The sequence below is a fragment of the Filifactor villosus genome, from assembly GCF_042652965.1.
Classification (GTDB): Bacteria; Bacillota; Clostridia; order Peptostreptococcales; family Filifactoraceae; genus Filifactor; species Filifactor villosus.
This window is the reverse complement of sequence record NZ_JBHSHL010000033.1, coordinates 57672-115342: the sequence shown is the minus strand read 5'-3', so window position 1 is coordinate 115342 and position 57671 is coordinate 57672. Positions and strand designations below refer to the sequence as shown.

Genomic DNA, 57671 nt, shown 5'->3' with positions numbered 1-57671 from the left:
ACGATCTGTGAACAATAGAAGATAGAACAATTTTTCGTAGTCAAAAAATAGATATATCCATACTTCTCTTGGAGAATAGTATTAAACACAGACCTGACGCGAAAGGCAAACACCCAAAGTGTTTGCCTTTGTCTTGTTCGAAGCTCGAATTATACTACTATTCCCTGTATACGGCAACACCGCACAAAGGCGGATTTCTGTTTTTCTCAGAACCTGATAAAACTCAAACTCCTCTCAAATCAAAGTTTTTAAAGACTCCGTCATTTGTATAATGTTGATTTTTTGAATTATGCGGTATCGCCATTGTATGGATTTTTTCCTAACTTTCGACTTATGCACAATTTCCCTCTTCTTATCGAAATAAAAGAGATCCAAGACTAACGTTAATTGCGTTTTTGATCAACAAGAGGTCCGACCTTTTTTGAAAAGTCCAAGAAGGCTTGGCGAATCTCTCCCTTTGACAAGCTGAAATCAGGCACGGGGGCTTCCGTGGAATTTTCATCGGATTTTTCTCTGTGTAAGGCCTCTTCCAACTCCTTTAATGCAGAATGGATCTGCCTGATATCTTCAAGAAACCTCTCCTTATCCTTCGGTGCCGAGGACTCCGAAGCGATATAATACTTCAACTCGCCCAACTCCGAGGATGGCTCACTGATATCGAGCAAGGACTCCCCGTGTTTTATAGAAGTGATCGCAGTCTCTATGTCATGATCGAGCATAATGTCATATTGAAACTCATCCCTCTCAAGCTCAAACTCCACTGCGCTCACTGCAACGGTAAGGTTGCTCACCCCGGAACAAAGGCCGTACAAGGCACTCTTCTTAAGCTCGTAGGTATCTCGGATGTACAGAACATTAAAAAACAAGGATATCACGAGTATTACAGCAAAGAATAACGAACGTTTCTTCATATCCAATCCACTCCTTCCCAACTACAATATGTCTATGGTTGATGCTCCTTACATTATTACCTGTTGCATTACCTAGTTATCTGTATGAGTATGTTTGAACACGGGACTCGGGTATGATACTATTTTTCAATAGAAGTATGGACATATCTGTTTTTCGATGACGAAAAACTATGCTGTCTTCTAGGGGACACAGATTGTTTATATCCCCTATTCAAAAGAATAGTAGTATTAATTCGGTTTTAGTATTAGATTCGGTAAGGGGTTGCCCATCTGTTTATACGATCCCTATTGATATATCGTCTCAAGGCGAAAATCGTATTCATAGCATTATGTTGATCAATTCCTGTTAAAATTGTTTCCAATGTTCTTCTATTAAACCCCCTGTATCAGCTCCGAGAAATGAAGATCCCTCACTCTCTCTTATATTAATTGGGTTATACTGTTACAGTATGACAATAAAACCAAAGAACAGATACAGCCTCCTACGCTATTGCCGTTTTTAAGACTTATGTTGTATAAAACTTTTATCAGAGAATCCTATACGAAGTAGTCGAAATTTTGAATGATGGAAATATGAAAAAAATGAAACTACACTATCTCATCCCTTGCCGAAAGACAGGCATGATGAGTCTATGCAAGAGCGTCGGATAAGAATGTTGATATAAAGAATTTATCTTTCAATACAATTATCTCACAAGCCTTCTTTTGTGTCAATAAAAAGAGCGAAGAAACTTCGGTCTTTTACCAAAGTCCTTCGCCTTTTTATTATATACTACAAAAAAATCCGCTAGAAGAACAGGTGTGCCATCACCACGACTACCGGAAGGGTAATCAACGTTCTTTCAATAAACAGGATAAACAAGTCTACAATGTTTACCGGAAGGTTGGAGCCCAAAATAACCGCTCCGGTCTCCGACATATAGATCAACTGTGTTACAGAAACCGCCGCAACGATGAACTGTGTCATGGGGTTTGCAATTTCTGCTGCAAGAATGGACGGCACGACCATATCCGCAAAACCTACCACCATCGTAGCACTTGCCGCTTCCGCTTCCGGAACCTGCATCAACTTCAAAAGAGGCAGGAAGGGCATTCCCAAGTAATCAAAGATCGGTGTAGCCTCGGACAGAATCAGAGCCAGAGTACCCGCAGCCATAATGATCGGTGTAACGGACAGCCACATGCTCAATACCGTTCTTACCGCATTTTTCAGATATCCCGACACGCTTCCATTGGTTTCCGCCTTTTTAACTGCAAGATGAAGACCCCACTCATGCTTGGAAAAACCGCTCGGGATCACTTCCGCATTCAATTTTGCCTGTTCCTTCAATCTGGTATCCTTCTTCATGGACAAGGGTGGGATACGAGGAACGATAAGCGCCGCAACAATACCCGCAACCGCTACTGTCAGATAGTATTGACCGAAATAATCCGTCAAACCCACGTTTTCCAAAACAACGAGGCAGAAGGTGATGGATACCGCTGAGAAGGTCGTAGCGATAATAGCCGCTTCTCTGGCTGTATAATATCCTTCTTCATACTGTTTGTTTGTAAGCGCTACCCCGATGGTTCCGTCTCCGATCCACGATGCCACACAGTCTACCGCGGAACGTCCCGGCAAATTAAATATCGGTCTCATAAATGTGGTCAAGAAGACTCCGATGTATTCCAAAAGTCCGAACTCCGTTAGGAAGGGAAGGATAAAACCCGCTACCAAGAAGATAGTGAACAAACCTCCTATCAAATCAAACAGGATCAGTGCTCCCGTATATTCTCCCCAAATGATTTCAGGCCCTATATGTAGAGCTGTCATAAAACCTAATACCAGTCCGACCAATCTGGCAAACAGCCAAAACGGCGAGATGTCGGATATCTCTTTAAGTAAAGAATTGTTTTCGATCCAGTCGGGCTTTGATACCTTGTAGATAATTGCAAAGAAGCAGGATAAACAAATTACGATCATAACCAGAATGTAGATCGGTACCACGCTTCCGATTGCAGAGTTGATCGCCTTTGACATAACCGATACGGCTACGGTTGAACCCGCGCCCTTTTTAAAAGGGGTCATCAACAACAACACTCCGATGATGGACGGAATGATAAACAATAAAATTTGCCCCATGGAAAATTTTTCCTTCCTCACAGTTTCCATAAATGCACCTCCGTATAAAATGTTTTTAAATAAGAACTGTCAATAAAAGTCGAGAACATATCGCACAACAGCAACTTGATTGTTACAAGTTGGTTCGACAGAATGATCCATCTCATAAGTTCAATATTTTTAAAACGTCTGACACTCAACGTACTCATTGTAACAAAGAGTTTTCTTAAGTGTGCAATATCTATCTAAATTTCTTTTATCAACAATTATAGTATACTTTATTTTTCACATAAATTCAAACATTTCCTATACAATATTCTTTGAAATAACATCCTCCAATGTACAAAACAACAATATCTTCTCTGAAATTTCCCACACAGTACACTCCGGAACAAATTTTTAGAATATTCGTAATAATCTTTTTTCAATGGAGTGAAGGGCAATGATCTACTGCAACATTTTATACTATGAAAACACCTCACAAAGGCAAGTTTGTGATTTTCTTTCGATTTTGTAAAATACAAAAGTCTGTCATACCAATGTTTTTAAGAATTTCACCCTTCATATAAAATTGGTTTTATGCTGATTTTTCGAGTTATGCGGCATCTCCTTAAATCAAAGCAATGTATCTCACCTGACAGAAGAAAAAAACTCCTGAATTTTATCGATTTATGTTTTCTTTTTTCATTAGAGTTCAATAATATGATCATATTTGTCAACCAGACTCTCATTCGGCTTATGTGCAATATGAATTAGGGTGATATCTTCTAATGAGAGTAGGATATTTTCTATATTTAGAGAGTTCTCAGCATCGAGATTAGCCAAAATTTCATCAGCTATTACAATCTGTTTTTTAGCAACCAAAGCTCTAGCTATTGCAATTCTGCTTTTTTCACCACCCGAAACTTCTCTTTTGTTCATATCGATACAAACGTCGAGAGAAGAAATATCGTTTAACAATTTATTCAAATTCACTCTATCTATGATTTCCAGAATCTCCTCATCGGAGCATTGACTCAAAATATCAATGTTAAATCGGAGTGTGTTATTAAAGATGTATGTGTCTTGACAAATATTTTCTATCAGGCAGTTTATGTCACTTTCTGAAAAAGAAGCATAGTCTTTATCGTTTAGGGTTATACTTCCTGTATAGCCGGGAAGAATTTTAAGCAGGATTTTGCCAAGTGTGCTTTTGCCCGAACCCGACTCTCCCCTGATCATATATTTTTTACCTTTTTCGATCACCACTTTTATATCATCCTTAAATACATTTTTGTCCTCATAAATATAGTTTAAATGATTTAATTTGATGTTTTTGAAAGCAAGCGAAGACTTATTGGAGACATATGATTTTTCACACTTAACAAATTCTCTTATCTCTTCATTAATGCTTTTCATAGATTTTATAGCTATATAATTATTGATCATCGATATAATAGGCTCATTCAAAAAGAAGGATATCTGAAGCACAGCAAGAAAAGCACCCACAGATATTATATCCAAGGTCACAAGATATGAGGCTAGAATTACCCCTCCTATTTGAGATAGGGCGACACTTGTGTTGGAAAAAAAACCGCTCACATTTTCTACGAAAGAGAGAGATTGCACCGAACGATTTTCCTCGTCAAAAGTTGCAAAAATAAAAGTTGTAAAAACTTTTTCCGAACCGGTGTTTTTTATGACATTTATGCCGTTAAAAATATCCGTAAGCTCTGCAAGTTTCTTATCCTGAAGTTCAAAATATTTGTCAACTTTTTTGTTCATTATCTTTGGAAAGATTGTATTGTTCAAAAAAAGCGGTAAAAGTAGGATCGACATACAAATAAATATAAATTTATTTATTTTAAATAGAATAAGTCCCAAAAAAAGTGTTTGAAGAACATCTTTTAAAACAGCTAAAATTGATGTTATGTACAAGTCTCTCCACTTGTCCAATTTGATGTTTAACAAATTGATATATTCCGAATAGTCTTTTTTTGTTGTCTCGGATAAGTCCTGAAGAAGTACATTTGAGAATACTTCTTTTTTGATTTCAAGGCTAAAATTGTTCTTTATATAAGCGGTCAGAAAATGGTAAATTCCAATCCCGGTTAAAGAACAAATAATTAAAGCTATGATCAGTGATATATTTCCGTTTTTCGTTTCCAAAAAATCGCCCAACAATATATAGCTGTATGCGAGCAGAGGTTGAGACAATGCTCCTGTTATGATTGGAAAAAATAAATACAAGTAATACTTATTTTTCATAATTAACCTCCTTAATAAAGTTATCTAGGGGAAGTTTAAATCGATAACTGCAAATGATCTTGTGGGCACACTCCGGAACTTTACGAAACTCAGAAGTCTTTCACATCAACACTTTTAAAGGTCAAGTCATTTCTATGACCTTGTTTTTATAATAGTTTTTCGAGTTATGCGGCATCTCTCCGGCACTATGACACATCGATATTCAGCTCTATTTTTTGTCTTTGTTATAAACGAAAAGAGTTCGTATCAAAGTCGAAAATCACTATGAATTTCAACACACCGTTACATCCGGACTAAAACCGCACACACTGTCCTTTTATACTATTGTTCATTTAAGTCATCGACATAAGCGATTTATACTACACAGAAGATGAAACAAAGTTTCGTAGTCTCAAAACAGGGAGACAATCGTTCTATTGGATAACAGTATATACTGCTCTCCCACTAAAGAGGGGTTATATACCTATATCTGCAAACACAAAAGATTGTTTCATCTTCTGTTGAAACACAGTACATCGATATTTCAAATAAGTGCGCGTATTACTTTTTCAAAGACTTCATCGACAGTCCGACTTTCTGCCTTTCGGTGTCGATCTTGATGACACGAACCGACACGATGTCTCCGATCTTGACGACGTCCATGGGATTTTTTACATAGGAGTCGCTGAGTTCCGAGATGTGGACCAAGCCGTCATGCTTGAGTCCGATATCGACAAAGGCTCCGAAGTCCAGCACATTTCTCACGGTCCCCTTGAGTTCCATTCCGATCTCCAAGTCTTCCAGACTCATAATATGCTTGGAAAAATCGACGGGGTTCCTCCTCTCGCGGATGTCCCTGCCCGGTTTCTTCAACTCGCTGACGATATCCCTCAGCGTAGGCAAACCGAGGTCGAGTCTTCCCGCCATTTCTCTAAGATCGACCTCCTCCATCTTCGATGAGACTTCCCTGTTGTTTTCGGAGAGGGTATCGGGGGAAATCTCCAAAGTTTTGAGCAGTTCGTAGGTTTTTTGATAACTTTCGGGATGTACCAAGGTGTCATCAAGAATCTCCTCCCCACCCTTGATACGAAGGAATCCGGCACACTGTTCATAGGCACTCTCTCCGAGCCTTTTGACTTTGAGCAGTTGCTTTCGTCGGGTAAATGAGCCGTTCTCCTCCCGATAGGCGATGATGTTCTTGGCTACACTCGGAGTAATCCCCGACACATAGGTCAAGAGGGAGGCCGATGCCGTATTCAAGTCGATCCCCACCGTATTGACGGCTCCTTCCACCACTCCCTTTAAGACTTCCGAGAGCCTCGTCTGGTTGACATCGTGTTGGTACTGACCGACTCCTATATGTTCGGGAGAGATCTTGACAAGCTCCGCCAAAGGATCTGCAAGCCTTCTTGCGATGGATACCGCCCCCCGAAGCGATACGTTCATATCGGGAAACTCCTCCGTTCCGAGCTTCGATGCCGAATAGACCGACGCTCCCGCCTCGTTGACAACGATGTATCTGACATCCCTCTTCTCCTCGGCGATGATCTGTGCAACGATCTCCTCCGATTCTCTTGAGGCTGTTCCGTTTCCGATAGCGATGACATCTACCTTGTGCTTGTCGATCAAGGCATGGATCTTTCGCTTGGTTTCTTCCACCTTGTTTTGGGGTTTGGTGGGATATACGGTATCGGTCGCCAATACCTTTCCCGTCTTGTCGATAACGGCGATTTTACAACCCGTACGATAGGCGGGATCCCATCCCAGGATGGTAACGTCGGGCAGAACTCCTTGCAAGAGAAGGTCTCGCAGGTTTTTGCCGAACACCTCTATCGCCCTCTCCTGTGCCTGCTCCGTCATCTGTGTTCGATACTCCCGCTCCAACGAAGGCAACATCAATCGTTTGAGGGCGTCATCACAGGTCTCTTCCAAGTAGGAGCGATTGAACTCTGTCATTGGAATCCTCTTGTGAACCAAGGCGGTTATCCTTTCGTCGGGGTGACTCCACTTGACCTTGAGAATGTCTTCCTTCTCTCCTCGGTTGATTGCAAGAATCCTGTGAGGAGGAATCTCCTTGGCTTTCTGAGAATACTCAAAGTACATCTTGTAGGTAAGGTAGTCCTCCTTTTCCTCCGCATCCTTCTTCGGCGAAGTTTCAAGCACCGAGGACTCGTGCACAAGTCCTCGGACCTCCTTCTTCAATTCGAAATCCTCGGCAATCTCCTGAGCAAGAATATCAAGAGCCCCTTGAATCGCTTCCTCTACGGTATGAACTTCTTTTTCTTCGGACAGAAAGTCTTGTGCCTTCAAGACGACTTCTTCTCTCCCGAGCCTTATCAGAAGGGCCAGGTCTCCCAACCCCTTCTCCATCGCTATGGTCGCCCTCGTCCTCTTCTTCTTTTTGTACGGCTCGTAGATATCTTCGACCTCGACCAGAGTCTGTGCCTTCTCAAGAGCTTCCTTGATCTGCTCGGTCATCTTGCCCTGTTCAAGGATCGAGTTTGCGACCTGCTCCTTCTTGTCCTCCAGGTTTCTCAAATAACGAAGTCGATCATGAAACTCCCGCAAAACTTCATCGGACATCTCTCCGGTAACTTCTTTTCGATAACGTGCAATAAAGGGGATGGTCTTGCCTTCATCAATCAACGATATCGCCCCTTCGACCTGTGTTAACCTCAGCGAAAACTCCTTCGCCAGTCTCTGCTCTATCCTCATCTTACCTTCCTCAATTCATTATAACATTCTAAAATATTCCGCCCTGAAATCCTCGTCTTTTCTCGCTTCTTCCAATTCCCTGATCAACAGTTCCCTGTCCTGATTGAGCGTTCCGTACAGATTGACATAGTTGGAGACATGGTTGCTCCGAAGAACGCTTCCCGGAGAATCGATGTTTCTCAGAAACAGGATCGCCTCGTCCACAACCTGCTCCGGACTGAGCAATTTGAATCTGCCCGCCTCATAATCTCTTTTGAGAGGAGTATCTCCACGCATAAATAAAGTGAGCAGTCCGATATAGTGAGGGTTCATCTCAGAGAGGACCTTTGCCGTTTCAATCGCGTGTTCTTCCCAGTCTTCCACTCCTCCAAGTCCCGAGATCGCCGTTACCGAAACCTTGATCCCCGCTTCCTTCAACTTCAATCCACAGTCTATAATCTCAGAAGAGGTCACTCCCTTGTTGATTTTTTTAAGCACCTTGTCGCTTCCGGACTCCAAACCGATGTAACCGATACCCAGTCCCTTGCTGTGAAGAAGTTTCAGCTCCTCCAAACTCTTACTCTTCACACTGTAAGGGGAGGCGTAGACAGCCACCCTCTCACATTCGGGAAAGTGGAGTTGAATGTAATCTAGAATCTCGACCAACTGCGAGGTCTTCATGATCAGAGCGTCCCCGTCCGCCAAAAAAATCCTTCTTACCATCGGATATCTCAGTCTCGCTTCCTCAAAGTCTCGCAAAATGTCCTCCACCTTACGCACTCGAAACTGCTTTTCCCTATACATATCGCAAAACGTACACTTGTTGTGAGAACAGCCTATCGTCGCCTGAACAATAAGGCTTCTCGCTTCGCTGGGCGGTCTATACACTGCACCGAAATATTCCATTACTCTCTCTCCTTTATCGCTCTCTCTTTAAAAAAATACCGCAATGGACGAAGTCGCTTCCTCGTTTCCTTACAAACCAATTCTTACAAGCCTTCTATTCCTTGATTTCGACAATTTTCCTGCCAACACAATACTACGGTATCTACATCCTATAAGTATGTGAAGTGTTGATTTGCCTATTGTTGCACCTCACATATCTCGTTCTATTATTCCATATTTTTTCATTTGTTGCAAGATGACCCGTATAATCGTTCCCCCTCCCAACAAAAAAATCTTTAACAGTCAAAAAACAAGGATAAGAGCCGAGGATTTAGAATTCAAGGAAAAGAAAATCAAATTTTGTGCTTCCTCTTTTGAAGTTCTTTCCCTTGGCAATCTTTAACTTACATCCGTACTAACAAAGAAATCCGGCTTTGTTTCTGTGTGGTGTTTCTTTAAAGTTTATCCATAATTCTATGCTATACTTAATATTATTGTTCGATTGAAGTCCGCTTTAATTAGTACAAAAAACTCTATTGATCCTTATGAAGTGCACGTCATCGACACAATCCGTTTAAAATTCAGAAAACAGTATAATACTATTGTCCATTCGACCTACTGATATCAATTTTTTATTTCGTGCGTGATAAAATAAAAAATTGTGCTTGTGAGTATGTATATAACCGCACTTCTATTGAATAATCCTTAAATCGATATCTTATCTCCGTTTACTTTAGAAGGAGGATATCTAATAACTGTTTTTAAAGATATATCGCACGATCGTGATTCGTGCAAAAATGTTTGGATGGAAAAATCTCCATCGATGTCGGAGAACTGTAAAGGAGGGAGCCAAATATGGGATTTTGGATTTTTATGCTTGTTATGGACTTGTTGATCCCCTTCACAATGCTGGGATTTGGAAGACTCTTCAGTAAGAACCCGCCAAAGGAAATCAATATGATGTTCGGCTACAGGACATCCATGTCCATGAAGAATAAAGAGACTTGGGACTTTGCCCACAAACACTTCGGTCGTCTCTGGTATATCTCGTCTCTAGTAATATTTCCCCTGAGCCTGTTTCCCTTGCTTTTTGTGATCGGAAAAAGCGATGATGTCATAGGCAAGGTAGGCGGCACAATATGTTTTCTTCAATTTATCCCGTTTATCGGTTCAATCTTTCCGACGGAACTCGCCCTAAGAAAAAACTTCGACAAAGACGGTAGAAGAAAATAAGTCTCACAGAATAACTGTATTCTACATGACGGCATCTCAAGAAAATCGCACTTACGTCCGCCAAGTATGGAACGTATTGCGAATATGTATACCTTGCATATATCGTCGCTATTGTGATCCGGTTTTCCTACAAACTCCGATATATAATTTTTAGGAAAACCGTTTTTGTGGTATACTTTAGATGAACTTTATATACAAGGAGGTACATGTATGTACGAATGGACATTGAAAGATCTATACCCTTCTTATGACAGCAGGGAATTTCAAGATGATATGAAAAGGCTTGACGCTCTGATCGAGAAGGCAAGGACGAGCAAGCCCCAAGATACTTCGGCTGAAATCAAGGAATTAATCCATCTCCTGGAGGAGATCGACACCTTGTTTTTTAAGCTGGGCTCTTTTATTTCTCTGAATGAAGCGACGGATACCACAGACAAAGAAAGTGCAAACTATTCTTCTCTTCTCTCCTCCAAATCGGCGGACTTCTCCGCGGATTCTGCAAGACTTCAGAAATTTCTGGGAAGCACTTCCACCGATATCACAAAAGATGACTATCTGGCAAACTACAACTTTTACTTTGAGGAAGCGAAGAAAAAAGTCAGTCACCTTCTCTCCGACGAGGTGGAAGAAGTCATTGCAAAGATGAACCTCAGTGCAGGTTCCTCCTGGTCCACCCTCCAAAGCTATCTGACCTCAATCGTCGAGGGAGAGATGGACGGGGAGAGCATCACCCTGCCCCAGGTCCGAAACCTCGCCTACGACAAGGATTCCTCCGTGCGAAAACGCGCCTATGAGGCGGAGCTTGCTATGTATAAGCATATCAAGGAGCCTATCTCCTTCGCTTTGAACAATATCAAATCGCAGGTGAACGACATCTCCAAACTTCGCGGTTTCGACAGCCCTCTGGCACAGACTCTGGAGCAGTCGAGGATGCAGAGAAAAACCCTCGACGCTCTGATGTCCGCCATCGAGGACTATCTGCCGGTGTTCCGAAGCTATTTGAAACACAAGGCGAAACTCCTGGGTCACGAAGGTTCTTTGCCCTTCTACGATCTGTTCGCTCCCATGGGCAACAGTTCACGCAGCTTTACGGTCGAAGAATCCAAGGAGTTTTTGATCGACGTGTTTTCAAAATTTTCTCAAGATCTTGCCGATATGACCCGAGATATGTATGACAAAAAACACATCGATGTCTTCCCCAAAAAAGGAAAGGTCGGAGGAGCCTTCTGTGCCAACCTTCCGATGATTAAACAGTCGCGAATCCTTCTTAACGATGACGGTCAGATCGGTTCTTTGGTAACCGCCGCTCACGAGCTCGGCCATGCCTACCACGGTCTGCACATTGAAAACCACCTTCCGCTGAACTGGGAGTATTCCATGCCCGTGGCGGAGACCGCTTCGACCTTCAACGAGAACCTCCTTCTCAACACCTTGATAAAGTCCGCCGACAAAGAAGAAAAAATCAATCTGATCGAGCAACAGCTTCAAGATCTCACTCAAATCATCGTGGACATTTACTCGAGATACCTCTTCGAGAGTGAAGTCTTTGAGAGAAGAAAGAACGAATTCCTCTTTGCCGATGATTTGGAAAAAATCATGCTCGATGCACAGAAGAAGGCCTACGGTGACGGTCTGGATGAAAACTTCCTCCATCCCTATATGTGGGTCAACAAGGGACATTATTACTCGGAGAGCGAAAGCTTCTACAACTTCCCCTATGCCTTCGGAGGCCTGTTCTCCAAAGGACTCTACTCCCTGTATCAGAAACGGAGCGAGGGCTTTGTCGAAAACTATCAGAAGATGTTGAAGGCAACGACTGTAAGCTCGGTGGAAGACACCGCAAAGGTCATGGGCATCGACCTTACGACCAAAGACTTTTGGTGCAGTGCCCTCGAAATGGCTAAGGCGAGCATTGAGGAGTTTATCGAATTGACAAGCTGCTAATTCTAAAACCTGATTAATACTATTCTCCAATAGAAGTATGGATATATCCGTTTTTTTCAACCTGCGAAAAATCTCTTTATCTTCTATGGTCACAGATTGTTTATATCCACAACTCAAAGGAAGAATAGTATAAAATGTCAGGTTTACGGGATGTATTAAGTTTGAAGCATCATCTGTAGTAGATGAAAGCACAAAACGAAACTGATACTATGTTTTTGGAAGTGTTCCTTCCACAGGATCTTCGCGTTTGACAAAACGACCACAATACCGAGATCTGCCTTTTCCCAATACGGATCCTACAAAAAGCACGCTGATTTCAGCGTGCTTTTGCTATTTGTCAATTGTTTTTTTCCTATTATGCAACAGCCCCTTTTACTATGGCTATGGTGTCAGTGATAATTTGTTATACTGCTCTCGATCCGATATTGATCATTATCTTCACAGGCGGTTTCTTTATTTTTCGCTGATGACAAGTTCTCCGCTCTTTCTTACAAAAAAGTCGTTATGCTTGATGATAAGAAGATAACTGTCCTCCTTCTCCAATTTGCACTTCAACTCTCCCGGGACGATGGTCGAAGAGGTCACAAGCGCCTTACCTGAAGCCTTATCCATCTGCTTCTCCTCTGCGAGAACGGCAGGCGAAAAGACTTGGAAGGATGAGCCCTTCACGCTCGGCTCCAACTGAATCTCCCGTGGATTATACTTGAGTTTCAAGCTCAAAAGCTTATTGTCTTCATCGTAATCCATGGAAACGATCGATACCTGCTTTCCCATGACTTCAAACGTCTTCGGAAATTCTCCCTTGAGGCTCAATTCGATCTTATCTCGTCTTCCGTCGTTGAGTGCGATGTCCTCAAACTGGAAGGTATATTCCCTCTTGGTCTTCTCATCAAAGAAGTCGGTCGGATTGAAGTAAAACCTCATCTTACCCTCAGGTGAACCCTCAAAAGCGTAACTTCTCTTAAGCGTATAGATGTTTCCCTCCTTATCCACCAGTCTTCCTCCTTCAAACTGTGCCAAATCATAACCCTTCTCCAAGGCATCCCTGGTCGAGATTGCAATTTGGCTCGGACCCACGATCAGCTCGTCGACCAGTATGGAACCGTATTCGGTTGCAATCTCCTGGTTTACGGGGATGTGGCGGGCAGGGAATACATGCCCCGCTTCAACCGGCAACAAAAGAGGACCGAAACTGTATAGCGGATGATCCCATTCTCCTTCGTCCGGTTTGATCGGTACCTTTGAACCCTTAATCTCTTCAAGTTTTTTCTCCAACTCCTTCTGAGTATCGAAGTAGGACACTTCCGTAACAAGCTTCTTCTTGCCCTGGATCAGGTTCTTGATATCCACGGAGGAAATGATGCCGTTGATCTTGTAGACCAATGCCTCACCTTCCGCTTGAGGTATCGATTCGTAGGAAACGTCAAGTTCATGATCTTCCTCCTGATTCTCCGTATCGATGAGAAAAGCTCTGAACGCGGCCCCCTTCATCCTTTCTCTCTTCTCACTCCCTCTCTGCTCCTGTGTCGGAGCCGTAGTCGAAGCAGGAGCCTTCTCCTGTTGAGGAGCCTGTGTAGTTGCAGGCTGTTTTTGCTCGGTAGGCGGAGCTTGACCTGTCCCTCCTCCACCGGTTTGAGTTGCCGGAGCCTGTGCCTGAGTCGAAGGTTGCGCTTGGACCTTGGCAAGTTGCTGTGCCTGTTCTTCAAGAGTAGGCAGAACGATCTCCTTCGTCTGCGGGAAACTCACCTTGGCCTCATAGTAGAGTCGACCCTCTTCTATCATAATGTTATACAGTTCCAGTCCGTAGTTCCCATCTTTTTCTTCAATCGGAGAAAGACGTGGATATCCCTTTTCTATCGCTTCCTTGATTCCGTCCCTCTGTTCCTGAACCCCGAGTGAAAGAATGTTCTTCTTAATGGTGGCATCCTCCCACGGCTTTACAATGATAATCCCCGATGCAACGATCACTCCGAGTATCATCACCAAAACATTGCTGACTGTCTGTTTCACTGACTGATTCATAGTTTCATCCCTTTATCCTTCTATTTGTTTCGCCCTTATTTATCTCCTATGTATTATACCACGTATTATGTTTTTTTCAATATAACTTGAGAAACACCGTACAAAGACACAAAATAATCTCTCCCCCGTTTTATGAAATACAAAAATCGTGAAACGATCCCTTTCGAAAATATATTCCCCCCGAAAGAACGCAGGTTATTCTAATTTTTGGAATTATACGCTATTGTCCTCATCGTTTGAACCTCAACAAAATACACCTCCTCCACAACGTTTAATTGCAGGTCGGGGAGAAATGAATACACCTCTTTCTCCAAAGCCCTAAGAAATAACTCCATTATACTCAAGTCATTCCTTTTTTATCATTTGATTACAGTTTATTGACAAAACAGAGTAAGTCCTTGACGAAATACTTGTTTTTCTCTATAATCTGCACCAAACACAGTCCTGTTTTCTGTAAGGACCTCTTTGAATACAAGCGTCTCGTCTTTTGTGCGGACTCTGTATCACCCTTGTTTTAACTATATGGTATCTTTTATATTTCAAATGTTTTGGCGTTTCAAACGCTCGGAAAGGAGAAACTTATGTGTACATTCAAACACTGCGGGAAGAATCTTCCTTCTCTTGTCAAAAGAGGTTATCGCCTCCTTGCGATGCTTCTTGTTTTAACCTCTATACCTGCCCAAGGCTTCTGCACGAAACCGGAGGATCAAAATTCCGATTACGCCTTCTACAACAAAAACGGAAAGATCTACTATGTCAATACGAAGGACCCGAAGAACCTCAAGGAAACACCCTTGACCTCCGGAGAGAAACAACTCCCTGAAAAAAACGCTTCCGAACGTCCGGGAAACGACGTGGTCCTTGTTCCCGGAAAACAGGCCGCCGTTTTCTTCGAAGACTTGAATTCTTCCCATGACAATGCCCTCTATTATAAGTCTCTGAACAAAAAGGAGACTGCCCTCCTGATCGACGATAAGGTCAACGACTACATCGTGAGCAAGGACGGAAAACATCTCCTCTACACCAAGGGAGAGGCTCACTCACTATTTTTATGGGACTTTGATTCCAAACAAGGAAACGCCCTCGGCGAGAATGTCCGACACTATGAGTTTTCCAAAGAAGGAGCATCCCTGATCTTCATACAAAAGGATGCCCTCTACGCCAAATCTCGAGGAAAAAAAGCGGAAAAGGTCGCACAAGACGTTGACCACATCCATTATTTCAATGAAGATGCGACCGACTTTCTCTACTCCAAAGCAGAAACCTTATACAGCAACAAGAAGGGCAGGGAGGAGAAAATCTCCGATAATGCCTTTATCTTGAAGATCTTTGACTCGGGAAGAGGTTACTTTCTTTCAAAATCCAAAGATCTGTCCTTCAAAGACATCATTGATGTCGATGTGCCTGCAGAAGGAGCAAAAAAGGACATCTTTTCATACGGCAACGCTCCCGAGGAAATTCTCCGATGGTGGACGGTCCACTCCCTATGGTACTTTGACGGAACAACTGCCACAAAGGTCAGTGACCGTTACTTCTGGTGGCAATCCGGCATTATGCCCGAAATCTATACCTCCTTCTATATAGCTGAAGATAAGGAGGAGATCATTTTTGAGGAGATCATTTTTGAAGAGATCGACTTGGATAAGATCAAGAAGATCCCTCTTTCCCAAATCAAGGACCTCGACGACTTCCACAACAAGGCGGAGCGTATCGAGGGTGAGTTTGGATTCGTTGTTGCAAACAGGGACAAGGTAAGAGAGCTTCCGCTTAAGGCAAAGGACATACAAGAAGGAAGTACCTTCCTAAGTTCCGATGGAACAAAGCTGTGGTCCTTACGAAATTTCGACTCCCAAAGACGCCTTGCCGACCTCTATCTCTTAACTGTCAAGGAAGAAGGGATCAGCGAGCCCAAGCTCATCGCCTCGAAGGTCCTGTCCGACAGTCCGATGGTTCTGGGCAATTCCGGATCCTTACGCTTTCCTAAAGAGAGCGGAGAAGCCGAGCTTTACTTCAAGCTCAACAACAGCAAAACCAAGGACGTGGTACTGAATGGAAAGAGTATCGATCGCGTTTCCCATGTCGGCTCTTCCGGTCACATCTATGACAATGCCACACAATCTCTACTCTACTTCACGAATGAAAAGGGAAGCAAATCGACTCTGAAACTCTATAGAGATAAGAAGGCTCGAACCGTTGCCAAAGATGTCGCCGAAGCTCACTTTATAAAGAACGGAAGGCCGATCTACCTTGTCGAACAGAGCAAGAAAAAAGGAGATGGAAGAACGAATTACAAGCTCTACCTCTATGACGGAAATAAGAGTATCCTGATCTCCAAGGATGTCGAAAATCTTTATCCCACAAGCATCCGATACTAATGCTGTCCTCCGATACTATTTTCCGTTTGAAATGTCAGGTCATAGAATATATGATTACCGGAAAATAATTCGGATGATTGTATACTTCAAAGTAGTCAAGTAGCCACTTTAAATAGAGAATAGTATGTCAGATCGATGTCCAAAAGAGCGTCCATCCGACAGGAACACACAACAAAAAACTCCCTTTGTACAGTAAGGGAGTTTTTTGTTGTTTTATTTTGAAAATTCTTCCGTTTTATACTATCTTCTTTTCAAGCTGAACTGAGATATAGGGTCGTCCTGCAACGGATCCCCGGTCTTTGTCGGTCATATCATCTCTACCCGTATGGAATTCGATCGGATAACAGCATCCATCGTCTTTTCATCCCATCCTTCAATCCATACACGAAAATATCTACCTCTACGAATACAACCTCGTTTCGACACCTGCAAGCATAGAAATCTATTCTATCGCCTATAGAATGAACGACATCGGTAATTCAAACGGGTAATAGTATATTTAGCCCAGTTTTTTGTTTACCTTGTCGACCTTCTTGTTTTTGATCAGTACATCTGCACCTTCTTTTACAAGGATGAGGGCAAGTACGAACAAAATACCGGCCATTGCCACCATGATGAAGTTTCCTCCTGCAAGGTTGTTCTTCATAACGATCAGCAAAGCACTCAAGGTTGCAAGGAACATAAAGATCATCGGGAAAACAAACATTTGGTAATTTTTGTTTTCATTTTTGATCCATGTAGCCAAAGCAAGAAGAGCCAAGGCTGCAAGCAACTGGTTCGCCGAACCGAAGATCGGCCAAATGACCTCATATCCTCGTACCGCCAAGATACAGCCTGCAACAACGGTAATAACAGTCGCTACATACTTGTTGGTCAAAATACTCTGTGTCTGTGCTTCCGGTTTTTCGAAGTATTCTTGGAAGATAAAACGTGCCAATCTCGTAGCCGTATCCAAGGATGTCAAGGCAAACGCTGAAACTGCAAGTGATACAAAAGATTTTCCCGTATCTTTCGGAATACCGAAGTGGCTCATAAACTCTCCGACTCCGTCAGAGAACAGAGCGATGGGTCCTCCATTGGCCATAAGTTCACCGAACTTATCCCTGGTCAAGTAAGCCGCAGTGATGATGGCGATAATTGCGAGCACACACTCAATCAACATTCCGCCATATCCTACAAGTTTTGCATCCTTTTCGTTCGCGATCTGTTTCGAGCTGGTTCCCGAACCTACGAGAGAGTGAAAACCTGAAATCGCTCCACAGGCAACCGTGATAAACAGCATCGGGAATAACCACTGTGTTCCCGTCTTGGTTTCAATAGCAACTCCTGTAAACGCATCCAATTGGATCTTCGGTTGATATACCGCGATACCGATTGCAGCTCCTATGATCATCGCATAGAGTAAGAAGGAGTTGAGATAATCTCTGGGCTGCAACAGAATCCAAACCGGAGCCACCGATGCCACAAGGATATACAGTGCTATAATAACAACCCAAGTGTTTACGGAAAGAGCAAGTGGGAACTTGATTCCAAGAAGGATACAGGCTACAACACCGATCACTCCGAATACAGTTGCAATACCCAAACTTACTCCTCTTCGATACACAAAGTATCCGAATATGACCGCCAGAGCGATCATCAAAATAGAAGAAGTTGCCGCTTCCGGGGTACTTGCAAAGGTTTTTGCAACAATGTTGGCAAATGCCGCTACTACGAGAACCAAGGTCAACCATGCAAAAATACTGAAAAGACTCTTACCTGTCTTACCCATATTTTCTTCAATGATGGAACCAATTGACTTTCCTTTGTGTTTCATCGATGCTACAAGAGAGCCGTAGTCATGCACTCCTCCGAAGAAGATCCCCCCTACAATGATCCACAGAACAACAGGGACCCAACCGAAGATCGCCGCTTGGATCGGGCCTGTGATGGGACCTGCTCCCGCAATCGATGCAAAGTGGTGTCCGAGCAAAACTTGAGGTTTCGACGGAACGTAGTCTACCCCATCCATCATCGTATGTGCCGGCGTCGGTATCTTCTCATCTACCCCCCACTGCTTTCCGAGCCAAGATCCGTAGGTCATATAAGCGATAACAAACAGTACGATACTTCCCAATACCAATAACAATGAGTTCATTACTGTCCCTCCTTAAATAAATAATAATAAGAACTTAAATTAAGATAAAATTCTCCTTTCCCTCCCTTCCCTTGGCATTGTATATCATATCAAACGAATTGATATCCACAAGTAAGAAACCGATGTTTACCCAACCGTGAAACCCGAACAAAAAACTCTTATAATAGCTGTATTTCTTGAGTTTTTTCTGCACCTCGAGAGAGGGCATCGAATCCACCAAAACCACCATCGAGATCAAGCTTGACATATGGTCCTCCTTGGGTTTTACATAGTCCATCACGGCCATCTTTGCAATATGGCTCAACTGCTCCAAGTCCTCCATCTCCAAAGCAGGCAGATACTTGACAAAGATATGCTGATTGATCTCGGAGCTGTAGATGACAGCCTTTTTGCTGACGATGTACCTGTCGTTCTTCTCAAAAAAACGGGCATACATATCAAAAGACATCTTCATATAGTTGATATTTTTTTCTATATCGTAATAATAAGACAGGCGCTCTTCAAGTTTCTGAAGGTAGACCTCCTTTTCCATACAACTTCCCCCAATTAAAATATTTTACTTATTATACAACTTTTAACCCCTTTATTACAATATGATTACGAAATAAATTTGTAATCATATCATAAAATAATTGAGAAGACATCTCACTTCAGGCTCAAAATCCCTATATTGACTGATTTCTTCTTGCAAAAAAAACATCGGAAGAAAATTTTTATTCCTTTTCCCGAACAAAATGCCATCAACGCAAACGTATATCTCCTGAAAGGGATGGAGGGCGAAGTCTTTTGAATCGGATAGGGCATCCCCTTCTCCTACACCCCGAAGACGCTCGAGCACACAAAGACCTTCCGTAAAAATACTCCGGAAGGTCTTTATAAAAGTCATCTCATCTTTTCCGGAGTTTTGGAAAAGGAGGCTTCTCTTGGTACTGTCATCCGCTCAAACGGATTTGATCCTCACAAACTTTTCTTTCAGCACTCATCACAATAAAAATCATGGTTCGGATGCCCCCTATCGCAAAATAAACTCCCGTGTCCCTGCTCTTTGACTTTCAGAAGGAACTCCTTTCTCCTGCAAAGGTCCTTCTATAGCTTCAACTGTTTCAAAAGTTCTTTTCTGTCCAAGTCATGGGAGGCTTCGACAAAACGGATGGTTCCCGTGCTCGATCTCATAACGACGGAGTGAGTTACAACCTTTCTCTTGGAGAGGAAACGAACTCCCTTGAGCAGATCTCCATCGGTAATTCCCGTAGCCGCAAAGAAGATGTCCTGTCCGCAAACGAGGTCTTCCAAAGTCAGAACCTTCTTGATACTCTCTTCGTCAAAACCCATCTGATGGCAACGTTGGATCTCTTCCGGGCTCATAGGATGCAGTCTTCCCTGCATATCTCCTCCGAGAGTCTTGACTGCGGCAGCCGTGATCACTCCCTCAGGTGCACCTCCCGAACCCAACAGAATATCTACTCCCGTATCCGAAAAGCAGGTCGCGATTCCTGCCGCAACGTCACCTTCATTGAAGATTTTGATTCTGACACCCGTCTCCCTCGCCTCTTTAATGATGTCGCTGTGTCTATCTCTGTCCAAAATCGTCAAAGTCAGATCGGACAAAGGTTTATCAATGGCCTGTGCCACCTTCTTCAAGTTCTCTCTCACGGGTGCCTCCAAGTCTATAACTCCTCTTGCCCCCGGACCTACGATAATTTTATCCATGTAGGTATCCGGCGCCTTAAGCATCTTTCCCTTCTCCGTCATAGCGATAACTGCAATCGCATTGGGAAGCCCTTTGGCGATAAGGTTGGTTCCGTCTATCGGATCCACGGCGATATCGACTAAAGGACCGTAGCCACTCCCCACCTTCTCTCCTATGTAAAGCATCGGAGCCTCGTCCAACTCTCCTTCACCGATCACGATCTCTCCTCGTACATCCACTCTCTCAAAACACATACGCATGCCTTCCACAGCAGCTCCGTCCGCCGCATTCTTATCCCCGCGACCCATCCAGTTTGCCGATGCCAAAGCCGCTGTTTCCGTTATTCTTACAAGTTCCAAAGCAATGTTTCGATCCATAGTACCCTCCATTTATTCTATACTAATTATCTTCCTCTATTATATAGTATGTCATAATAATTGTCAAAATATCTTCAAGCCCTCTATTCCGTTTTTTGATACTAAAAACCTGATAAAAATGCCCTATATCATTGTAGAATATATCCCCTTATCGAAAAAGCCTTTGGATGACAATATGCTACCAAGCGTTCCACCTGTCAATTCTGACAGATTCCATGAGCCTTGTGTTAAAAAATACTCATACAGATAACTAGGCAATTTAAACAGGTAATAGTATAAAATCGGCCTACAAGCCTCCTTCTTCAGAGACCTCTATACAAAAAAACTTCCCCGCAGATACAGCAGGGAAGTTCCTTCTTTCTATTCAACCTTCTTATTCAAAGTAAATGATTCTTTGGGCATCGATTCCGCCGGATCTCGAAATTCCGTTTACAACAACGGTATAGTTCTTATAGATATTGTCGATCGAGCGTTTGGTGTTATTGTAGGAGTTTCTGATCTCCGTATCGGACAGGATGTTGACAATCACCTGTCTGTTGCCCGTTTCCACAACGAGGCTTTCGTTTGCAAAATCTACGGAAACAACGGTTCCCTGAATCCTGGACAGCGAATAGTTCGCATCGGTCGTGATTTCGGTAACTACACCGTTTTCCGCTTGGATGTCGACCTCGTGACCCAGTTTGATATCATCCATAGTCTTCAGCTTGTTTCTTACATAGATCTTTGTCTTGGCATCGGTAGTAAAGGTATAACTTTGTCCGTCCCTATCTTCTACAACGATGCCCGGAGACTTGTTGCTGTTGAGCATAATTCCGGTTACCGCTACGCCTCTAAGTTTCAAGCTGGATTCCGCCACATCAATGGTCGAAGCTTCAAATCCGCTCGCCCTTACCGACACCTTCTCACCCGTATAGAGTTCATCCAACGAACTCAATCTCTGGCCTGAACGATAGATCCTGGTCGCGGAAGTAACGTCGAAGCGGAAGACCTCCGTGCCTACGGAAACCGAAATCGTATCTTTTCCGATACTTCGGATGGTGCCGCTCACAGATTGGTTGTTTGAAGTTATAATCAGCTGTACCGCCTTGTCACCGACCGATACGACCGTAATATTATCTCCGTTTTGAATACTGCTTAATCTTCCTTCTCTTCCGTTGATGAGGACTCTTGTCGAATAATCGATCACAAATCGACTGATTCCTCCTCCGCTCTTGACATCGATGCGGTTATCCGTATAGGAGCTTACCGTTCCCATAATATTACCCATTGTACTCACAGGTTTATTCGGTGTAGGCACAACGACAGACTCTTCATTCTGTTTTAAGACCTGAATAGAGTTGACTCTCTGACCTGTTGCACTGACAAGGACTTCCCAGTTGTTTTTCAACTGACCCACAGTTCCTGCCTGCCCGTTAATCAAGACGGCTATATTTCTTACATCATTGCTGAAGACCTTCGGGATATCATTGGAATCCAGCATATTCATGATAAAATCATTTCCATTTACAGAAAGACTGAGGATTCGTCCTCTGTGAGTCGAACTCCCTTCCGGTATAACAGGTTGCGGTTGCGGCTGCGGTTGCGGCTGTGGTTGCGGTTGTGGTTGCGGTTGCGGTTTATTATTATCAATTCCCGATTTTGCCTTCTGGGAGAAGGGATAACTCTTGGATATCATTACTGCAGATTCCGCCCTTGTGATCTTGGACTTCGGATTAAACTTGCCTGTCGTTTGAATAATTCCCTTCTTTCCAAGAACTTCAATATAGGGAAGGGCCTTGGCATCGATAGACGAGACATCCTTATACTTTACATTGGGCACCTTGGAGAACTCCTTGTTCAAGCCCAAAGCATTTACCAACAGCATCGCATACTCCTGCCTGAACGATAGGGATTGCACATAGGTCCCCTTCGTCTGTGTCATAAAGTAGGGAATGCTTTTCTCGGGAAAGAGCTTCTTCTCCACTCCGAACACAATATACTTCTGTGCCCAGGAAGGGATCTTACTCTTTGTCATTGTTGCCTGATACTTTGACTTGTTCTTGGAATAGATTTCTTCAATCTGTGAATCCGGGAACAGGTTACTGATCATAATGATACTTTCGATCTTCGTAACCGGTCTGGCCGGTCTGAAGGTATTATCATCATAACCCTTCAAAATTCCTTTTGCAACAACATCATTTACATGGACCGATGCCCAATGTCCCTTCATATCGTTGAAATTGTTTGCATAAGTTGACACAGTGGAACACATCATGCTCAAACTGAGCAGAAGAACTCCGGCCACTTTCTTTTTGTTCATTAACACTTCCTCCTTCTGATTCGGCTCTATAATCCTCTTCTCTTATAGATGTTCACTTTACTACCCATTCTCATTATATACTACCAATATGATAATTCCAACACAGTAAGATTACAGTTTTGTTTCACTTATTTGTGCTCTTCGTGAAGCACCCGATCCTTCAAAATAGCAAGAACCTTATCCCTGAGTTCTTTCCTTTGCAGTGCAAAGTCGATCGTCGCCTCAATAAAACCTACCTTGTCGCCAATGTCATAACGCTTCCCTTCAAAAATGTAGGCATACATCTTCTCTTGTTTCAGCAAGGTTCGCAAGGCATCCGTCAACTGGATTTCCCCGTTCTTTCCTGGAACCGTATTTTCCAAAATCTCAAAAATCTTGGGGGTAATGATATAACGACCCAAAATGGCAATGTTGGAAGGTGCTTTTTCAATCTCCGGTTTTTCCACCAAATCCGAAACCTCATATAGGTTCTCCGACTTCTTAACTCCCTCCACGATTCCATATTTGTCAACCTGTGTCCGCTCTACCTCCTTGACTCCCAGAATAGCGGCTCCGTGTTCGTCATATGCATGAATCAATTGTTTGAGACAGGGGATCTTTGCATCGACAATATCATCTCCGAGGAGGATGGCAAAGGGCTCATCTCCGATGAAGCTTTTGGCACAGGATACCGCATGCCCCAATCCCTTCGGCTCTTTCTGACGAATATAGTGAATATTGACCATATTGCTGATATCCCGAACCAACTTGAGAAGTTCGGTCTTTCCCGATTTCTCAAGTTCCAGTTCGAGTTCGACCGACTTGTCAAAATGGTCTTCGATCGAAGATTTGTTCCTTCCCGTGATGATCAGGATCTCCTCAATCCCCGAATTTACGGCTTCTTCAATGATGTATTGAAGGGTCGGCTTATCTACGACCGGCAGCATTTCTTTCGGCTGAGCCTTGGTTGCGGGTAGAAAACGACTGCCCAGACCCGCAGCGGGTATAATTGCTTTTTTTACCTTCTTCATAGTGCTTCTCTCCCGTTTCTATTCTTATCCTTCATTATAGTGTATGCTTCCTCTTCTTTCAAGTATTTGTTTCAAAGGCGAAAAATATCGTTTTCCCCCTTGTGTCCCTCGCTTTTTTCAAAATTTTTTAAAAAGAGATGCTCCTCTGTTCTACAGCGGTATCCAAAAAATTCTTCGATCAGATATATTTGTCCGGAAAACTACAGCAAAAAAATCGGATAGACGCCCTCAAATCACAGTTCCTGTACTTAAACGACTCTCCGCCTCCATCGCTTTTCTCTACAGAGAAACGATCTCCGTTTCCTGTGGGGAGTTGTTCCGATATACTTCTCTCCTTCTTTCTCTCCTAACGGCACAAGACCTTCTTTCCGCCGGTATATCACTTTTTAAAGAGGTTTTTTGCGGTTTTTTTGTGGCTGAGTAGTCATCGTACAATAAGCAAGTTTCCCATTTTTATGAATCTCCCGATATTTATATCCCACAAACCTCATACCTCTGTAATCTGTTCCTTGACCGATCAAAGTGAAAACAAAAAATGACGGATGGTCCTTCGCAATATTACGCAAAAACGTTTCCGTCATTTTTTGTAGTAGATTAATGTGTACTTATATGATAGTTAGTTCTATCAGCAAATTCACTTACAGAAAACCCGCGGCCTCCTGTTTTTACAGACCTGCTTCCTTCATGCACTCTTCCATAATTGCAAGAGCCTCATCCAATACTTCTTTCTCGATGGTCAATGCAGGGATGAAACGAAGTACGTTTCCTGCCGTGCAGTTGAGGATTAAGCCTTTTTCAAAGCAGGGATCGGTGATGACGTGAGCATCTTCCACATCGATAACCGCACCTACGATCAGACCTTTTCCACGAACTTCTTTGATGCACGGATGGTCTTTTTTCATTTCGTTCAATCTGTTTACAAGGTATTCTCCCATTTCGTTTGCTCTATCCAAGAGGTTTTCTTCAAGGATAATGGAAAGTGCTGCACATCCGCAAGCGGTAGCAAGGGGATTTCCTCCGAAGGTTGTTCCGTGGTTACCCGGTTGTAGGGTGTTAGCTGCATCGCCTTTTGCAGCGATCGCTCCGATCGGAATACCGTTTCCGAGCGCTTTCGCCATTGTCATTACATCAGGCTCAACTCCTGTCCATTGATGAGCAAAGAGTTTTCCTGTTCTTCCGCAACCTACTTGAACTTCGTCAAAGATAAGAAGAAGTCCTTTTTCGTCGCAAAGTTGACGAAGGTCTTTCAGGAATTGATCTTGCGCAACGATAACTCCACCTTCTCCGATGATGGGCTCAAGCATGATTGCAGCAGTTTTGTCAGTTACGGCAGCCTTTACGGACTCAATGTCATTGTAGGTCGCATAGTCAAATCCGTCCGGCAACGGCTCGAAACCGATTTGTACCTTATCTTGTCCTGTCGCCGTCAAAGTAGCCAAGGTTCTTCCGTGGAAGGATTGTTTCATGGTGATCACTCTGTATCTCTCCGGATGTCCGTGGTCTTTTTGGTATTTACGAGCGATTTTGATAGCTCCTTCGTTTGCTTCCGCACCGCTGTTTCCGAAGAATACTTTGTCAAAGCAACTGTTGTCTACGATGAGTTTAGCCAATCTTACTTGGGGCTCGATCCAGAAGTAGTTTGCGCAGTGCATCAAGTTATCCAACTGATCTTTTACCGCTTCAATGAACTTGGGATATCCGTGTCCAAGGTTATTTACTGCAACTCCTTGAAGAAGGTCGATGTATTTTTTTCCGTCCGCATCGTACAGATAGGATCCTTCTCCTCTTACCATGGCAACGCCATATCTTCCGTAAGTGTTCATCAAGCACTCTTTACCGATTGCCATTGCTTCCGCATTTGTTTTAATTTTCTCCATGGTTCTGTTCCTCCTATTTAACTTCAAAATTTCTTAATACTCTCTTTATTTGCCCTGTGAAAACTTCCAAGCTCGTTGTCTTACCCAAGTTGTCCAATTTCTTGCGCCGAATAGGTTTCACATATCGAAGTTTTATTCTGTCTTACTTGATACCGACACTTTCTTGGTCTACTCCGATGGTCGTTCCGTTTCCTTCTTTGAAGAATTCTTCATAAAGGATGCTGTGCGGTTTTCTTCCGTCTATAATCTGAACTGTCTTAACTCCGTTTTCGATTGCTCTTACACAGCAGTCAATTTTGGGAATCATACCTCCGGCGATCACGCCCTTTTCTTTCAACAAGGGCACATCTTTTGTATTGAGATAACTGATGACATCACGAAGTTCTATGCTGTTGCAGAGTCCTTCAATGTCCGTCAACAAGTAGAGTTTATCCGCATTCAGTGCAGCTGCCAGCTCTCCTGCCGCAGTATCTCCGTTGATGTTATAGGTATTGCCTTTTCCGTCTGAGCCGATGGGAGATACGATGGGAATGATGTTTTTCTCAAGCAGAGCTTCGATCGCGGTCGGATCCACGGATACGACTTCGCCTACGAAACCGTAGTCGTATTCGCCTTCCGTCTTCTTACAATGGTAAATTCCTGCACTTACTCCGGATACACCGACTGCCGTTCCGCCTGTCTTGGTAACATTTTGCACAAGCTCGCCGTTTACCTTTCCTGCAAGTACCATCTCCACCACTTCAATTACATCTTTGCTTGTGACACGAAGTCCGTTTACAAACTCGCTTTGAATGTTGAGTTTTTTGAGCATTTCATTGATCGCAGGACCTCCTCCGTGAGAGATGACCGGTTTGATTCCCGCAAGTTGCATCAACACGATGTCTTCGATTACGGATTGCTTGATCTCATCGTTGATCATAGCATTTCCGCCAAATTTGATTACAACTACCTTACCCTTGCCGTTACGAAGATAAGGCATGCTGCTTACAAGGTTTTGAACTGCTTGTTCGTTGTTCATATGCCCTCCTTGAATTTAGCTACGATAGTCTCCGTTAATTTTTACATAATCATAGGTCAAGTCACATCCGAAAGCAGTCGCACACTCTTCTCCGTCATGGAAATCAAGATGAACATAGATGTCTTTTTCTTTCAAGATGGTAGCAGCTTTTTCTTCGTCAAACGCAAGCCCTGCTCCCTCAAGCATTACATCGATCTTTCCTGCCTTGCTCTCAAGTGCAACATCGATTTTTCCTGTTTCAAACTCCGCTCCCGAATAACCTGCTGCCGAGATTACACGTCCCCAGTTCGCGTCCTGTCCGAAGATCGCACACTTGAACAGGTTGGAACCGGCAACTGCACGAGCTACCTTTCTTGCATCGTCTTGTGTCTGTAGGTTGTTTGCATGTACGACGATGAGGTGGCTTGCTCCTTCTCCGTCGGCTGCGATCTTCTTCGCCATTTCCATACTGATGTATTCAATCGCTTCGTAGAACTTCTTGATATCTTCTTCGCTCTTGACTTCCACTCCCGACATTCCATTTGCCAAAAGAAGCAAGCAGTCATTTGTACTGGTATCTCCGTCAACGGTCATCATATTATAACTCTTATCTACCGCTTTTTTAAGCATTCCCTGCAATACTTCCTGACTGATGGAAGCATCCGTCGTTACAAATGCCAACATCGTAGCCATGTTCGGATGGATCATACCCGAACCCTTAGCCATGGAACCGATACGAATGGTTCCGCCTGACAATTCAAGCTCAAAAGAAATCTCTTTGGGAACGGTGTCGGTTGTCATAATCGCTCTTGCAATTGAAGGGCCGTTATCCGCACTCAAGGTCGGAACGATGTCTTTTACCGCATTCAACATTTTTTCCATAGGAAGTTGAACACCGATAACTCCCGTGGAGCATACAAATACATCATCCGCTTGAAGTCCGAGGTGATCTCCCGTGCATTGTGCAAGTTTTCTTGTGTTTTCCAAACCGAGGGTACCGGTAGCGGCATTTGCATTTCCGCTGTTGATCAAAATCGCTTGAGCCGAACCCGTCTTTACGATCTCTCTGCAGTAGATAATAGGTGCAGCGGCAAACTTGTTGGTTGTAAACATTCCCGCACAAACTGCTTTTTCTTCGGAATATAGGATTGCTATATCCGGTTTTTCTTTCTTCTTACTTTTGATACCGCAATAGATTGCTCCTGCCTTGAATCCTTTAGGAGCAGTAATTCCACCTTCAATAAAACGGTATGTATCCATAGTTTTATCCTCCTTAAAAATCTTTTTTCTTTTGCTTCGGGACGATTCGAAAATCGTCCCGAAACCCTTTGCATCAATCCACAATACTATATCTTACTTTTTAAGATACCGATCTCAGCGTATCTCTCATCTATGGGAACATCGGTGCAATGATCAAACCTGTTGTCTCTTCCAAACCGAAGATAATGTTCATATTTTGAATCGCCTGTCCGGCAGCACCTTTTCCGATATTATCGATTACCGAGCAAATGATAATTCTTTGAGTTCTCGGCTCGTAAGCTGCTGCTACATGGCAATGGTTGGTTCCTACCGTCCACTTTGTATTCGGCCAATCTCCTGCTTTGTGCGGGAATACAAACGGCTCATCTTTATAATACTTTAAGTACAACTCGTAGATCTCGTCGTCCGTCATAGGTCTCTTCAGGTCTCCGTAGATGGTGACATGAATCCCTCTGGGCATGGGTGCCAAGTGCGGAGTGAAAATGATTTTGGAAGGCTCTCCGCCAATCATTTCAATACTCTGCTCGATTTCAGGAGTATGTCTGTGTCCTGCAACACCGTAAGCTTTGAAGTTTCCGTCCTGTACCATATGCAACTTCGCAAAGTCGGGTCTTCTTCCCGCTCCGGTCGTACCGCTGATCGCCTCAACGATAACAGAGTCTTTTTCAATCAGATTGTTGTCTATGAAAGGATAAAGTCCCAATGCGGATGCCGTAGGATAACATCCCGGATTCGAAATAAGACTCTTTCCTTTTATGTCCTCTCTCCAGATCTCAGGGATGGAGTAAACAGCATCTCTACACATTTGAGGATAGTTACACTCTACCTTGTACCACTCTTCCCATACCTTGGAATCTCTAAATCTGATATCAGCTCCAAAGTCGATTATTTTTACACCCTTTGCCAAAGCTTTTTCTGCGATCGGAAATACCTTTCCCGGATCCACAGCAAGGAACAATACATCCGTTCCGCTCAATATAGTATCCAAGTCCTCATCGCTGTCGGACAACAATACCGCATCGTAAAAACCTTGAATAGCAGGGTGAACATCAGCAATGTGCTCTCCTGCGGAAAAACCGTCTGCAACATATGCAAGCTCTGTTTCGGGATGGTTGATCATAAGCCTCAAAAGCTCTCCACCCGCGTTACTTGCAGCTCCCAACATAGAGAATCGAATCATCAAAACTCCTCCTTCAAATAATTAGTATCCATGGTGTATATCTTAACATAGCACTACTATTATAAGCATATTTCGTGCCAAATTCAAATGAAATTTGTATATTTTTTGCATTTTTCTTTAAACACTTCTAAATCAGTCGTCTATTTCGACTTAATTCTTTCGATATTTTTTTGAAATGCGATCCCTCGTTGCACGGATATATTTTTATAAGAAAAAAGCAAAAATACCGGCACTATATATGCAAATATTTTTGCTTTTTGTATGAGATTTTTATTTTTCCATAGGTTCTTAAACTCAAGGTTTATGAACACGACTGCAACAAAAATTTTTAGAAAACTCAAAATAGTGTGCTGTAGACGTTTTTTCGACTTTTTGTTTTTGAATTTGCTTCCTCCGGTTCTTTGAGAGGTTTTTCAAAAATCAAACTGTGTGCAAATATTTTTGCCCTTTATTTTCCCGTCGCCTCGTTGAACTGTTCGGGCGTGATGGAAGTCATCGCAAAAGCGCCTCCGTTTGAGGATTTGAGAAGATAGTAAGTTCTCTTTCCCTTAATCTCTTCAATGGAAAAACTTCCGTTTAGAATACTCGACTTCAGTTCGATCGAGTTCCCCTTCGTCTTATATGTGCCGCTGACGATATCCTTGCTTCCCAACGGAGCAACGCGGAAGGTTCCGTCGGACTTGAAGTCAAAGACAAACTTGCTCTTTTTCATATTTTGCATGGCAAAAGCTCCTCGGATGACTCCGGCAGACACATTGCCCTGCGTAGTCTTATCCGGTTGTACGGGCTTGACAGGTTTATCCGGTTTTGAAGGTTCCACAGGGTTTACCGGCTCGATCGGGTTTACCGGCTCGATCGGGTTTACCGGCTCGATCGGATTGACCGGCTCCGTAGAAGGAGTGGACGGATTCGGAGCATTTTCCTCTCCCAAAACCTTTGCATCCAAGGTCCCCTTTACCTGCTCATAGTAAGAGGGCGACATGATAAAGACGGTTTTGCTGCTTGCCTGCCATGCGACCTTGTATCCCATTTTCTGTGAAATAAAGGACAGGGGTACCAAGGTGCTTGAGCCCACAATGGCAGGTCCTACCTCCAAGGTCTGTGCCTGACCGTTCACAAAGGCGACCTTATTGCCTATCGCCAAGGTAACTGTCGTTTCATCCTTTGTTCCCGTCACGGTCTTAGTCTGAGGGTCCCAAAAGATCTGCTGTGCCCCCAGCCCTTCAAATACGGCACGAAACGGTACCATGGTCCTGCTCTGTATAATAGTTGCCTCCGCCGAACCCGACATTTCCTGCCCGTCAATATACACACGGATCGACGGAGCCGCAAACGATGTTGCGCCAAGAGCCGTAATCAGACCCACCGCTATAAACAATCGAAGTATCTTTTTCATCTCATCCCCCTACTTCTTCTCTCGATATAGTTTTTCATATCCCTCTACCTGTTGATAGAGTGCATACACGGTTTCCAAATACACTTTTTCGTTAGCAAAATACTCCGCTTCCTTCTTCAAATAATCCAATTTGCTTACCTTTCCGAGTTTGTAACGGAGAGTTTCGTTGTCATAGCCCTTCCTCTGTTGTTCAAGATTCCGTCTTGCCTGCTCAAGATCCAAGAAAGAAGAAACACTGTCTATATATCCTTTTTGAAGACTTCTCGTCACATCTTCCCTGCTCTTCTCGTAGTCTTCCTGCAATTCCTTCAGATTGATGAGCTCTTCAATGTCCTCCTTCTCCTTACCTCTCTCATAACTCTTATCAAGGTCGCTCTGAGCCTTCTTCTTCCTGTCGAGTTCCTTTTTCTGCTCACTCAACGACTTGAGTCTCCCATATTCCTCTTCGCTCATATTTGAAGGCAGGTATATGGACTCTATCCCTTGTCCCGCCTTGGAGACAATGCTCTCATCAACCGTTTCGTACCTCGTCTCGGGAGAATAGCCGAGCAGTTTGTTCAGCTCCTCATAGGCCTTATCCAAGGCCAGCTCCTCCTGCTTTACATTCAACGCCGCTCCACGCTTTGCCGCCTCGGCATTTTTTACATCCACGGAGACGATCTTGCCCAGCTCATGACTTGCCTTCGACACCGCCTTGCCGAATTCGGAAAGCTCCCGTGCGTTTTTTGCAGTCGCCAATTTGTTTTCCTGCAACAGCACCCGAAAAAACGCAGCTTCCGCCGCATCCTCATTTGTCAAACGGATCTCTTCCAAAACCTCCGAAAGCTTCTCCAAATCCTTGACCGGATCGGTCGGCAACTCGTCCACCTTAAAATAGGTTATCTTCTCATTTCCCGCCTTATCCAAACTCACAAAACGTTTGCCGTAGCGTTCTTCGTAGTCCGCTTTCAACTTTTCGAGCTCCGCCTTCTTGTCCTTGTAATACTCTTCTGCACGAACAAACTCTCTCGCCTGTTTCTTCACTTCCTGAATGGTCAGACTTGCCGGAGCCTTCTTATATTCAACCTTTTCCTCCGCAAAGGAACAATGGACCGCCCCTGTGACCATCAATAAGGCTAAGGCTGTTGAAACCGTTCTTTTCATATGCCACATCCTTTCTTCAAACTTCCGCCCGCCTTCCGAACCGGTAGCGTCCGTATCGGAAGGCGCCGGCTCAAGAGGATCCGGAGTCTTTCGGTGCTCCATCCCCCTTATTTCCTTTATGCCCGATCGCACGATCTCTTCCCGGCATTTCTATGCAGGTCGGCAATCGATCCCCGTCCTTCCTCCACTTTCTTTTTATATTATAAACACATCCTGCCAAAAATACGATAACAGTAAGATTACAAAATTGTAGAGAGGTTTATCCGTCTGTAACACCAATAAAGAAAATACCGCACAGAAACAAGCTCCGGCTTCTTCTTGTGCGGTATGTCTTCACCGGATCAGATCTGTCTTTAAAAAACCGGTCTTCCCCCTAATACCTGCTACAAATTATAATTCAAAGCGATAGCGTTTACAAACCTGATATTTGAATCAGGGAAACGAGGTACAAAGGCAAATCCTCGGTCTTTCTTTAAAATTATGAAACACGAAGGTTGTCATATCAATGCTTTCAACAATTTCATCCTTCATATACCATCGATTCCGTGTCGATTTTTCGCATTATACCGTGTTGCCCTATCACTGTAGCAGATTTCCTTATGAAATTCTTTGTGAAAAACTTCCCGTTATACTACTATTCTTTTGAATAGTGGATATAAACAATCTGTGAGCTATAGAAGACTACATAGTTTTTCGTCATTGAAAAATAGATATATCCACACTTCTATTGAAAAATAGTATTACTCTTTTTCCTGAAGTTTCTCATATATGCTCTTCTCCAGCTTATAGATCCCCTGATACGGTCGTTCGATATAGTAACTTCCTCCGTCTTCATAAGCAAAGAACCTTGTGATCTCTTTTTCGGAATGGATATCGACCTTTATCATACGCTCTGCTGTCGGAACATCCTGAACACTCTGCTTACGAGTCGGCTTAGCTGCCGAAACTCCCACAAGCACATCAGCGATCCAGGTTTGATCCGTATGAAGGATCATATTCTCCTCTATGGATACCTCGATGCTCTTCACTTGCGATGCTTTCGGAAGTTCGAGGGGCTCCGCCTTTTTGTTGCAAGAAACCATAGCCAAAACACAGAACAAGCACAGAAAAACCGACATATATTTTTTCATCCACTTCACTCCTTATGTTAAAATCCCGAGGAATCCGTCAGATAGACCAAGCAGCGTTTCTCTGCCCCTGATGATCCCGTCCGAGCAAAATCCTTCGACAGCACGATTGAATCACAAACGATATGGCTCTATACATATAATATTGTCATTGACCATGTGCACTGACACGCTTATATCCATGTCCGTTTCCATCATGTTATTAGCGGTACTCTCCGTTTGAAATGACGAATGTACAGAATGTATCGTCGCCAAAAACATCTTGGAAAATTCTATACTTCAAAGCGTTCGACCTGTCAACGTTGATAGATAAGAATATAATCCGTCTGCGTTATAACGAAATATGGAGAATAAGGTTGAGCGTCCATATATCGTTACAATAAGACTGCGAGCAATATTGTTCAATTATGTTAGTACAGAAAAATTCGAACAGGGAAGTTCAACAATGTTCTCGAACATCCTTTACCAAAACTTCCTCACTTTGCCCCCATTCGAAACCGATGAGGTGTTTTCTCAACCTCGATTCGATGCCTTTATCCCGATACAACAAGGCTCTTACTCATACCTCAAGGCCTCGATCGGATCAAGTTTGGCAGCTTTTCTCGCCGGGTACAGGCCGAAGAACAGACCTACCAGCGAAGAGAAAATGACCGCCCCGATGATCGTCACCGGATCGATGACCATACTCGTCTTGACAAAATAAGCTCCTATCCTTCCGATTCCAAGTCCCAAGAGGATACCGATAATCCCTCCTATCAGAGAGAGGATGGAGGCCTCTATCAGAAACTGAAAAAGGATGTTACCCGTCTTGGCTCCCAAGGATTTTCTTATCCCTATCTCGCGTGTACGCTCGGTGACGGACACGAGCATAATGTTCATGATCCCTATTCCCCCTACCAAAAGGGAGATCGCCGCGATGGCTCCGATTCCCAAGGACAGGGTCCCTAAAATCTCATTGATCTGATTTGCCTCTTGCTGTGCGGAATAGACTTTGTAGGTCCCTTCCTTCTGTTCCTTCATCTCGTAGAGGAACTTCTCGATCTCCGCCTGCACCTTTTCGATATCGTAGTCCCTGTTTAAATACATACTGATGTACGTCGTCGTCCAACTGCTTCCATACAGGGTGTAGGGCACGAAACTGATCTTCGTCTGACCATTTCTTCCCGCTCCCATCTGTCTGGCAAAGGCACTGATCTTGAACTCGTACACTCCGACGATCGTCATCTCCTTGAGGTTGCCGTCAAGATTCACGTTAATCCTCTGTCCGATGACATCTGTAGTGCCTGAGACCTCCATGGCAAAGTCCTTGTCGATAACGATGACATCTTTTTGTTTTTCTATGTCCTCTTCGTTGATCATCCGACCTTTGACCATCACCATATTGGGAACCGTCGACAGATAACCGACATCGACCCCGTTCAAGCTCAGCTTGTAGTTCTTTGAATTTATCTTAAGTTCCGAAGTCGATCCCTCTCCGCTCGGGGGTGCAATATAGACAATCTTATCTCCGAACTTCTGTCTGAGTGCAGGAAAATCCTCTTCCGCCTTAAAGTAGGCGGTCTCTTCCTGCCCCCCGTTTTCCCAATTGAGGTAGATGTCAATCCCGTTTAGACCGAAGGCTTCAAACTCCTTGCTGAAACTTGCCTTAATCGTCGTTCCTATCGAACTGATGCCGATCACCGAGCCGATCCCGATGATGATGCCCAGCATGGTGAGAAAGGAACGCATCTTATTCATCCTTATGGAAGAAAGAGCAAGCAAAAAACTCTCCTTAATTAACATCGGCGGCCTCCTTCCTCGCATTTGCAACATCGCTTATGATTCTTCCGTCACGGAAGGTGATGATCCTGTCGGTAAAGCTTGCAATATCAGGCTCATGGGTTACGATGATCACGGTGTTGCCTTCTCTGTTTAATTGGGTGAAGATATCCATAATCTCTTCGGAGGATCTGGTATCCAAGGCTCCCGTAGGCTCGTCCGCAAAGATGATCGAAGGGTTGTTGGACAGCGCCCTGGCGATGGCAACCCTCTGCTTCTGCCCTCCCGACAACTCGTTGGGGACATGGTCGTATCTCTCAGCCAAACCCACCTTGTCCAAGAGGTCCATTGCTCTTTCTTCTCTCGCCCTCGCCCTCACCTTCGCATAGACCATGGGCAGTTCGACATTCTTTAGAGCACTGGTCCTGGGTATCAAGTTAAAGGACTGAAACACAAAGCCCACCTTCCTGTTTCGGATCTCGGAAAGTTCATTATCCGTCTTATCCCTGATGTCGATCCCTTCCAAATAATAGTTCCCGCTCGTCGCCCTGTCCAAGCAGCCTAAGATGTTCATCAATGTGGACTTTCCCGAACCCGAAGTCCCCATAATGGCGACAAATTCTCCCTGCCTTATCTCCAAATCGATGTCACGCAAGGCATTGACCTCAATATCTCCCATCTGATACACCTTGCACAAGGACTCCACCTTGATGACTATGGGTCTTTGCTCGCCAAGGTTCTTCTGATTATTCGGCATCTGTTCCACCTTCTTCTGTTCCCGCGGCTTCTTCCGCTATTTCTCCCGAATTATTCGTCGTGCCTTCTTTTGTATCCGTGCTTATCTCAACCTTCATTCCTTCACTCAAAGGGGTTTCACTGTTTCGAACCAACCTGTCTCCGACCTTGAGATCTCCCTCCAGCACTTCACTGTAAAAGACGTCCTCCAATCCCGTCTTGATCTCCACCTTCTTTAGGGTATTATCTTCCATAATCTTATAGACCACCTTATTGTTGCTCTCAAAGTCGGATTGGATCGCCTCACCCGGGATGGAAAGTACACCCTTACGCGATTCGATCATGATCTTGGCCTTTGCATTGACTCCCGGAATCATCTTGCTGTTTTTGCCGGTGATTCGAATCGTTATAGGGATGACCTTCTGCGTTCCGTTTCCATCCTTATCTTCTCCCGAAGGTGCAATACTGTCCACCACTCCGCTAAGAATATCTTCTCCCAAAATATTGGCGGTAATATTGACATTTTGACCTATCCGAACCTTTCCAATCTGATTTTCGGGCACCCTCACCTTCATGTTCAATTGCTCCAGGTCTTCGATTACAAACATTGCAGCCTTGTTCTCCGTATCGTTGGCATAACGTCCGAGCCTTGCGTTAACCCTTGTGATCGTTCCGTTGATTGGACTTTTGATCACAAGTTTCTGTAAGTCCTGACGCTTCATTTCGATTGCGTTGGAATCGACCTGAATACTCTTCTTCTGTGCCTCCGAGGCAACAACCTTGCCGTTGACTATGTTAAATTCCGACAGTGCATTTTGGGCGCGTTCAAGCTCATCAACCGACAGTCTGTACTCTTCTTCCGACAAGGCTCCCGCCTCAAACAAACTCTTGTTCTGTTCCGCTTTTCTCTTCGCATCTTCCACTGCGATCAGTGCGGTATCATAACGGTGCTGTTCTTTCTCGACACTCTCCTGCATCGTCATCCTTGAAAGCTGCAATCTTTGCTCCGCCTGACGGATCTCGTTATTCATATCCTTGCCGTCAAGAACCGCAAGCACCTGCCCCTTGGTTACATAATCACCCTCTTTGACGTTGATTTTGATGATCTCACTGTTGATCGGAGAAGTCACCTCCGCGGTTTCCGAACCTTGCACCGGACCTTCTATAACAACCGTATCCTCAATATCTCGGTTCTCCACCTGTGCCTCGGTTACCGAAGGCAGGATCTCTTTGGGTTTGAAGAATCTGTCTTTTGTAAACCAAAAACCTGCTCCCGCGACAAGAAGAAGAGCAAGGAAAATATACTTCTTCTTTCCGCGTTTCCTTCTTCGTTTAGGCTTTTCCGCCTTTTCTTCCTTCTTTGTATCGGCTTCGTTACGGATGATCCCGATTGCATTATCCGGAAGTTTTTGAAGTTCGGAAGAAGGCATTTCGGACCTCTCATTCGTCTTTAGAACCCCATTCTTTGCATTTTCTTTTGTCATACTGTCCTTCCTTTCCGCAAAAAAGCTGTAATCTCAATTTTTTGGAACTCCCTTCAAACCAAACGAAGAAAGTACAACAGCTCTTGCCTGTATAATATATTGTTCTAATTATTTAATACAATCATACGTTAATGATAGCATAGATTTTATCAAAAATCCACTAAAAAAATATTAAAAATCTCTTAAATTTTTTCTTCCTCTTTCTTTTCAAAAACCGGATTTCACATCAAATTGCAATCCCTTGGGTGATCCAATTATAGATAAACCCGTACGGTTCAATAACACCCTTACGGAATCGTCGTTGAAACCTTCGATCCAAAAACAAAAGAATCGTTTTATTTATAGACCATCAGAAAACTTTGACATCAACACCTCATTGCTTAAAGAAGACTATACTCTTTTTGTCTTTGATTTTCTCTCCTTCGTCTTAGGATTTTTTGTAAAAATATTGTAAACTTCAAAAAAGATATATCCTATAAAAATATTCAAATTTCAATGTTTATATAGCATCCTGATTTCGCGGTCCGATCGTTCTTGTAACCTTTTTGTAACGAAATCCTTTTCTTTTATGAATTTTGTTGTTATAATAGGACCAGTTAAGATTAAGTACGACCGACCGTGTAGGTCAGAAATGGAATGTAGGATGTCATTTGGAGGATATGTATGGATACTCAATTTAGAAAACTATCTTCTGCGTTGTGGTTAAATCCATTAATGTCGATTGTAGCAATTTCTTGTATTGCAATCTCGGCGTTCTTGTTGATTTATCAGCCCGGATACGGGTATCAGGTCAACGCAAACGGAAGGCCTGTGGGCTTCGTGAAAAATATAAAGGATGGAGATAACCTTCACGAACTGGTAAAAGCAGCTCTCCAACAGGAATATGGAGAAAACATTCAATATGAGTTGAATCTCGATTACCAAAAAGGTCGCCTTGCAGGTGTAGAATTGACTTCGGAGGACATTTTGAAGAACCGGATCATCGAAAACCTCGATGTCTATGCTCCTGCCCATCTTATTAAGTCCGACAATCGTTTTATTATGGCTCTTGATACGGACGATGCCGCTCAAACCGTCTTGGATAAAATCAAAGCTCCTTATATGAACTTTAAGAAGGGTGCAAAGGTGTCTTTCGTTCAGGATGTAAAAGTTGTTGAAATGCCTTTGATTCCGGTCAATATGATCTTCGACCGTTCTGAAGCAGTCGCTTCCCTGGCACAGCCGGTATACCTTGCGAGCGCTTCACGTTCCACCCTCGTTCGAGGCAGCTTGGAGAGAAGCGGAAGCAATGCGAAGGTCAAGCCTTTGATTGACGTTGCTCTTGAATATGAAGAGTTGGGTACCGTCAAAATAAAACCGACTGTTAAAAAAGTTAAGAATTCCAATCTTACTGAAGGAAGAACCAGAGTAAAGTCTGAAGGTTCTGCGGGTAAAAAAGAAATACACAGTCGCATCCGAATGATCAACGGAGAAGTCGTGTCCGAGGATGTCGTCTTTGAAAAAGTTCTTGTGGCGGCAGAGCCCAGGATCATTGAATACGGTACCAAGCCGAAGGTATCGGGTATTGTGTCCACGGCCTTCAACTATTTGGGTACTCCTTATGTATGGGGAGGAACAAGCCCTAGAGGATTCGATTGTAGCGGCTTTACCCAATATGTATTTAGGAAGAAGGGAATCTATCTTCCGCGTACTTCCGGTGCTCAAGCCGGTGTGGGCGAGAGAGTTTCCAGAAGTAATTTGAAACCGGGAGACTTGGTCTGCTTCCCCGGACATGTAGGAATCTACATCGGAAACGACCAGTTCATCCATGCACCCAGCCCGGGAAAAAGGGTCAGTGTCGCTTCTTTGAGTAGCAGAAGAAACTTTATCTGCGGTAGACGCGTGAGTTATTAGGATAATCTCAAGAAACACTCTTTATTTTAAGAGTGTTTCTTTTTTTGTATAAACTTCTCTCCTTTTTTATCAAACTGTAATACCCTTCCTCTTAAATTCGTGATATAATCAGTTCATATGATGTAACAGATGCTGAGGTTCTTCCATCCGGTTCTATGTTAATACCAACACCTAACAAAATGTATAGTATGTATGGGTACAAGTCGTAAGTCCTTTCGGATGAATGAAAGTAAAAAACGGAGCTGAGTTACTGTGTTCTCCCTTGGGGTTTGCGTTGGTTTTCAACCTGTCGCAAGCTTTGCTTGTTTACGGAGGCAGAGTTTTCGTTCTTTGTTTTTCACTTTGATATCCGGGGCCCGTGTCGAAGAAAAACCCTTGTACAGATAAGCGGGTATTCAACAGATGACGGTATCCAAACTTACTTATAGACAAGGGTTTGGGAGATCGACAAAGGCTCACGAAAAAGACGGCTCGGGCTTTCTTACATAAGCTCGTTTAACGCCCGGGTTCGAGAAATAAAGCCTTTCTCTCGATCCAAAGAACCACGCGAACCTTTTCAAGAACTCTGATCTTGTTTCAGAAAATACTCAGGAGGATTGGTTTATGAAGAAAAAATTGTTGTTTATGCTCTGTCTGTTTTTGATATTGCCACAAGCGAGCTTCGCCAATGTCAACTATACAGGAGTTCCTGTCTTGATGTATCATCATTTTACCGATGATGATAATGTAAGCTCCCCGACGGTATCCCGTGCCAACTTTGAAAGGCAGATGTTCTACCTTTATGAGAACGGCTATACTACCATTCATTTGAAGCAATTGGAAGACTTTATCGACGGAAAGATCAAACTTCCCGCCAAGACGGTCGTAATTACAATGGATGACGGTTACAGAAGCAACTACGAAATCGCTTACCCTATTTTGAAAAAATACTCTATGAAAGCAACTCAGTTCCCCATCGTATCAGGGATTTCGACACGTTCTGAGTTTTCAGCCAAGGACCGATTTCCGCATTGCAGCGTAGATGAGATGAAGGAGATGAGGGATATCTTCGATTTTCAGTCCCATACTTGGGATCTGCACTTCCTTACTCCGGATAACCGCTCCGCCCTTCTCTCTTCGACCACAGATACCCTGTTCCAAGACTTTACAAAGGCAAGTTCTACCCTTTCCGTTATGGGTTATTCCACCTATGCCTTTTCTTACCCCTACGGTGCTTACAATCAGGGCATCAAAAACGTTTTGAAGTCCGTGGGAGTTCGTATGGCAGTGACCGTCCAACCGGGACGCGTAACTCAAAAAACGAACAAACTGGAAATCCCCCGATACAATGTTTCGGGAACGATGAGTTTTGAAGAGTTTAAAAAGATTGTTTCTTCCGATCCGAATTCTCAAATGCAGGAGTTCTTCAAGGGAGCTGATCCTGAACAAGTGAAGGATGAAGTTCCAAGCGCAGTGATCACAACTCCCCCGCCGGAACAACACGGCGAGTTTGAACTTTCGCCCACAAAAAAGTAGGAAGGTAGAGAGTCGAGGTTACTCCTCTCACAGTGTCAATACGGACAGGTGATACCGTATTTATTCGAGTTATTGATATCGGCGATTTGTGTTTCAGCGGAGGCAATACTATTCTCCAATTAGAAGATAATACTATTATTCATTTGAGCTATGGACATCAGAAACCTGTACTCAACCGAAGATAACACGGATGTTCGTAGTCATAAAGTAGATATAAGCACACTTCTAATTGGAGAATAGTATAAAACGGATTTTCATAATCGCAGAATAAATATATCCATACTTCAATTGGAGATGATCGATATCAGCGATCCATGCTCCATAGAAGATAGTACTGTTCTCCGCTTAAAATACCGGATATACAGAATATACAATTACCGAAAAACAATTTGGATGATGATGCGTCTCAAAATGTCAACCCGTCAATTCCAATGGATAATAGTAACAAACGACTTTTCGCAGTCGCAAAACAGATATAACGACACTTCCGAGAATAGTATCGAGCCTGCGCTTTGGCAGGTTTTTTTTTCATCTTCTTTGTAATGTTCCTCTTCTAATTTCTTCTTCTGTTGCGAATAAACAGCAGTCTTATCAGTTGAACCATTGCACTTGCCGTTGCAGCAATATAGGTCAGTGCTGCAGCATCGAGGACCTGTTTCCCTCCTGCGAGCTCACTTCCTTCCAAAAAACCTTCTTCTTCAAGTTCTTCGATCGCCCTTCTGCTCGCGTCGAACTCTACAGGCAGGGTAATGATCTGAAAGAAGACGGCGGTCGAGAACATCGCTATCCCTATCGTCAACAGATGATGGAGAGACGAAAAGATCAATCCCCCCATAATAAACAACCACGAAAGAGTCGAGGCTATTTGTGTAAGAGGTACGATGGCATTTCTCACTCTCAGCGGAATATAACCCTCTTCATGCTGGATCGCATGTCCCGCCTCATGTGCCGCAATCGCATTGGAGGCGATCGCCGTTCCAAGATAGACATCCCTTGACAACCTCAACACCTTATGCCTCGGATCGTAGTGATCCGTAAGCATACCGGGAGCCATTTCGATATCGATATGGGAGAGTCCGTTGTTGTTGAGAATGACCCTGGCCACCTCCGAACCTGTATATCCCTTGGATGTCGCAACCCTCAAATATCTTCGATATGTTGATTTGATGTTGCTTTGCGCATACAAGGTAAGCAAGATCACAGGCAGAAGCAATATGAGCGTCGGATCGTAATACAATGCCATCACCCTTCCTTTCCTTAACTCAAGAAACTTTACCAGATAGTTCCGCTACCCTCATCGAATAAAGCCGGAAGCATTTCGAGAAGAAAGCCCTTTATAAGTCCGGAGCACATCCACGATTAAACAGTATCCGTCATCGGAACAACTGTATCGTATCCGCCAATCAACATCCGGCTCTCTTTTTCTCGGAATTTGTTCCGTTTCGGGAAGAAGCTGTCGTTCTCCCCGCAAAACTCTTTCTTTTCGGACCGCAGATTTGTACGGCACCTATTCTCTTCCGAGTATAACTCCCTCTTCGATCACGTTTCCCCTCAGGTAGTCGTCCACCTTCATCCTCTTCTTATTCGGAAACTGGACCTCATCGATTCTTACGATCTCATTTCCCGTTGCAACGAAGATGGCATCTTTTTTTACTTCCACGATTTCTCCAAACCGATGTCCTTTGTTCTTCTTTCCGGTCTTCTGTACTCCAAAGAGCTTGACCTTGTCCCCTCGATAATAGGTGGTTGCCGAAGGCCAACCTTCTACGGCACGGATCAGACAGTCGATTTCCTCGGCCGTCTTTTCCCAAGGAATAATCCCCATCTCCTTGGTCAAAAGAGAGGCATAACTCGACTTCTCATCCTCCTGTTTCTGCCTTTCGATTTCTGTACCGAGGTCCTCAAGTTTCTTCAAGGTGCGATGGAGAGCAATTTTTCCCGCTGTGGAGAGCTTTCGTTCCAAGGTGGAGAGCGTTTCGCCTTCTTCAATCTCCACCTCAATCTTGTCGAGCATATCTCCCGTATCCAAACCCTCGTCCATCATCATCGTCGTGACTCCCGTCTTCTTGCGTCCCTCCATCAAGGCAAACTGCATGGGAGCCGCCCCCCTGTACTCGGGTAAGAGCGAGGCGTGTACATTGATACAACCGTACTTCGGCACTTCCAGCACCTCCTTGGACAGGATCTGTCCGTAGGCGGTGACGACGATCACATCGGGCTTTAGGGATCGAAGCTTCTCAAGGGCTTCATCAGATTTAATCTTCTCGGGCTGATAGACAGGAAAACCCAGTTCCAAAGCCCTCTGCTTTACAGGGGTCGGCATCATCTTCTTACCCCTTCCCTTGGGCTTGTCCATCTGTGAGATTACAAGAAGGACCTCATCTCCCCTCTCGTGCAGCACCTCCAAAGAAGAGACCGCAAATTCGGGAGTCCCCATAAATATCAGTCTCATAGAACTACCTACTCTCTTTCCGCAATGTCCTTGAACAACACTCCGTTCAAGTGATCGATCTCATGGCATAGTGCCCTCGCCAAAAGTTCTGTGCCTTCTATGGTAATCTCATTCATATCCCGATCGAGGGCCTTTACAACGACCCTGTTGGGTCTTGTGACATCCATATAGACATCGGGAATACTCAGACAGCCTTCCTGGCCGCACTGCGTTCCCTCCGCCTCCACAATCTCCGGATTGATGAGTGCGTACTTCTCACCATCGATATTCAAAACGATAACCCTCCTTAGTACTCCGACCTGGGGTGCCGCCAAACCGACCCCATCCTCAAACTCCATCGTCTCGAACATATCGTCGATCAACTCTGCCAACCTCGGTGTCATCTTCTCCACCGGCTTAGATATCTTTCTCAAGATCTCATCGCCGTCTTTTCTTATATTTCGAATCGCCATCGCTTATACTCTCCCTTCTAAAAACATACTTCTTGTTCTATAGTGAACGCAAAAATTATTTTCACTTTGCCGAATCCCTATTCTTCAAAATAGAATCGAGATACATTTCGAAAGTGCAGATATTTATGTCGTTTGCTATATATACCCGATATCTCATCCTTCTACACCGGAAACCGAAGCGGAGTTTAAGAAACACCCCACAAAGACAGGCTCCTGATTTTCCTTTAAGGTTTATAAAGTCCAAAATTTTGTCGTATCCGCGTCTTTAAAGAACTTTATCTTTCATATAACATTGATTTTATACCGCTTTTTAAAATTATACGCTATTGCCTTTATACTATTCTTCGTTTGAAATGCCGAACACACAAAATATATCGAAAATAAATTCGGATGATTATATGTTTCAAAGCGTTCAGCGGGTAAATTTTAACAGATAGTGGTATAAATCAGATCCGTATTACATCATATTGTTGGGATTTTTTTCAAACACCACGATGCTTCCTTTTGCGTACAGGATATTCCTCTTCTTCTCCTGAATATACTTGAGGATGGAGATGACCTTGGCCTCTTCGCCCTCTTCCCCTATCTTAACGATGATCTGCCAACGATACTTCGACTCCAATCGGTTGATCAGGCAGGGGACTGCTCCCAAAATCTTCGCCTTCAGCTCCGCCTTCTTAAAATAAACTTCAAGAGCCTGTTCGATCCTCTTCGCGGTTTCGCCCGCTTCCTCCAAGCTCTCGGAGGTGATCAGAATCCGGATGATCTGCCCGAAAGGAGGGTACATAAAAGCTCTGCGTATCGACAACTCCTCTTCGTAGAACTCCCGAAACCTCCTGTGCAAAAGGTGGGAAAACACCGTTCTCTCAATATGAAAACTCTGAATAACCGCCTCCCCCGCCTTATCTCCTCTGCCGGCTCGACCCGATACCTGCTCCAGCATCTGGAAGGTTTTCTCACTCCCCCGAAAATCCGGAATATCCATCGACTGGTCCGCCTGCAAGACCCCGACCAGGGTAACACCGGGAAAGTCAAGACCCTTACCTATCATCTGGGTACCTATCAGCACATTCTTCTCCCCCCTTGCAAAGGAGAGTAGATACTTCTCATAGTCCCTCTTGTCCTTGATACTGTCCCTGTCCATACGCAGGACCTTCGCTTCCGGGAAAAGATCCCCCACCTGCTCCGCGATCTTCTGCGTACCGAAGCTGACGTCTTTCAAGTTCGAACCGCAGACGGGACAGCAAGGAGAATAAGGACTCGTATAATTGCAGTAGTGGCACTTGAAACTGCCCTCCTCCTTGTGATAACTCAAGGTAACATCACAGTTCGGACACTTGTGTACATAACCGCAGGAGATGCAAGTCAGATTCTTGGAAAAGCCCCTCTTGTTCAAAAACAGGATCGTCTGATCTCCCTTTCTCAGATTTTCCTTTATCCGACGGTAGAGATAGGAACTGATCATAGAATTGTTTCCGTTTTTGATCTCCTCCCTCATATCGACGAGGGTGATCTTCGGAAGTCCTGCGCGATTGGATCGTCTCTTCATCTCTACCAGCTCCATCTCCCCCGTTTCACATCGGTAGAGCTGGGTCACATTGGGCGTAGCCGAACCCAAAACGACGGTGGCACCGCGTTTTTCTCCGAGAAACAGGCTCAACTCCACAGCATCATACTTTGGAGTCTGCTCGGATTTGTAAGAATCCGAATGACATTCATCCACGATGATCATGCCGAGGGCGGAATAAGGGACGAAGAGGGCGGAACGAGGTCCTATCGCAATGGGACAACTTCCGTCCTTCATCTTCTCCCACTGGTTCTTCTTCTCCTTTTCGCTCAAGGCACTGTGCATGAAGGCCACCGAACTTCCAAACACCGATTCAAATCTTGAGATCGTCTGCGGGGTCAGGGAAATCTCGGGAACGAGGACGATCGACTGTCGACCCTGCTCCAACACTCTTCGAATAAGCTCAATATAGACCTCCGTCTTGCCCGAACCCGTTATTCCGTGAAGTAGAAAGGCTCTGTGATCTCTCGTCTCGTGTGCCTCAAGGATTCGACTTACCGCCTCCTCCTGCTCGTCACTGAAGACCAGAGTCCTCTCGACCGGCTCGCTCCGATCTTCCGGTCTTTTGTTCTCAACTACGACCTCGATCATCGACTTCTCCGCCAACTCCCTGCATATCTTGAGTGCAGAGGGAGAAAGTGCCTTCAACTCTTCAATGACGACCTTCCCTCTTCGGGAGATCAGACCTGCCACCTCCCTCTTTGCACGGGCATTTTTGGGAAGGGACTCCAGGTATTTCTGCCACTCGTCCGAGCCGACGAGGGAAACCGCGACCTTCTCTCCCTGACTTCCTCCTCGCTCTCCCTTAGGGAAAAACAGGGAGATCGCATCCTGAAAACTGCACAGATACTCCCGAGAAATATGCTTCGCAACCTCCATCGACACCTTATCCACGACCGGTTCCTGATCGATCACGGACAAAATATCTTTGTAGAGCACCCCTTCCTCCTGTGTCGCCGTACCCACGACGAGAGCCTCTGCAACAGAGGTACCTTTGCCGAAGGGTACCTTGACCCTGCAACCGATCTTTGCAGAGTCCGAAAAATTATAATGAAACCTTGTATTGATGGAGTTGCCTCTGTTGAGGATCACCACCTCCCAAACCTTGTTCAAACCTTCCACCTCCCTTCCGATACTATTCCCCTTCTAAGTTACGGTTAGTGTGACCCATAGAGAATAACACAATTTCTCACACCTGAAAAAATAGATACTTCCATTGGAGAATGATGTGAGTCATCATGCTATTATAGAGCGTTACATCGCAGACTGTCATTCTCCCTTTATTAGACAACCGTATAATGCTATGGCGATACCGCATAATTTGGAAAATCAGCCCAACATCAATTTTGGACGAAGGATGAAATTCTTGAAAATATTGATAGGACAAACTTTTGTATTTTATAAAATCGCAGAAAAATCGGAAGTTTGCCTTTATGCAGTATTTCCCTATTATCCATTTGAATTATTGATATCTTTCATTCTTATGAGAGATAAGATATTTATGCTTGCAGGTATAGGTATAACCACTCTTCTATCAGACAACGGCATCCACTCTTTCGACAAAAAGGCAAAGTCAAATTCCGCCTTGACTCTGCCTTTTAATCTCGATTTATCTATGTTGTTTTGCCTTTTCCAAACGCAGTTTCAACTTATCCTTTCCAAGCAACGTCAATACCTTGGGTATTTCCGGACCATGGGTTTGTCCCGTAAGGATCACCCTCGTACCCATAAACAGGTTCTTGCCCTTGATACCTTCTTCCTTTTGAATCTCCTTAAACATCGCGGTCACAAAATCTTCGCTTACCTCATCCGTTGCCATAATCTTGGACTCAAGCACCTCGATCAATCGCGGAATATGAGACAGTCTCATAAACTCCAAGGCCTCCTCTTCCCACATTGCAACCTCGTCCGTCAGGAACATCGCTATCCTCTGTGCAAACTCTTGAAGGTAATCCATCGATTCACGGACCGTTTCCATCGCCAGTACAAACCAATCGTGCCTTTGCTTTGCTTCTTCTTCGCTTACAAGACCTTCTTCCACAAGAAAGGGGACAGCGATATCCACCAATCGGTTCAAATCCGCCTGGCGGATGTAATGGTTGTTAAACCAATTGAGTTTGTTGACGTCGAAAACTCCGCCGCTCTTGGATACCCGTTCCAAGGAGAAGGCCTTCTCCAACTCCTGCATTGAGAAAATCTCCTGGTTATCTTCGGGAGACCATCCCAATAGTGCAATATAGTTGATCAAAGCCTCGGGAAGATAACCTTTCTTGCGAAAATCCTCCACCGCCACATCGCCTTGGCGCTTGGACAACTTCTTATGATCGCTGTTGAGAATGTTCGGCAAATGAACATAAACAGGCTGTTCCCATCCGAAGACCTCATAGAGATATACGTGCTTGGGCGTCGAGGGAAGCCACTCTTCTCCTCTTATAATGTGGGTGATCTGCATCAAGTGGTCATCGACAACCACTGCGAAATGATAGGTGGGAAACCCGTCAGACTTCATCAGTACCTGATCATCCATATCGTTGGTATTGATGACCACATCGCCTCTTACCACATCTTTGAAATGAATATCTTTATCCGCAGGTAACTTCATACGAATCACATAAGGTTCTCCGGCATCGATCTTGGCCTGTACCTCTTCTTTGGAAAGACCCCTGCAATGACCGTCATACTTTGGGACCTTGTTCTCCGAACGCTGGATTTCTCGTACCTTATCCAACCTGTCCTTGGAACAGAAACAGTGGTATGCATGTCCGCTGTCAAGAAGTCCTTGGATATGCTCCTTGTATATGTCGAGTCTTTCGGATTGGATGTAGGGGCCTTTCTCTCCCACCTGCTCAACCGCATCCTGATTATTGATACAGACTCCCTCTGCATTTTCGACACCCGCCCAACGCATCGATTTGAGCATACCTTCGACCGCGCCTTCCACCAAACGACTTTGATCCGTATCCTCTACCCGAAGGACGTAGACTCCGTCCGCCTTCTTTGCGTACAAATAATTATACAATGCCGTTCTCAAGCTCCCGATATGCACAAAGCCCGTCGGAGACGGTGCAAACCTTACCCTAGTCATAATCTTCCTCCTACCTATCTATTCATTGCGAAGTTTTTTGAAGTAATACCGCCACCTGAGAAGAAATCGCTTCTCCCCTGCCTTCGGCATTCAAACCCTCCGTAGTCGTTGCTTTTATATTAACACATTCTCTATCCGTATTCAATAGAGTTGCAACCGCCATCCTCATTTGCTCCACATAGGGAGCCATCTTCGGCTTCTGTGCAATAATGAGAGCATCGATATTGCCGATTTCATAGCCCCTCTCCCTCATCATTCCATAGACCCGCTTCATAAGCTCCATGCTGTTCGCATCCTTATAATCCTTGGATGTATCCGGAAAATGTCTTCCGATATCTCCCAAGGCCAAGGCACCCAAAATCGCATCCATGATCGCATGAGCCAATACGTCGGCATCCGAATGACCGAGTAAGCCTTTTTCATACGGAATCTCAACTCCCGCCAAGATCAACTTCCTTCCTTCGACCAAACGATGCAGGTCATAACCGAACCCTATCTTCACAGCCTTCCCTCCTTCTTTAGTAACGCCTCAACAATCAACAGGTCTTCCGGTGTTGTGATCTTAATGTTGGACACATCTCCTTCCAACACGAACACATCCTTGCCCAAGGCCTCGACGACGGAAGAATCATCCGTGGGGATCCCTTTGAAGTTTTCGAGTGCCTCCTTACTGTACGCGAGACGGAGAAGCTGTGCCTCAAAGCCCTGCGGAGTCGCAACGCAGTACAGTCTCTCCCTGTTCAAAGTCCTCTGAACAACATCCGACTCCACCTCCTTTATGGTATCCTTGACTTTGGATGCCAGAATACAAGCTCCCGTGGACCTTGCCCTCTCGATCACATCGCGGATCTGCGCCACCTTGACAAGAGGTCTTGCGGCATCGTGGACGAGGATGACCTCACTGCTGATATCGACCTGTTCCAGTCCGCTTCGAACGGAAAGATACCTCTCCTCTCCGGCATCTGCTACCTTGATAAGCTTTCCCTTTGTATCGAGTTTCATCTCCTCCACCCGATACCTTTCCTCAGGTCGCAGGACGAGGACGACTTCCTCTACCTCCGGAACCTCCAAAAAACGTTCCAATGTATGTTGAAGGACAGTCTTGTTCCCCAACATCAAAAACTGCTTGCTGACGGAAGACTTCATCCTGCTTCCTCTTCCGCCCGCAACAATGATTACGCTGACCATAATTCTCCTTTCAAAGCTTCCGGTATCCCCTTGTTCTGAGAATCCGCCTTTATTACAAAATCTCCTGTTTCAATTATCCTCATCCTCATCTTGCAAAATTTATTTTCTAATGCACCGTGTGCCGACCTGTACTACATTGACTTCTATCGGTCAATACAGGTATACATATCTTTCATTGAATTTGCATATTCTATGACTTCATCGTAAGCCAACAAAGAAAAGGACAACTTCGATCTGCACGAAAATCAAAGGAAATCATCTTCTCTTCTGACCCGATTTATGTTATAGTATCGGTGCAAAATCCTTTGACCTTCAATGCAAATCGCTATGGACACAACGCTCAAAGATAAGATGCTGCTTTTGGCATCGTTTTACAAAAAGAACAAATTTGTAAAAACAATGCTTTGTAAGCAAGAAGCCTGCGTACATCAATGAGTTCACACGGTTTCTCAAACTGTGTGATACCATCCTGAATCCGCAAACTTCTTACAAATCACCCATACCCTTTGCTCTGTTATAGTCTACTATTAAGTGTAACAATTCTTTGGAGAGGAATCAATATGCAAAAGTTGAAACAGAATCTGATGAAAAAACTTCCATCCGTCCTTCGTTGGAACCAACCCGTCCCTCATCGCGAACTGTATTATCTCGCGGTCCTCGCAATATTCGGTACAGTCTACCTCTACTTCCATTATATGTTGGCGAAACTGCCTCTAAGCTCCTCCCTCTATGAGGCGTCCATACGGATCTTCATCTTGGCTCTGAGTTATAAACTCCTCAGAGAAATCTCTCCCGATATGCAAACCCATTATTATTTCTGCCTGATGATGACGGGCTGTTCCCTGTGTTATCCGGGAGAACTTCATGCCTTCGGTATTCTCTTCATCCTCTTGACGAGCCGTATGATAACCCGTTCCTCCGGAAGAGAGAGCAGTGATTTTGAGTTGGGCTTCCTTTCGATCACGGCCTTTATCCTCTATCTGTTCTCAAGCTTTGTCTATGCCATCCACCTGTGTATTGCACTTTTGATCGACTACTTCTTCGACAATGAGGGCAGAAAAAAGAACATCCCTCCCGCCTTCCTTATGGCAGTCTTGGCTTCGATGTGGTTTTTGCGTTTTTTCGGCATGAGGCAGATCACCCTTTCCTATATTTGGATCTCTATTGTGATCCTATCGAGCATTCTCTTTATCTATCGGATGTCCATCCTCCACCACATTCTCTCAATGGATGACCTCAATCAGCGTCTCCTACAACCGGGAAGAATAAAAGGGGCCAATGCCAACCTCGTGGTCACGATGCTACTCTTTGCAATCGCCGACGGCAAGGTGTCCCAATTTGCTCCGATCTGGATTTTGATGCTGAGTGTATCCCTTCCTTATACCAAAGACATCTACCTTATTTGGAAAGAAGACAAAAAAACAGGGGAGAACACCGTCGATTCGGAACCTGCTCCGATGAGAAAAGAAATGGAAACGGAGGAAACACTCCCAAAAAACTACCCTAAGATCATTGTCTCTCCCCAACTGGAGAACTATAACCGTTTTTATCTCAAAACTAAGAAAGAAGCCGAACTCCATCTTTCCGAGAATGAAGGAGTGGATCCGGAACAAAATGACAACGACGTCTTTAAAGACCGCACTGAAGATGTACCACCTTCCCTCCACGGCATTGAAGATAAGAAGGAGGACTACGAGAAAGAAGATGGACAGATCCAAGGCAATAGGGCAGATGTGGACAGTAAGATCGATCAGGATGCTTACAACGAGGAGGACAAAGACGCTTATGACGACAGTGAAATTGACGAGGACGCTTACGACGAGGAAGACGAAGACGCCTATGACGACAGTGACATCGATCAGGACGCTTACGACGAGGAAGACGAAGACGCCTATGACGACAGTGACATCGATCAGGACGCTTACGACGAGGAAGACGAAGATGCTTATGACGACAGTGACATCGATCAGGACGCTTACGACGAGGAAGACGAAGACGCCTATGACGACAGTGACATCGGTCAGGACGCTTACGACGAGGAAGACGAAGACGCCTATGACGACAGTGACATCGATCAGGACGCTTACGACGAGGAAGACGAAGATGCCTATGACGACAGTGACATCGATCAGGACGCTTACGACGAGGAAGACGAAGACGCTTATGACGACAGTGAAATTGACGAGGACGAGGAGGGCGAAGATACTTTCTTCGACAAAGCATAACACTCCTTTGAGTGATGGATATCAACGTGTTGTCCTATACAGAAGACAAAACGAATGTTCCTCTGCATAAAACAGATACCCCACTTCTATCCGAGGACTGCCCCGGATATGGAAGTTCGGATTGTAAAAAACAAACATCACCGATATCGACACTTCAATATAAAAAATATTCAAACCTCACCGCAAAAAAGGAAAGCGTTTTACTGAAATTCGTCAAGATTGCAAGTTTTCAGACACAAATAATGCTTTTATTTGCCAAAAGCCCGTTCTTTCTTGCTGTATAAGCCCATTGAAATTGTATAAACTATTTATATTTTATGTCATTATTGAAATAAAACTATACATTTTGTCTTTAAGGTGCTATAATCTCAAAAGCGATATCGGAGATTATTGTGCATGGAAGAAATTGTGCGGAATAAATCCCCACTTCATCAAGGAACAGACTGTTTTTATCAAAACAATTCGTTTCCGTCCGTCTTCTTTAATCTCATCCGTTAACGATTTGAGAAACGCTTCGGTCTTTAAGTAAGTGTTTTGCGATCCGTCAATCTTCTTAAACGCTAACACCCCATTGAATTGTCATCGGCAAACGTTGCAGGCTTATCTGAAGATATGTTCGGCAACGGTTAAATTCAAGTGATATCAACGACAGTTCAAACAGGTTGCGGCAGTTATATGCTCTCGCAAAAGCCTACATTCAAAAACCGTGTATGTATCAAATTTCATCGGATGTATAATCTCGGATAAATCCCGCTTAATTCCACAGCTTCAATCTCGGGTAACCATGTTCGAACAAATCTTTGAGCGGTTGAACATGCAAATCAAGACCCTTGATTGTCGCATAAGGAAAAGAAAGGAGAGTTTCCAATACAAAAAAACTTAATAACAAAGGAGAAAAACAACATGAGTATCAAAAAGACGATATCACGTTTATTGGCAGTAGTAATGCTTTTTTCATTTATGCTTCCTCAAGGAATAAAGAGTTATGCACTTGAGCCCGTTCAAACGGTCTCAAACTTTGCGCTTAACTCTTCGGGAAGTGTGAAAGCGAATTGGGACAGTTCTTCACAGACCCTGAACATTTCCGGAAACGGAAAAATAGAGTTGGACAAGTGGGAACAGCTTGCCAAAGCCTTCCACGCCGACAACTACAAACTGTCGGAGTATTCCGATTACGATGTTTGGAAGCGTAACAGCAACTTTACCATGCGTTTTGTAGATCAGGGGGTTCAGCTTCCCGATGTCACAACAAAAAGACATCGACTCGTTGAAGGCGTGGAAGCCGTTGCCGGCTTTTTCAAAGATTTCGCCGGAGAGATCGTCTTTCCTTCGCATATGGACACTTCCAATGTAACAGATATGGAAGCGATGTTTTCAGGAACTGCAAAGGCAAACCCTGATGTAAGCAACTGGGATGTTTCCAACGTAGAGAACATGGAAGCAATGTTCTTCGCTTCCAAGATGGCAAATCCCAATGTAAGCAATTGGGATGTCTCCAACGTAAAGAATATGAACGCTATGTTTGAGTATTCAGTGTTGGCAAATCCCGATGTCAACCGATGGAACGTTTCGAAGGTGGAAGATATGTCTTTCATGTTCGGACATACTTTCGTATCTGTTCCGAATGTAAGCAATTGGGATGTCTCCAACGTGAAGAATATGAACGGTATGTTTGAATATTCAAAGTTGGCAAATCCCGATGTAAGCAATTGGAATGTGTCGAATGTAACCTCTTTTGTAACTATGTTCGCAGACTCCAAAAAAGCGAATCCCGATGTAAGCAATTGGAATATGTCCAGTGCAAAGGACATCTCCGGTATGTTCGCCAATGCATCGATGGCTCGTCCGGACGTCAGCCGTTGGAATGTGTCGAATGTAGAAATAGCCGATAACATGTTCCTATTATCAAAAGTAGAGAGCCTTGATTTAAGCGGCTGGAGACCTTCGAAGCTCACCTCCATGAAATCGATGTTTCAGAGTTCCACAATTAAACATCTCGATCTCGGAAATTGGAACGTTCAAGACATAGAGGCGAAAGGTACGTTCTTGCAGATGACAGCCCTTCGTTCTCTTCGTTTCAAGGGATTAAAGAACGTAGAGATCAGAGATTCCATGGAAAGTGACTATGAAGTCCGATTGGACGGTGTTGTTAAAGAGGCTTCCCAAAGCAAAAGCTCGCCTTACAGATGTGAAGACAACGGAGCCTATTATATGAAAACTCCCAATGCAGAGGTTGTAAATGTTACACTAAAGTTCAAGAAAGACGGGCAAGAGCTTCAAAACAGCCCTACTATCTTTGTATCCGAGAAGAATAAGACCTACACCGACTCCGACCTTTTTCAAAAAGCGGATATGGAAGTGAAACGTCTGTATGAGCCGAAGACCCCTGCCGCTTCCAAGACGGTAGGAGAGACAGATGTGGCATTTGAGGTCGAACTTAAGGAGGCTCCGAGATTTTTCACGGTAAGATTTGACTCTCAAGGCGGTTCTCACATCAATGATATCTCGGTAACATCAGGCTCCACCATAGCATCTCTTCCCGCTCCCACAAGATCGGGACACCGTTTTGACGGATGGTATACCGACACAACCTATACTACGAGATGGAATTCTTCAGATTCGGTGCACATGGACATGACCCTGTATGCAAAGTGGATTCAGGAAATTCCGGCACCTCCTTCTCAAAGTGTAACGGTAAGATTTGACTCTCAAGGCGGTTCTCACGTCGACGATATCTCGGTGACATCGGGCTCCGCCATTACTCTTCCTCCCGCTCCTACAAGATCGGGACATCGTTTTGACGGATGGTATACCGACATAACCTACATTACGAGATGGAATTCTTCAGATCCGGTGCACATGGACATGACCCTGTATGCAAAGTGGATTCAGGAAATTCCTGCACCTCCTTCTCAAAGTGTAACGGTAAGATTTGACTCTCAAGGCGGTTCTCACATCGACGATATCTCGGTGACATCGGGCTCCGCCATTACTCTTCCTCCCGTTCCTACAAGATCGGGACATCGTTTTGACGGATGGTATACCGACACAACCTACACTACGAGATGGAACTTTGCGGATCCCGTGCATATGGACATGATCCTGTATGCAAAGTGGATTCCCTCTTCTTCAGGCGGTTCGGGCGGTTCGGGCGGCTCAGGCGGTTCGGGCGGTTCGGGTGGTTCGGGCGGAACAAATACAGGTTCTACTCCTCCTTCTACCAAGCCGAGTCAGCCTTCTCCTAAGACAGAAGTCCCCAAACAACCGAAAACTTCAGAGCAAGTGCCCCTTTTGAAAACAAAGGTTAACTTGAAAACAATCTTTAAAATCGGTTCCTCGAAAATTCAAAGATCTATCTCGGGCAAATCCGAAACGGTTACGGTAGATGCAAGTCCCTTTATTCGTTCGGGAAGAACGATGATTCCGGTACGTTATGTGGCAGAAAGTCTGGGTATGTCGGCAACATGGATCCCCGCTACACAGACCGTTGTCTTGAGCGATGAGAACCATTCCATTCACATTCCTCTCAAGAGCACCAATATCCTAGTGAACGGTCAAACGTATAAGGCGGATATCGCTCCCGTTCTCAAAGACGGCAGAGTCTTCCTTACAATAAGTAATCTTGCAAAGGCTTTAGGTCTCAAGGAAGGCAAAGAAATCCTGTGGAATGCCGAAGCTAAAGAAGTTACAATCATCAGGGAAGTTGTAAATCCGTAATTACAGGTCATACAACTCATAAGCATATAAAAAAGATATACGCGGTCTTATAAAGCAAGACTGTGTATATCTTTTTTTATGGATGCCTGTATGAGCGTCTTTTTATACTATTACCCGTTTATTCTATTCTTCGATAGAGGACCCTTTTGCATTATAATGAAGCTGTCGAGTAAAGGAATCTACCGATATGTCATACTATTTTTCAATAGAAGTGTGGATACATCTATTTTTCGATGACGAAAAACTATGTTGTCTCCTATGGGTCACAGATTGTTTATATCCACTATTCAAAAGAATAGTAGTATCACTACACCGGTATCGGGTAGAATTGCCCTTTATCAACGCTTGAGAAATCACAAGTTATTGATATAAGCTTCAAACGGATAGGTGTATGGACTCATGATTGAACCGCTTTTTTTAATTCCTCCACCTTATCGGTCTCTTCCCAACGGAAGCCCTGATCTTCTCTGCCGAAATGACCGTAAGCGGCCGTCTTTTTAAAGATAGGCTTGCGAAGATCAAGCTGCTCAATGATCGCCTTGGGTCTGAGATCAAAGACCCTTCTTACAGCCTCCTCCAATTTTTCAACTGCGACCGTTTCCGTTCCGAAGGTCTCAACCAGGATGGATACGGGTTCCGCCACTCCGATTGCATAAGCAAGTTGAATCTCGCATTTTTTTGCAAGTCCGGCAGCCACAATGTTTTTTGCTACCCATCTTGCAGCATAGGAAGCCGATCGATCGACCTTTGTCGGATCCTTACCCGAAAAAGCTCCTCCTCCGTGTCTCGCATATCCTCCATAGGTATCTACAATAATCTTTCGTCCGGTGACACCCGAATCTCCATGAGGTCCTCCGATGACAAAACGACCTGTCGGATTGACAAGGTACTTGGTGTTCTCATCGATCCACTCCCCCTTGAGCACCTCATCGATCACATGCTTCTTGAGATCGAGCTTCATCTGCTCCATGTCGACCGCCTCCGAATGCTGGGAAGAAATCAGAACCGTATCGATACGTACCGGCTTGTCATCCGAGTATTCAACCGTTACCTGAGTCTTTCCATCCGGTCTGAGATATGGAAGGGTTCCGTTTTTGCGAACCTCGGTCAGTCTCATCGCCAACTTATGTGCCAAAGAAATCGGCAGAGGCATAAGTTCAGGGGTTTCGTCACAGGCAAAACCGAACATCATTCCCTGGTCGCCCGCCCCCAACTGAAGATCGCTGACACTTCCTTCCTTGCTCTCCTTGGACTTATCCACCCCGAGAGCTATATCCGCACTTTGCTCGTCGATCGCGTTGATTACGGCACAGGTGTCGCAGTCAAAACCATACTTTGCCCTATCGTAACCGATTTCGCGTATCGTCTCCCTCACTGTTTTTTGAAAATCGACATAGGCCTCGGTTGAAATCTCTCCTATAACCATAACAAGACCTGTTGTAACCGCTGTTTCGCAAGCGACCCTGGATTGCGGGTCCTGCTCCAACATCGCATCGAGGATGGCATCCGAGATCTGGTCACAGATTTTATCGGGATGTCCTTCCGTAACGGATTCCGATGTAAAAAACTTTTTCATAGATATATCCTCCTGTCACTTTACTGATATCGTTTATTCTTACTACCTTCGCTCTGAAAAAGTGCCTTCTTCCCATGATCGCCTTCGAAAACACTAGGCTTTTGTTTCCTCCGAACAACTCATAGAGCCTTCTATAACGAAGGCCCCTTTCGTCGAAACAAAAGAGGCCTTAACTGTCATATAACATTCACCTCATCTGCCAAAATACTGATTTTGCAGGATTTAGCACCATACATTAAGCTGGTTGCCGGGCATCTTAGGGCCAGTCCCTCCGCCACTCTTGATAAGGCCATCAAGAAATTATTTACTTTTTCATAGTCTTATTGTATCGAGTTTAATCTCATTTGTCAATGATTTTCATCTCTTATTTGCCAAAAACAGGCTCATTGTTAAGGAGATACCGCATAATTGGAATTTATCTATCCCTATAAACCGGGGAAGTTCTTCTTACTGTGTAGTTCTATTTCGTAATTTCGAATTCCGCATAATAGACTACCTTATCAAAATCATCTACTTTCCTGAAATCCATGACTTCTTTACCTATCCTATATTTGCCTACATGAAGTTTTTCGTAAATATATTCCCAGTTAATTTGCCAGCTTATAGTATCATTCATCGGAATACGGTATGCTATATCTTCCCACGCTAAATCATGATTTCCTTGAATATGCTGTACTTCTTTCCACCCATTTTCTTGTGTCCAGTTTTCCAATATGAACCAACTGTCTGTTTGTAATTCACCTGTTGGTTCTCCACCGGATTGTGTACATACAAGCGTCAAGTTTGTCGGCGTTATATCTTTAGCCATAAAATCAATTCCCCATGTGTCTTCAAATACCATAAATTCCGGCGGGAAATACGAAGACAGCATTCTTTTTTCTTCCGGTAGCTCCAACCATTCTAACGTTTGCTGTGACAGTTCTGATTTCAAGTATTCTTTCCCGTTATATCTGACTGTTTCATCATCACTGATAGATTGTTGCTGAGTTTGTTCTGTTACCTGTTCTGTATTTGATATCTCTGCGCTACCGGCTACCGTTTTATCACTACTTTTTATATTTACACATCCGTCTAATGTTGATACGAATATGAGCAACAAAGTCAACACAATATATCTTTTCATATCATATTCCTCCAAAT

At 44.1% G+C, this 57671-nt stretch carries 37 protein-coding genes and 1 riboswitch; of the genes, 7 read left to right on the top strand and 30 right to left on the bottom strand.

Going from position 1 to position 57671, the window contains the following annotated elements:
• Positions 1–383: 383 nt before the first annotated feature.
• The 5 genes from ACFO4R_RS08550 to ACFO4R_RS08530 form a co-directional block, all read right to left on the bottom strand.
• Positions 384–911: a hypothetical protein gene (locus ACFO4R_RS08550; RefSeq protein WP_379788670.1), complete on the bottom strand. Its 528-nt coding sequence runs from the start codon at positions 909–911 to the stop codon at positions 384–386.
• A gap of 787 nt (positions 912–1698) precedes the next feature.
• Positions 1699–3063 carry a YjiH family protein gene (locus tag ACFO4R_RS08545; protein ID WP_379788669.1) on the bottom strand — a complete coding sequence of 455 codons (1365 nt, stop codon included), beginning with the start codon at positions 3061–3063 and terminating at the stop codon, positions 1699–1701.
• 636 nt (positions 3064–3699) lie between these two features.
• Positions 3700–5259: an ATP-binding cassette domain-containing protein gene (locus ACFO4R_RS08540; protein ID WP_379788667.1), complete on the bottom strand. Its 1560-nt coding sequence runs from the start codon at positions 5257–5259 to the stop codon at positions 3700–3702.
• Between the two features lie 540 nt (positions 5260–5799).
• Positions 5800–7953: a Tex family protein gene (locus ACFO4R_RS08535; RefSeq protein ID WP_379788666.1), complete on the bottom strand. Its 2154-nt coding sequence runs from the start codon at positions 7951–7953 to the stop codon at positions 5800–5802.
• 18 nt (positions 7954–7971) lie between these two features.
• Entirely contained in the window at positions 7972–8838 is an 867-nt protein-coding gene (locus ACFO4R_RS08530; protein ID WP_379788665.1) for a radical SAM protein, read from the bottom strand.
• 834 nt (positions 8839–9672) lie between these two features.
• On the opposite strand from ACFO4R_RS08530, the gene ACFO4R_RS08525 reads away from it, so the two are divergent.
• Both ACFO4R_RS08525 and ACFO4R_RS08520 read left to right on the top strand, forming a co-directional pair.
• A complete protein-coding gene (locus tag ACFO4R_RS08525; RefSeq protein WP_379788664.1) occupies positions 9673–10050 on the top strand; it encodes an SdpI family protein in 378 nt (125 codons plus the stop codon).
• Between the two features lie 210 nt (positions 10051–10260).
• The gene (locus ACFO4R_RS08520; protein ID WP_379788663.1) at positions 10261–11994 is read left to right on the top strand and encodes a M3 family oligoendopeptidase; all 1734 of its coding nucleotides are present in this window, start codon (positions 10261–10263) and stop codon (positions 11992–11994) included.
• 453 nt (positions 11995–12447) lie between these two features.
• Here ACFO4R_RS08520 and ACFO4R_RS08515 read toward each other — a convergent pair whose 3' ends face one another.
• A complete protein-coding gene (locus tag ACFO4R_RS08515; RefSeq protein WP_379788662.1) occupies positions 12448–14016 on the bottom strand; it encodes a hypothetical protein in 1569 nt (522 codons plus the stop codon).
• 581 nt (positions 14017–14597) lie between these two features.
• On the opposite strand from ACFO4R_RS08515, the gene ACFO4R_RS08510 reads away from it, so the two are divergent.
• Complete coding sequence (locus ACFO4R_RS08510) at positions 14598–16391, top strand: hypothetical protein (protein ID WP_379788661.1); 1794 nt, start codon at positions 14598–14600, stop codon at positions 16389–16391.
• Between the two features lie 499 nt (positions 16392–16890).
• Here the strand turns inward: ACFO4R_RS08510 and ACFO4R_RS08505 are convergent, their stop codons facing one another.
• The 15 genes from ACFO4R_RS08505 to ACFO4R_RS08435 all read right to left on the bottom strand — a co-directional run bounded on the left by ACFO4R_RS08505 (position 16891) and on the right by ACFO4R_RS08435 (position 36861).
• Positions 16891–18528: a carbon starvation CstA family protein gene (locus tag ACFO4R_RS08505; protein ID WP_379788660.1), complete on the bottom strand. Its 1638-nt coding sequence runs from the start codon at positions 18526–18528 to the stop codon at positions 16891–16893.
• A gap of 34 nt (positions 18529–18562) precedes the next feature.
• On the bottom strand, positions 18563–19060 hold the full coding sequence (locus ACFO4R_RS08500; protein WP_379788659.1) for a DUF8052 family protein: 498 nt from the start codon (positions 19058–19060) through the stop codon (positions 18563–18565).
• Positions 19061–19614: 554 nt separating this feature from the next.
• Positions 19615–20595 carry a class II fructose-bisphosphatase gene (gene glpX / locus ACFO4R_RS08495; RefSeq protein ID WP_379788658.1) on the bottom strand — a complete coding sequence of 327 codons (981 nt, stop codon included), beginning with the start codon at positions 20593–20595 and terminating at the stop codon, positions 19615–19617.
• A 373-nt stretch (positions 20596–20968) separates the two neighbouring features.
• On the bottom strand, positions 20969–22894 hold the full coding sequence (locus tag ACFO4R_RS08490; protein WP_379788657.1) for an S-layer homology domain-containing protein: 1926 nt from the start codon (positions 22892–22894) through the stop codon (positions 20969–20971).
• Between the two features lie 128 nt (positions 22895–23022).
• Entirely contained in the window at positions 23023–23904 is an 882-nt protein-coding gene (galU, locus tag ACFO4R_RS08485; RefSeq protein WP_379788656.1) for a UTP--glucose-1-phosphate uridylyltransferase GalU, read from the bottom strand.
• A 665-nt stretch (positions 23905–24569) separates the two neighbouring features.
• On the bottom strand, positions 24570–25781 hold the full coding sequence (locus ACFO4R_RS08480; RefSeq protein ID WP_379788655.1) for an aspartate aminotransferase family protein: 1212 nt from the start codon (positions 25779–25781) through the stop codon (positions 24570–24572).
• 142 nt (positions 25782–25923) lie between these two features.
• Entirely contained in the window at positions 25924–26799 is an 876-nt protein-coding gene (argB, locus tag ACFO4R_RS08475) for an acetylglutamate kinase (protein ID WP_379788654.1), read from the bottom strand.
• A gap of 15 nt (positions 26800–26814) precedes the next feature.
• Positions 26815–28038 carry a bifunctional glutamate N-acetyltransferase/amino-acid acetyltransferase ArgJ gene (gene argJ, locus ACFO4R_RS08470; RefSeq protein ID WP_379788653.1) on the bottom strand — a complete coding sequence of 408 codons (1224 nt, stop codon included), beginning with the start codon at positions 28036–28038 and terminating at the stop codon, positions 26815–26817.
• A gap of 130 nt (positions 28039–28168) precedes the next feature.
• Entirely contained in the window at positions 28169–29218 is a 1050-nt protein-coding gene (argC, locus tag ACFO4R_RS08465; protein WP_379788652.1) for an N-acetyl-gamma-glutamyl-phosphate reductase, read from the bottom strand.
• A gap of 448 nt (positions 29219–29666) precedes the next feature.
• On the bottom strand, positions 29667–30614 hold the full coding sequence (locus tag ACFO4R_RS08460) for a stalk domain-containing protein (RefSeq protein ID WP_379788651.1): 948 nt from the start codon (positions 30612–30614) through the stop codon (positions 29667–29669).
• Between the two features lie 9 nt (positions 30615–30623).
• Entirely contained in the window at positions 30624–31859 is a 1236-nt protein-coding gene (locus ACFO4R_RS08455; RefSeq protein WP_379788650.1) for a TolC family protein, read from the bottom strand.
• Between the two features lie 638 nt (positions 31860–32497).
• Positions 32498–32887 (bottom strand): DUF5301 domain-containing protein, encoded by a 390-nt coding sequence (locus ACFO4R_RS08450; protein WP_379788649.1) that lies wholly within the window; start codon positions 32885–32887, stop codon positions 32498–32500.
• Positions 32888–33439: 552 nt separating this feature from the next.
• On the bottom strand, positions 33440–34666 hold the full coding sequence (locus tag ACFO4R_RS08445; protein WP_379788648.1) for an ABC transporter permease: 1227 nt from the start codon (positions 34664–34666) through the stop codon (positions 33440–33442).
• Positions 34656–35399, bottom strand: coding sequence for an ABC transporter ATP-binding protein (locus ACFO4R_RS08440; RefSeq protein WP_379788647.1), 744 nt, complete (start codon positions 35397–35399; stop codon positions 34656–34658). Before ACFO4R_RS08440 ends, ACFO4R_RS08445 begins: the two co-directional genes overlap by 11 nt.
• Positions 35389–36861 (bottom strand): efflux RND transporter periplasmic adaptor subunit, encoded by a 1473-nt coding sequence (locus tag ACFO4R_RS08435; RefSeq protein ID WP_379788646.1) that lies wholly within the window; start codon positions 36859–36861, stop codon positions 35389–35391. Before ACFO4R_RS08435 ends, ACFO4R_RS08440 begins: the two co-directional genes overlap by 11 nt.
• 663 nt (positions 36862–37524) lie before the next feature.
• On the opposite strand from ACFO4R_RS08435, the gene ACFO4R_RS08430 reads away from it, so the two are divergent.
• Complete coding sequence (locus ACFO4R_RS08430) at positions 37525–38754, top strand: NlpC/P60 family protein (RefSeq protein WP_379788645.1); 1230 nt, start codon at positions 37525–37527, stop codon at positions 38752–38754.
• A 603-nt stretch (positions 38755–39357) separates the two neighbouring features.
• Positions 39358–40269, top strand: a complete 912-nt coding sequence (locus tag ACFO4R_RS08425; RefSeq protein WP_379788644.1) for a polysaccharide deacetylase family protein — start codon at positions 39358–39360, stop codon at positions 40267–40269.
• A gap of 553 nt (positions 40270–40822) precedes the next feature.
• On the opposite strand, the gene ACFO4R_RS08420 is transcribed toward ACFO4R_RS08425, so the two are convergent.
• The 7 genes from ACFO4R_RS08420 to ispD all read right to left on the bottom strand — a co-directional run bounded on the left by ACFO4R_RS08420 (position 40823) and on the right by ispD (position 49013).
• The gene (locus tag ACFO4R_RS08420; RefSeq protein WP_379788643.1) at positions 40823–41512 is read right to left on the bottom strand and encodes a zinc metallopeptidase; all 690 of its coding nucleotides are present in this window, start codon (positions 41510–41512) and stop codon (positions 40823–40825) included.
• 264 nt (positions 41513–41776) lie between these two features.
• The gene (gene fmt, locus ACFO4R_RS08415) at positions 41777–42721 is read right to left on the bottom strand and encodes a methionyl-tRNA formyltransferase (protein ID WP_379788642.1); all 945 of its coding nucleotides are present in this window, start codon (positions 42719–42721) and stop codon (positions 41777–41779) included.
• An 8-nt stretch (positions 42722–42729) separates the two neighbouring features.
• Complete coding sequence (gene def, locus ACFO4R_RS08410; protein ID WP_379788641.1) at positions 42730–43173, bottom strand: peptide deformylase; 444 nt, start codon at positions 43171–43173, stop codon at positions 42730–42732.
• Between the two features lie 457 nt (positions 43174–43630).
• On the bottom strand, positions 43631–45853 hold the full coding sequence (gene priA, locus ACFO4R_RS08405) for a replication restart helicase PriA (protein WP_379788640.1): 2223 nt from the start codon (positions 45851–45853) through the stop codon (positions 43631–43633).
• A 496-nt stretch (positions 45854–46349) separates the two neighbouring features.
• Positions 46350–47828 carry a glutamate--tRNA ligase gene (gene gltX / locus ACFO4R_RS08400; protein ID WP_379788690.1) on the bottom strand — a complete coding sequence of 493 codons (1479 nt, stop codon included), beginning with the start codon at positions 47826–47828 and terminating at the stop codon, positions 46350–46352.
• 19 nt (positions 47829–47847) lie between these two features.
• Positions 47848–48327 (bottom strand): 2-C-methyl-D-erythritol 2,4-cyclodiphosphate synthase, encoded by a 480-nt coding sequence (gene ispF / locus ACFO4R_RS08395; protein ID WP_379788639.1) that lies wholly within the window; start codon positions 48325–48327, stop codon positions 47848–47850.
• On the bottom strand, positions 48324–49013 hold the full coding sequence (gene ispD, locus ACFO4R_RS08390; protein WP_379788638.1) for a 2-C-methyl-D-erythritol 4-phosphate cytidylyltransferase: 690 nt from the start codon (positions 49011–49013) through the stop codon (positions 48324–48326). Before ispD ends, ispF begins: the two co-directional genes overlap by 4 nt.
• Positions 49014–49573: 560 nt before the next feature.
• Between ispD and ACFO4R_RS08385 the strand changes: the two genes are divergently transcribed.
• Positions 49574–51238, top strand: coding sequence for a hypothetical protein (locus tag ACFO4R_RS08385; RefSeq protein ID WP_379788637.1), 1665 nt, complete (start codon positions 49574–49576; stop codon positions 51236–51238).
• A gap of 903 nt (positions 51239–52141) precedes the next feature.
• On the top strand, positions 52142–54955 hold the full coding sequence (locus ACFO4R_RS08380; protein WP_379788636.1) for an InlB B-repeat-containing protein: 2814 nt from the start codon (positions 52142–52144) through the stop codon (positions 54953–54955).
• A gap of 397 nt (positions 54956–55352) precedes the next feature.
• Here the strand turns inward: ACFO4R_RS08380 and metK are convergent, their stop codons facing one another.
• Together metK and ACFO4R_RS08370 are read right to left on the bottom strand one after the other, a co-directional pair.
• The gene (gene metK, locus ACFO4R_RS08375; protein ID WP_379788635.1) at positions 55353–56531 is read right to left on the bottom strand and encodes a methionine adenosyltransferase; all 1179 of its coding nucleotides are present in this window, start codon (positions 56529–56531) and stop codon (positions 55353–55355) included.
• Positions 56532–56720: 189 nt separating this feature from the next.
• Positions 56721–56821: riboswitch (SAM riboswitch) on the bottom strand.
• A gap of 170 nt (positions 56822–56991) precedes the next feature.
• Positions 56992–57654: an immunoglobulin-like domain-containing protein gene (locus ACFO4R_RS08370; protein ID WP_379788634.1), complete on the bottom strand. Its 663-nt coding sequence runs from the start codon at positions 57652–57654 to the stop codon at positions 56992–56994.
• Positions 57655–57671: the final 17 nt, after the last annotated feature.

Bases quoted from the DNA above. Each gene is read 5' to 3' on its own strand.
- ACFO4R_RS08445 (WP_379788648.1), bottom strand. From the start codon at position 34,666: ATGTTAATTAAGGAGAGTTTTTTGCTTGCTCTTTCTTCCATAAGGATG.
- ACFO4R_RS08545 (WP_379788669.1), bottom strand. From the start codon at position 3,063: ATGGAAACTGTGAGGAAGGAAAAATTTTCCATGGGGCAAATTTTATTG.
- ACFO4R_RS08425 (WP_379788644.1), top strand. From the start codon at position 39,358: ATGAAGAAAAAATTGTTGTTTATGCTCTGTCTGTTTTTGATATTGCCA.
- ACFO4R_RS08440 (WP_379788647.1), bottom strand. From the start codon at position 35,399: ATGCCGAATAATCAGAAGAACCTTGGCGAGCAAAGACCCATAGTCATC.
- ACFO4R_RS08370 (WP_379788634.1), bottom strand. From the start codon at position 57,654: ATGAAAAGATATATTGTGTTGACTTTGTTGCTCATATTCGTATCAACA.
- fmt (WP_379788642.1), bottom strand. From the start codon at position 42,721: ATGAGACTGATATTTATGGGGACTCCCGAATTTGCGGTCTCTTCTTTG.
- ACFO4R_RS08515 (WP_379788662.1), bottom strand. From the start codon at position 14,016: ATGAATCAGTCAGTGAAACAGACAGTCAGCAATGTTTTGGTGATGATA.
- glpX (WP_379788658.1), bottom strand. From the start codon at position 20,595: ATGGATCGAAACATTGCTTTGGAACTTGTAAGAATAACGGAAACAGCG.
- ACFO4R_RS08510 (WP_379788661.1), top strand. From the start codon at position 14,598: ATGTGTACATTCAAACACTGCGGGAAGAATCTTCCTTCTCTTGTCAAA.
- argC (WP_379788652.1), bottom strand. From the start codon at position 29,218: ATGATTCGATTCTCTATGTTGGGAGCTGCAAGTAACGCGGGTGGAGAG.
- ACFO4R_RS08480 (WP_379788655.1), bottom strand. From the start codon at position 25,781: ATGGAGAAAATTAAAACAAATGCGGAAGCAATGGCAATCGGTAAAGAG.
- ACFO4R_RS08435 (WP_379788646.1), bottom strand. From the start codon at position 36,861: ATGACAAAAGAAAATGCAAAGAATGGGGTTCTAAAGACGAATGAGAGG.
- ACFO4R_RS08380 (WP_379788636.1), top strand. From the start codon at position 52,142: ATGAGTATCAAAAAGACGATATCACGTTTATTGGCAGTAGTAATGCTT.
- ACFO4R_RS08550 (WP_379788670.1), bottom strand. From the start codon at position 911: ATGAAGAAACGTTCGTTATTCTTTGCTGTAATACTCGTGATATCCTTG.
- def (WP_379788641.1), bottom strand. From the start codon at position 43,173: ATGGCGATTCGAAATATAAGAAAAGACGGCGATGAGATCTTGAGAAAG.
- ACFO4R_RS08505 (WP_379788660.1), bottom strand. From the start codon at position 18,528: ATGAACTCATTGTTATTGGTATTGGGAAGTATCGTACTGTTTGTTATC.
- ACFO4R_RS08500 (WP_379788659.1), bottom strand. From the start codon at position 19,060: ATGGAAAAGGAGGTCTACCTTCAGAAACTTGAAGAGCGCCTGTCTTAT.
- argB (WP_379788654.1), bottom strand. From the start codon at position 26,799: ATGAACAACGAACAAGCAGTTCAAAACCTTGTAAGCAGCATGCCTTAT.
- ACFO4R_RS08460 (WP_379788651.1), bottom strand. From the start codon at position 30,614: ATGAAAAAGATACTTCGATTGTTTATAGCGGTGGGTCTGATTACGGCT.
- ACFO4R_RS08540 (WP_379788667.1), bottom strand. From the start codon at position 5,259: ATGAAAAATAAGTATTACTTGTATTTATTTTTTCCAATCATAACAGGA.
- ACFO4R_RS08535 (WP_379788666.1), bottom strand. From the start codon at position 7,953: ATGAGGATAGAGCAGAGACTGGCGAAGGAGTTTTCGCTGAGGTTAACA.
- galU (WP_379788656.1), bottom strand. From the start codon at position 23,904: ATGAAGAAGGTAAAAAAAGCAATTATACCCGCTGCGGGTCTGGGCAGT.
- argJ (WP_379788653.1), bottom strand. From the start codon at position 28,038: ATGGATACATACCGTTTTATTGAAGGTGGAATTACTGCTCCTAAAGGA.
- ispD (WP_379788638.1), bottom strand. From the start codon at position 49,013: ATGGTCAGCGTAATCATTGTTGCGGGCGGAAGAGGAAGCAGGATGAAG.
- ACFO4R_RS08520 (WP_379788663.1), top strand. From the start codon at position 10,261: ATGTACGAATGGACATTGAAAGATCTATACCCTTCTTATGACAGCAGG.
- metK (WP_379788635.1), bottom strand. From the start codon at position 56,531: ATGAAAAAGTTTTTTACATCGGAATCCGTTACGGAAGGACATCCCGAT.
- ACFO4R_RS08525 (WP_379788664.1), top strand. From the start codon at position 9,673: ATGGGATTTTGGATTTTTATGCTTGTTATGGACTTGTTGATCCCCTTC.
- ACFO4R_RS08530 (WP_379788665.1), bottom strand. From the start codon at position 8,838: ATGGAATATTTCGGTGCAGTGTATAGACCGCCCAGCGAAGCGAGAAGC.
- ACFO4R_RS08455 (WP_379788650.1), bottom strand. From the start codon at position 31,859: ATGGAGCACCGAAAGACTCCGGATCCTCTTGAGCCGGCGCCTTCCGAT.
- ACFO4R_RS08385 (WP_379788637.1), top strand. From the start codon at position 49,574: ATGCAAAAGTTGAAACAGAATCTGATGAAAAAACTTCCATCCGTCCTT.
- ACFO4R_RS08450 (WP_379788649.1), bottom strand. From the start codon at position 32,887: ATGAAAAAATATATGTCGGTTTTTCTGTGCTTGTTCTGTGTTTTGGCT.
- ACFO4R_RS08430 (WP_379788645.1), top strand. From the start codon at position 37,525: ATGGATACTCAATTTAGAAAACTATCTTCTGCGTTGTGGTTAAATCCA.
- ACFO4R_RS08420 (WP_379788643.1), bottom strand. From the start codon at position 41,512: ATGGCATTGTATTACGATCCGACGCTCATATTGCTTCTGCCTGTGATC.
- ACFO4R_RS08490 (WP_379788657.1), bottom strand. From the start codon at position 22,894: ATGAACAAAAAGAAAGTGGCCGGAGTTCTTCTGCTCAGTTTGAGCATG.